The 57,671-nt window shown below is 59.5% G+C and carries 47 protein-coding genes, 2 tRNA genes and 4 pseudogenes (1 of these 53 running past the window's edge); 23 read left to right on the top strand and 30 right to left on the bottom strand.

Translation table 11 applies throughout. The features are described 5' to 3' along the window. Positions 1–73 precede the first annotated feature (73 nt). From ACEUKI_RS05280 to ACEUKI_RS05295, 4 genes are all read right to left on the bottom strand, one after another. Positions 74–649, bottom strand: coding sequence for a hypothetical protein (locus tag ACEUKI_RS05280; protein ID WP_374156592.1), 576 nt, complete (start codon positions 647–649; stop codon positions 74–76). Between the two features lie 156 nt (positions 650–805). Continuing rightward, entirely contained in the window at positions 806–2,491 is a 1,686-nt protein-coding gene (locus ACEUKI_RS05285) for a SpaA isopeptide-forming pilin-related protein (protein WP_374156593.1), read from the bottom strand. Positions 2,492–2,596: 105 nt separating this feature from the next. Continuing rightward, positions 2,597–6,514 (bottom strand): SpaA isopeptide-forming pilin-related protein, encoded by a 3,918-nt coding sequence (locus tag ACEUKI_RS05290; protein ID WP_374156594.1) that lies wholly within the window; start codon positions 6,512–6,514, stop codon positions 2,597–2,599. Between the two features lie 232 nt (positions 6,515–6,746). After that, positions 6,747–7,013, bottom strand: a complete 267-nt coding sequence (locus ACEUKI_RS05295; protein WP_251847710.1) for a hypothetical protein — start codon at positions 7,011–7,013, stop codon at positions 6,747–6,749. Positions 7,014–7,716: 703 nt separating this feature from the next. Here ACEUKI_RS05295 and ACEUKI_RS05300 point away from each other — a divergent pair. Then, positions 7,717–8,742 (top strand): LacI family DNA-binding transcriptional regulator, encoded by a 1,026-nt coding sequence (locus ACEUKI_RS05300; protein WP_374156595.1) that lies wholly within the window; start codon positions 7,717–7,719, stop codon positions 8,740–8,742. A 277-nt stretch (positions 8,743–9,019) separates the two neighbouring features. Beyond that, positions 9,020–10,834 (top strand): glycoside hydrolase family 13 protein, encoded by a 1,815-nt coding sequence (locus ACEUKI_RS05305; RefSeq protein ID WP_080785575.1) that lies wholly within the window; start codon positions 9,020–9,022, stop codon positions 10,832–10,834. Positions 10,835–11,092: 258 nt separating this feature from the next. Here ACEUKI_RS05305 and ilvC (ACEUKI_RS05310) read toward each other — a convergent pair whose 3' ends face one another. Both ilvC (ACEUKI_RS05310) and ACEUKI_RS05315 read right to left on the bottom strand, forming a co-directional pair. Beyond that, the gene (ilvC, locus tag ACEUKI_RS05310) at positions 11,093–12,145 is read right to left on the bottom strand and encodes a ketol-acid reductoisomerase (protein ID WP_007051650.1); all 1,053 of its coding nucleotides are present in this window, start codon (positions 12,143–12,145) and stop codon (positions 11,093–11,095) included. Between the two features lie 243 nt (positions 12,146–12,388). Continuing rightward, positions 12,389–12,754 (bottom strand): CHY zinc finger protein, encoded by a 366-nt coding sequence (locus ACEUKI_RS05315; protein ID WP_080785576.1) that lies wholly within the window; start codon positions 12,752–12,754, stop codon positions 12,389–12,391. A 254-nt stretch (positions 12,755–13,008) separates the two neighbouring features. On the opposite strand from ACEUKI_RS05315, the gene ACEUKI_RS05320 reads away from it, so the two are divergent. The 3 genes from ACEUKI_RS05320 to ACEUKI_RS05330 are packed head-to-tail and all read left to right on the top strand — an operon-like array spanning position 13,009 to position 14,896. After that, positions 13,009–13,575 carry a biotin transporter BioY gene (locus tag ACEUKI_RS05320; protein WP_080785577.1) on the top strand — a complete coding sequence of 189 codons (567 nt, stop codon included), beginning with the start codon at positions 13,009–13,011 and terminating at the stop codon, positions 13,573–13,575. Continuing rightward, positions 13,572–14,306, top strand: a complete 735-nt coding sequence (locus ACEUKI_RS05325) for an energy-coupling factor ABC transporter ATP-binding protein (protein ID WP_080785578.1) — start codon at positions 13,572–13,574, stop codon at positions 14,304–14,306. The genes ACEUKI_RS05320 and ACEUKI_RS05325 overlap by 4 nt, the downstream gene beginning before the upstream one ends. Further along, entirely contained in the window at positions 14,303–14,896 is a 594-nt protein-coding gene (locus tag ACEUKI_RS05330; protein WP_080785579.1) for an energy-coupling factor transporter transmembrane protein EcfT, read from the top strand. Before ACEUKI_RS05325 ends, ACEUKI_RS05330 begins: the two co-directional genes overlap by 4 nt. 146 nt (positions 14,897–15,042) lie before the next feature. On the opposite strand, the gene ilvC (ACEUKI_RS05335) is transcribed toward ACEUKI_RS05330, so the two are convergent. The 13 genes and pseudogenes from ilvC (ACEUKI_RS05335) to fbaA form a co-directional block, all read right to left on the bottom strand. Then, positions 15,043–16,095: a ketol-acid reductoisomerase gene (gene ilvC, locus ACEUKI_RS05335; protein WP_080785580.1), complete on the bottom strand. Its 1,053-nt coding sequence runs from the start codon at positions 16,093–16,095 to the stop codon at positions 15,043–15,045. 336 nt (positions 16,096–16,431) lie between these two features. Beyond that, on the bottom strand, positions 16,432–17,799 hold the full coding sequence (locus ACEUKI_RS05340) for an MFS transporter (RefSeq protein WP_374156596.1): 1,368 nt from the start codon (positions 17,797–17,799) through the stop codon (positions 16,432–16,434). A gap of 525 nt (positions 17,800–18,324) precedes the next feature. Then, a complete protein-coding gene (locus tag ACEUKI_RS05345) occupies positions 18,325–19,368 on the bottom strand; it encodes a LacI family DNA-binding transcriptional regulator (protein WP_374156597.1) in 1,044 nt (347 codons plus the stop codon). A 63-nt stretch (positions 19,369–19,431) separates the two neighbouring features. Continuing rightward, on the bottom strand, positions 19,432–21,069 hold the full coding sequence (locus tag ACEUKI_RS05350) for an MFS transporter (protein ID WP_080785591.1): 1,638 nt from the start codon (positions 21,067–21,069) through the stop codon (positions 19,432–19,434). Positions 21,070–21,265: 196 nt separating this feature from the next. Then, entirely contained in the window at positions 21,266–22,603 is a 1,338-nt protein-coding gene (locus ACEUKI_RS05355; RefSeq protein WP_218673060.1) for an MFS transporter, read from the bottom strand. A gap of 22 nt (positions 22,604–22,625) precedes the next feature. Continuing rightward, positions 22,626–24,152, bottom strand: a complete 1,527-nt coding sequence (gene gtfA, locus ACEUKI_RS05360; RefSeq protein WP_080785592.1) for a sucrose phosphorylase — start codon at positions 24,150–24,152, stop codon at positions 22,626–22,628. Between the two features lie 427 nt (positions 24,153–24,579). Further along, a pseudogene (locus ACEUKI_RS05365) lies at positions 24,580–24,974 on the bottom strand (ABC transporter substrate-binding protein); the annotation flags it as partial. A gap of 120 nt (positions 24,975–25,094) precedes the next feature. Continuing rightward, entirely contained in the window at positions 25,095–25,466 is a 372-nt protein-coding gene (locus ACEUKI_RS05370) for a CrcB family protein (RefSeq protein ID WP_100969650.1), read from the bottom strand. After that, positions 25,466–26,239, bottom strand: a complete 774-nt coding sequence (locus tag ACEUKI_RS05375) for a CrcB family protein (protein ID WP_080785594.1) — start codon at positions 26,237–26,239, stop codon at positions 25,466–25,468. The genes ACEUKI_RS05370 and ACEUKI_RS05375 overlap by 1 nt, the downstream gene beginning before the upstream one ends. 67 nt (positions 26,240–26,306) lie before the next feature. Then, positions 26,307–27,593, bottom strand: a complete 1,287-nt coding sequence (locus tag ACEUKI_RS05380) for an adenylosuccinate synthase (protein WP_080785595.1) — start codon at positions 27,591–27,593, stop codon at positions 26,307–26,309. A 109-nt stretch (positions 27,594–27,702) separates the two neighbouring features. Further along, positions 27,703–28,500 (bottom strand): hypothetical protein, encoded by a 798-nt coding sequence (locus tag ACEUKI_RS05385; protein ID WP_236838425.1) that lies wholly within the window; start codon positions 28,498–28,500, stop codon positions 27,703–27,705. Beyond that, complete coding sequence (locus tag ACEUKI_RS05390; RefSeq protein ID WP_374156598.1) at positions 28,484–29,950, bottom strand: AAA family ATPase; 1,467 nt, start codon at positions 29,948–29,950, stop codon at positions 28,484–28,486. The genes ACEUKI_RS05385 and ACEUKI_RS05390 overlap by 17 nt, the downstream gene beginning before the upstream one ends. A 90-nt stretch (positions 29,951–30,040) precedes the next feature. After that, positions 30,041–31,129, bottom strand: coding sequence for a class II fructose-bisphosphate aldolase (gene fbaA, locus ACEUKI_RS05395; protein ID WP_012576570.1), 1,089 nt, complete (start codon positions 31,127–31,129; stop codon positions 30,041–30,043). A gap of 371 nt (positions 31,130–31,500) precedes the next feature. Between fbaA and ACEUKI_RS05400 the strand changes: the two genes are divergently transcribed. Continuing rightward, positions 31,501–32,223, top strand: coding sequence for a mismatch-specific DNA-glycosylase (locus tag ACEUKI_RS05400; RefSeq protein WP_236838424.1), 723 nt, complete (start codon positions 31,501–31,503; stop codon positions 32,221–32,223). Here the strand turns inward: ACEUKI_RS05400 and ACEUKI_RS05405 are convergent. The 7 genes and pseudogenes from ACEUKI_RS05405 to ACEUKI_RS05435 form a co-directional block, all read right to left on the bottom strand. Beyond that, positions 32,224–32,297 (bottom strand) — tRNA-Gly (locus ACEUKI_RS05405). 156 nt (positions 32,298–32,453) lie between these two features. Next, positions 32,454–34,973 carry a LamG-like jellyroll fold domain-containing protein gene (locus ACEUKI_RS05410; RefSeq protein WP_374156599.1) on the bottom strand — a complete coding sequence of 840 codons (2,520 nt, stop codon included), beginning with the start codon at positions 34,971–34,973 and terminating at the stop codon, positions 32,454–32,456. A gap of 160 nt (positions 34,974–35,133) precedes the next feature. After that, the gene (gene htpX, locus ACEUKI_RS05415; protein WP_251847716.1) at positions 35,134–36,072 is read right to left on the bottom strand and encodes a zinc metalloprotease HtpX; all 939 of its coding nucleotides are present in this window, start codon (positions 36,070–36,072) and stop codon (positions 35,134–35,136) included. A 152-nt stretch (positions 36,073–36,224) separates the two neighbouring features. After that, positions 36,225–37,676, bottom strand: a complete 1,452-nt coding sequence (locus ACEUKI_RS05420; RefSeq protein WP_374156600.1) for an FAD-dependent oxidoreductase — start codon at positions 37,674–37,676, stop codon at positions 36,225–36,227. A gap of 645 nt (positions 37,677–38,321) precedes the next feature. Beyond that, positions 38,322–38,669: pseudogene (locus ACEUKI_RS05425) on the bottom strand (HAD hydrolase family protein); the annotation flags it as partial. Positions 38,670–38,789: 120 nt separating this feature from the next. After that, positions 38,790–40,787: pseudogene (locus tag ACEUKI_RS05430) on the bottom strand (HAD-IC family P-type ATPase); the annotation flags it as partial. 435 nt (positions 40,788–41,222) lie between these two features. After that, positions 41,223–43,256 (bottom strand): S1C family serine protease, encoded by a 2,034-nt coding sequence (locus ACEUKI_RS05435; RefSeq protein WP_144169557.1) that lies wholly within the window; start codon positions 43,254–43,256, stop codon positions 41,223–41,225. Positions 43,257–43,672: 416 nt separating this feature from the next. Here ACEUKI_RS05435 and tgt point away from each other — a divergent pair, with 416 nt between their 5' ends. Beyond that, on the top strand, positions 43,673–44,986 hold the full coding sequence (gene tgt / locus ACEUKI_RS05440; RefSeq protein WP_115770351.1) for a tRNA guanosine(34) transglycosylase Tgt: 1,314 nt from the start codon (positions 43,673–43,675) through the stop codon (positions 44,984–44,986). Positions 44,987–45,158: 172 nt separating this feature from the next. After that, a tRNA-Leu gene (locus ACEUKI_RS05445) sits at positions 45,159–45,241 on the top strand. A 139-nt stretch (positions 45,242–45,380) separates the two neighbouring features. On the opposite strand, the gene ACEUKI_RS05450 is transcribed toward ACEUKI_RS05445, so the two are convergent. Further along, on the bottom strand, positions 45,381–46,472 hold the full coding sequence (locus ACEUKI_RS05450; protein ID WP_032684995.1) for a site-specific integrase: 1,092 nt from the start codon (positions 46,470–46,472) through the stop codon (positions 45,381–45,383). Between the two features lie 3 nt (positions 46,473–46,475). Further along, a complete protein-coding gene (locus ACEUKI_RS05455) occupies positions 46,476–46,976 on the bottom strand; it encodes a helix-turn-helix transcriptional regulator (protein WP_131238469.1) in 501 nt (166 codons plus the stop codon). Between the two features lie 180 nt (positions 46,977–47,156). Between ACEUKI_RS05455 and ACEUKI_RS05460 the strand changes: the two genes are divergently transcribed. The 12 genes and pseudogenes from ACEUKI_RS05460 to ACEUKI_RS05515 form a co-directional block, all read left to right on the top strand. After that, positions 47,157–47,369, top strand: a complete 213-nt coding sequence (locus ACEUKI_RS05460; protein ID WP_131238466.1) for a hypothetical protein — start codon at positions 47,157–47,159, stop codon at positions 47,367–47,369. Beyond that, positions 47,366–47,491 carry a hypothetical protein gene (locus tag ACEUKI_RS05465; protein WP_374156601.1) on the top strand — a complete coding sequence of 42 codons (126 nt, stop codon included), beginning with the start codon at positions 47,366–47,368 and terminating at the stop codon, positions 47,489–47,491. The genes ACEUKI_RS05460 and ACEUKI_RS05465 overlap by 4 nt, the downstream gene beginning before the upstream one ends. A 284-nt stretch (positions 47,492–47,775) precedes the next feature. Then, positions 47,776–48,009 carry a hypothetical protein gene (locus ACEUKI_RS05470; protein ID WP_144169906.1) on the top strand — a complete coding sequence of 78 codons (234 nt, stop codon included), beginning with the start codon at positions 47,776–47,778 and terminating at the stop codon, positions 48,007–48,009. A 32-nt stretch (positions 48,010–48,041) separates the two neighbouring features. After that, complete coding sequence (locus ACEUKI_RS05475; protein ID WP_186289950.1) at positions 48,042–49,220, top strand: AAA family ATPase; 1,179 nt, start codon at positions 48,042–48,044, stop codon at positions 49,218–49,220. Between the two features lie 149 nt (positions 49,221–49,369). Then, entirely contained in the window at positions 49,370–49,642 is a 273-nt protein-coding gene (locus ACEUKI_RS05480) for a hypothetical protein (protein ID WP_144169909.1), read from the top strand. Continuing rightward, positions 49,636–49,938 (top strand): hypothetical protein, encoded by a 303-nt coding sequence (locus ACEUKI_RS05485; RefSeq protein ID WP_374156602.1) that lies wholly within the window; start codon positions 49,636–49,638, stop codon positions 49,936–49,938. The genes ACEUKI_RS05480 and ACEUKI_RS05485 overlap by 7 nt, the downstream gene beginning before the upstream one ends. Before the next feature lie 255 nt (positions 49,939–50,193). Then, positions 50,194–50,574, top strand: a complete 381-nt coding sequence (locus ACEUKI_RS05490) for a hypothetical protein (protein ID WP_032685002.1) — start codon at positions 50,194–50,196, stop codon at positions 50,572–50,574. Positions 50,575–50,707: 133 nt separating this feature from the next. Continuing rightward, a complete protein-coding gene (locus ACEUKI_RS05495; protein WP_155269157.1) occupies positions 50,708–50,872 on the top strand; it encodes a hypothetical protein in 165 nt (54 codons plus the stop codon). Continuing rightward, positions 50,859–51,023 carry a hypothetical protein gene (locus tag ACEUKI_RS05500; RefSeq protein ID WP_155269158.1) on the top strand — a complete coding sequence of 55 codons (165 nt, stop codon included), beginning with the start codon at positions 50,859–50,861 and terminating at the stop codon, positions 51,021–51,023. Before ACEUKI_RS05495 ends, ACEUKI_RS05500 begins: the two co-directional genes overlap by 14 nt. Positions 51,024–51,134: 111 nt before the next feature. Further along, positions 51,135–52,001, top strand: a complete 867-nt coding sequence (locus tag ACEUKI_RS05505; RefSeq protein ID WP_374156603.1) for a phage major capsid protein — start codon at positions 51,135–51,137, stop codon at positions 51,999–52,001. Positions 52,002–52,012: 11 nt separating this feature from the next. Further along, on the top strand, positions 52,013–52,207 hold the full coding sequence (locus ACEUKI_RS05510) for a hypothetical protein (RefSeq protein WP_080785606.1): 195 nt from the start codon (positions 52,013–52,015) through the stop codon (positions 52,205–52,207). 748 nt (positions 52,208–52,955) lie between these two features. Next, positions 52,956–53,099: pseudogene (locus ACEUKI_RS05515) on the top strand (hemolysin III family protein); the annotation flags it as partial. A 29-nt stretch (positions 53,100–53,128) separates the two neighbouring features. Here ACEUKI_RS05515 and ACEUKI_RS05520 read toward each other — a convergent pair. Both ACEUKI_RS05520 and ACEUKI_RS05525 read right to left on the bottom strand, forming a co-directional pair. Then, a complete protein-coding gene (locus tag ACEUKI_RS05520; protein WP_260847476.1) occupies positions 53,129–53,416 on the bottom strand; it encodes a GNAT family N-acetyltransferase in 288 nt (95 codons plus the stop codon). A gap of 324 nt (positions 53,417–53,740) precedes the next feature. Beyond that, positions 53,741–54,073 (bottom strand): putative heavy metal-binding protein, encoded by a 333-nt coding sequence (locus tag ACEUKI_RS05525; RefSeq protein WP_007051681.1) that lies wholly within the window; start codon positions 54,071–54,073, stop codon positions 53,741–53,743. A 92-nt stretch (positions 54,074–54,165) separates the two neighbouring features. On the opposite strand from ACEUKI_RS05525, the gene ACEUKI_RS05530 reads away from it, so the two are divergent. The 3 genes from ACEUKI_RS05530 to ACEUKI_RS05540 form a co-directional block, all read left to right on the top strand. Then, positions 54,166–55,680 carry a Sau3AI family type II restriction endonuclease gene (locus tag ACEUKI_RS05530; RefSeq protein ID WP_179105946.1) on the top strand — a complete coding sequence of 505 codons (1,515 nt, stop codon included), beginning with the start codon at positions 54,166–54,168 and terminating at the stop codon, positions 55,678–55,680. 140 nt (positions 55,681–55,820) lie between these two features. Beyond that, a complete protein-coding gene (gene dcm, locus ACEUKI_RS05535) occupies positions 55,821–57,110 on the top strand; it encodes a DNA (cytosine-5-)-methyltransferase (RefSeq protein WP_077422415.1) in 1,290 nt (429 codons plus the stop codon). Between the two features lie 27 nt (positions 57,111–57,137). Next, on the top strand, positions 57,138–57,671 hold the beginning of the coding sequence (locus ACEUKI_RS05540) for a DNA cytosine methyltransferase (protein WP_218667799.1). Its footprint extends 621 nt past the window's final position; the window shows 534 of its 1,155 coding nt (coding positions 1–534); the start codon lies at positions 57,138–57,140; its stop codon lies off the right edge, out of view.

The following is a 57,671-nucleotide window of genomic DNA, read 5'->3' on the forward strand; positions in this document are numbered from 1 at the left end:
ATCCGACGAGTGGTCGACGCGCCGCTACCTCGACATGTCAAGGCTCGGTGAGACCGTACCAGCAGCGAACTGATCACCGCCACAGGGACGGGCGAAGACCAAAGTGCGCAAGAGTTCGGGCACTACCAATGCTTCCCGCCCTACTCGTAGCACCAAAGTACAGAAGAACAGCAGCAGATATCCAAGAGACCAGAGATACAAAGCATTTCGCCAAGTCTCCAATTAACTCTGAATCATTATCCACGTAGTATTTGCGTAATGTCTTAATTCCGATGAGAGCCGGCAACAGCAATTCAGAAACACCTACGGCAATGATTATGGCAGCTGCATCCCACTCAATTGGATCATTCTCATGAACGCCATAGAGAACGCCCAATATTATGATCAGCAAGCCCCAAATCGCGTCCATGATTGGGAATACGCCACCAATCGCGAATTTCCCATCTTTTCTACGCTTTGAATCCATGAAACCGGAAATAGAAAATAGAATCGTGCTGACGAGCATCACGATATAGCCGGCCATCGCCACAGCGGCATTCTCATAAAGAATGCCGCCAATTGCCATACTTACGCCTGCAATAAATGACACTGGCCCAAGGGCTAAGAAAGCCTTACGAATATGGGACTTTGTGAAGATTGTTTGCACCATTCGGCTCTCCGGAATCAGAAAAAATAAAGCAATACAGAAAAGTCTCCGGGCACATCGATTGGGAACAGATGATGCGCCCGGAGACGGAGCAGGGAACGGCGGTTGGCGTGGGGTAAGTGCGTTGCGCCGGCCGCCGTCCCTTAGCTATCTAGGCGCTCATGCCTTGCGGCGAGCGCGGAGAGCGAAGATGACGGAGGCCGCGATGAACAGTGCGCCGACGGCCACGATCATGGCCAGACCAGCACCGCCGGTCTTCGGCAGCTCGGTGATGTTCTTGGCGTTCCAGACGTTGTACTGGTAAGTAACCGAGGCGTCCTTGGAAACGCGTGCATCAACTGTTCCGCCATTAGCACCGGTTGGATCACCAAGGGCAACATTCGTGATGATCTTGTGACCATTATCCTCATCGCCAACAGCCGGGGTGATGGCGAACTCGAACGTCGGCAGACCGATGGAGGTGTAACCGGTCGGCGGCGCGATCTCGTGCACCTGATAGGTGCCGGCATCGAGGCCGGAGACGTTGATCTTACCGTTGGCGTCGGTGGTGAACACACCATCGGTATCGGCGGCCGCCGGCTCGCTATCGAGGTAGCTCCAGCCATTCTCGCCATAAGAACCGAGGTACTTGCCGTTATGCTTGCTGGTGCCGGAGACCGCCTTGATGGTGAACTTGGCACCGGGCAGCTTGGTGGTACCGGCCTTATCAGTCTTCAAAACACCGAACTTGTAGGCGTACACGGGCACTTCCGAGCCAGGAACCTTATGGGCGTGGTTCACGTCCTCCGGGCGGTTGGAGTATTCGAGGTCTACCTTGTTCGGATTCTTTTGCAGATTGTCGGGCTCGGAAATCAGCGCATCCTTGTTGAGCTTGGCCTTGACGATCACGGTGACGGCGGCGCCTTCGAGGATGCCGCTAGTGGCAGACTTGGAGCCCTCGGCCTTGTTGACGTACTTGCCGAGGTCGATGGTGGTCACGTGGCCGCCCTTGTAGGCATCGGTGTCAGGAGTGTTCGCATCGCCATAGCCAGTGACGGAAACGGTGTAGACCGGGACGGTGGAGGTCAGCTCGTAGTAGACATCATCGCCAACTGCGTAATCAGGCTGAATGTTCGGCGTGTAAGTGCCGTCGTCCTGGGGATCAACCAGTTTCTTGTCGATGGTCGTGGTGGTGTTCTTCAGCGTCACCGTGCCCCAACTGTCGGCACCATCGAACGTGGTCGGCGTGATGATCGGGATGGAGTTGGTGCCCTTCACATCGTCAGTAGTCGTGACATCCTTAAGGAACCACAGGCCCTGCTCAAGGTTCTTATTTTCACCAGTCTTCAGAGCGGTGTCACCGGTCTTGTAGGCAGCAGGAGCACCGGTCTCGGCGAGTTTCTTGGACAGCGACTCGGCGAATGCACGCAGCGAGGAGCTGTCACCACCCCACGGGCTGGTCAGCTCGCTTAGCGCCTTGCCGCTAGTGTCCTTGAACACCTTCTCGACCAAATACCCCATCGGGTTGGCGACGGTGTTGTCGGTGCTGAAGTAGTTAGCGTCTTTCTCGTATGCATCCTTTTGACCGCTAGTCATCGCGGCAACAATGGTGCCGACCATGTCATCATCGGTGTCGATAAGGAAGCCATTGATATTGTCACTGTTATCCTTGGTGATGTTGGTCAGCGACGCCAGATGCCAACCGTCAAAGCTGTGGTCCACCTGATCAGTTTTTGACTTGTTGATGGTGATGCTGCCGGTGGTCGGATCCGCAGCATACGCGGTGGAGACGCCTATGGCTAGACCGCTGACGGCGATGCCCAGAGCGGCGGCTCCGGAGATCACCCTCTTGAATATGGTGTTCATTTCTCTTTTCCTTTCTCTGAAATGAAGAAGAAGATTGTGTTGAATATTGGTTGTTCAGTTATGAGTGTTGATAGGTGGCCAATCGAAGTGGCCCAGGGAGAAAAATCAGTCGGAGTCCTCCTCCCGTCGCCGTTGGACTAGTTGATATCCGCCGGCGATGAGAACGCCAGCAAGTATGAATCCGCCGCCGACCAGCAGCACCAGATGCCCGGTCCAGTCAGTGCCCGTGGTGGGCAGACCGGTGAGCACCTTGGTGTTCACGAAGGTTGCTTCGACGGCATTTCCGGTGGTGCTGCTGGTGGAGGTTGACGACCATGTGCCGACCACCTTTCCGCCATTGGCTTCGGTGTTGCCGGAGTCATCGGTAGTGCGCGTCATCGTGACGGGCACGGACAAACCAGCCAGCTTTCCGATGGAATCTTTGGCTTGCTTGACCGTGACCACGACTCGGTACCCCGCCTTTGAGTAGCGCAGGTTTTCCACCGCGTCGGCGGAATCTGGCGCAATCTCGGTGATCTTGTAGGTATAGGTCTTGGCATAGTCTTTGCCGTCACCAGCTTCCGCCGCGAGGTTCGCGTCGGTGAACGTCATATCGCCGAACTTGGCTATGACGTTGGTCAGGTCAGTGGCACCGGACTCCGGGGCCAGAGAGATTGTGCAGTTCTTCTTGGCCTCGTCGCTGCTGCATTCGGCAGGCATAGGCGCGGCGGGGTTCGCGTCTACAGTCGGGCTGGTCGCTTCAACCTTGAACTTGAAGCTGACGTAGTTGCCGTTGCCGTCCTTCGGCCAAGACGTGTACTTCACGCTCTTCTTCACCGGGATTTGGATGTTTACTGGAGCCGAAGTGTTGGGAACGTTGGCCTCAGTTCCGCGATTGCCGCCGGAGCGGGTTGCGGGCGTCTCGGTCGCGGGCTGAGCCACGACAGCGGAAGCTTCAGTGCCAGAGATGGTAAGCGTGTAGACCGTGGTTGTTGCCACGTAGCCGTCTGGAGCCTTGGTTTCGGTCAGTGCGTATGTTCCGACCGGCAAGCCCTTGACCTTGATGACGCCGTACTCAGTATCGGCATCTGACAGCTTCTCACCAGTGCAGTCTGCGAACTCGGTGCCCGCCGGCGTGGTGTCGCCGTTGGTATCAACCGTCACGTTGTCGGCCACACAGTACACGTCCGTTACAGGGCTTGGACCGACGATCTTCCACTGAGAACCGGCAAGTTTGCCGCCCTTGGTGTCGACTTTGTTCCAGGTCACTTCGGTGGGCGTATCCGAGATTGCGTTGTCAGCACCCGGCTTCAGATTTTCATCAATATCGCCAGTCGCATTGCCGCTGGCCCAACCGCCGTTCCACGTGACATTGCCATCGGCATCAATCGTGAATTGGTACAGGGTCTTATTGATCGTGTACCCGTCCGGAGCCGTGATCTCATGGAGCCAGTACGTGCCGGCATCCAGACCGCCAACCTTGAACTTACCGGCTGCGGTGTCCGTATCACACTTCACGCCCGGATTGCCGTCCGCGCCATCCGATGCCGTGCAGGAAATGGCCTTTGCACCATCGTCAACAGCGTTTTCGGCAACGCCGGCAGCATCACTGGGCTGCGAGTCATCGGCGGGCGTCACCATGGCGTTCTCGTTGAGCACCGCCGCATCATTCGACTGGGCAGCAGCTGCGGCAGATGCAGGGCAGCCGGCCGGGGCGGTGGAGACCTGTGAATCGTTATACTGGTTCACGACTTGCACTTCGTTGCCCATGAACTCGAAATTGCTCTTATTCGACCCCTGGTACCACTTGTTGGTGCTCGTGTTTTCATCGTCACCGTGGAACAAAAAATACGTACGAAGCGACTGCTTCGGCAATATGGCATACACATAATCGCCGCAGCTCTGGCTCATCTCCACGAATTTCCAGTTATTATTGCCGTCGTTGTAGTACACGTAGTACTTCGACCAGTCCGACACCAGCGACTTCTTGAAGTACACCGTGGTGGACGGCACCTTAACCGTGAACGAAATCGTCTGATCGCCGGCCTTCGCAGTGATGACCGCAGAGCCGAACCCCGTCATCGTCACGGTTGCTTTTTGACCGTTTTCGCCGCTGGAAGTAACCGTTGCCACGCTCGCGTTGCCCGAAGACCAGGTAATCGGAACAGCCGGAGTGGAGGAAGCGGTGAACGTCAGCGCGCTGCCGACCGAAGCGGCAGTGACGGTGGAATCACTCTCAACCGTCTTGTTCAAGGAATCCTTGACGCTGAAATCCTTGACACTCATGGCTTTCACCGTGAAGGCGACTGGGTCGCTGCACACATCAGGGTTGGAAACCGAGCATGCCTTCACATACACAGTGACGTCCGTGCTGCTGGTACCGGTGATGGCGGCGGTCAAATCGCCGGTGCGGCCCAATGCCGCGGCTTCCGATGACGATTCGGAGGTGCTGCCCGCCTGATCAGTAAATGCCCAGGTGACTTTCTGCAGTGCACCGCCCGGTTGAACGGTTGCGGTCAGCGTGGCAGTTGGATTGTCGGAATCCAGAGTCGTTGAAGAAGCCGAGGCCGTAACGTTCGTCGCCTCATTGGTATTGTCCTTGACATTCCAGCTCTTGCTGGCCGAGCCATTCTCAGCCTGCTGGATCTGCCACTCGGAGCCGGCGAGCTCCTTGCTGGTGTCATCGGCATCGACCTTTGACCAAGCGATCTCATTGCCGGACTTTTTGTTGGTGATTTTGCCGGTGGTGTCGTCGATCACATCACCCGTTACGTAGTTGATGGCTTCGCCAGTTTGGCTGGTAGTTACCGAATATACGGTTTCCTTTATCTGGTACCCATCCGGAGCCTGCAACTCCTTGATGTAGTACGTTGCATTCGGATTCAGATTGCGCACGGTCAGCACGCCCTCATTCGCATCGGAATCGTTGCTGCCGTTATCCGACACAGTCAGTAGCAACTGGGTGGCATTAGCATCTGCGTACACGCCCCACTTCGAGCCTGCAAGCTTGGTGTCAGTATTATCAGCGTCGACCTTCTGCCAGCCAATGATTGAACACTCAGACGTGTACGAACCGTTCCACGGCAGGTTATGGCGTTCCTGATCCATATCGATGATGGAGGCGGAATCCGTGTTGCCGAACTTTTTCGCAACTCTCGGATTGGCCATAGCAAAATCTTCGCCAACCATTACTCGGCCGTTGGTGGTCACGTGTGATTCAAAACTGCCATACGGCACGAGGATGCTGCCGAGCATAGCTGCGGCTGGATCATCATCATTCTTAGTGTTCTGACCACCCTGAATCTTCAGAGTCCCACCGGACCGGATTCCAGTGAAGTTCCACATAATCGACTGCGCAGCATGAGCGTAAGCTTCAGCGTTCTCATTGTTCTTGACGTAACCGTTCGAGATTTCTTTGACATCGCTGCTGCCAATAGTCGATTTTGCATCGCCGCCCCACCAGAAGCGCCAGCCATTTTGGAAGGAAACATTCATACCATCGGTGGTGCCGGTCACGTTGACCACCACAGAAGCGTTTTCCGGAATGTTACGGAACCAGTAGCTCACACCCGTGGAATCCTTAATCTGGCTCAGTACATTGGCATCAATAGTGAACGACTGGAGTAAAGATTCGCCATCACCCGTAAAGGTAAGCAACTTTTCAGCATGAGTAAAGCCGTTGAAGGACTGCGAGTTATCGTACTTGTATCGGGTGTATCCATTGAAAGGAGGCGCTTTGCTTACCGTTACGGCGCCGTTTTGCGGAATCTTGGCAAGCTCCGCGGAGAGCGTGGCATTTTCCGTGGTTTGATTGGTGTAATCAGTGCCATTCACATTGGAGAGCACGTTAGCCTGGCCCCAAGCCACAGACGGCGTATCCACACCTGACTCATTACCGTCATAGGTATACGGATACACGCTGTATTGTGTTCCGCCCCATGACTTAGTTTTGTCGCCAGCAAGCTTGGCCTTGTAACCGGTAATTTGCTTTTTCTTATCAGAGGTCATCTTCTGATTCAGACCGGCCGATGAGCCCCATGCCATAACTTTCACATTGGAGCCGTTAGCAACTTTATCGAAGCCACTATTTTCTCCACCTACAGCGAGCACCGTACTGTTGGCTGGCGGAATAAATTGCAAGCCGAAAGCCACCGTGCCAATCGAGAAGAAGCCTTTGAGCGGATGGAACAGGGCGTCACCCTTAACGACTGTCAGACCCTCAATTTCCGCAGCATAAGAGCCATCAGGACCCGAAGCCGTATTGAGTTTGTTTTGATCAGTGGATAGGAGTACCTACAAAGAAATTACGGCCAACATAGGTGGCAACACCCGTGTCATTCATACTGCCTACAGCGGTGTCATCACCAAGATTATGCGTCTCCGGCACACAAATACCGGCGGTGCCATCGGCGGCATAGGCAAGTTTGTTATTCGAAAATGCGAGTGAGCCAGTTGACGTCACCAGCACGGCAGCGGCAAGCAGGGCAGCGGCGGCAGCCTTGAATTTCGCTACCCTCCCCCCGAAACCTCTCGCTATCTTCATGCTTTCCTCGTCTCCGGCGAACTGTCGTCTAACGCATGTATCGGCGTACGCTACAGCTCGCTCGTTATGTTTACGGGTCGTGGAGTGGACATGCAGCTTTGCGGAGTATATCCACTTCATTGGCGGAATCAGTTTTGCACACGTTGGCTTTCGGCCGTTCCGAAGTCGACCTTAAACAACTAATCACCACTGGCCGACTTCGGCGTGCATCACTTCTCTCGTGTGCACGATGTCATACTGCAAAGGTTGTCATTATTTCAACCCCATACCCCTAACTACGGGTGCAGTAGTTGCGTTTTCCCGCATAGCTACAAGCAAAACCTGTTCAATATACAGGCATTTCCGCCCGGCGTGTCGAAATCACATACCCCTATTAGGGGATAGCTACGTATTGCATACCTATGCAATAATCACCACTAAGAAAACACCGCCATACAGGGCAGCCACCCAGCTACCAATCAAGAAGTCTCACTCAAAGATTATTCTGCAAACGATGTCAATACGTGTCGAAGCTGAATGTGCATCCGTTAATTCCGCCACCCCACACTCGGTGGCATTGCACAACGCAAACGGCTTCTCACAACCAAGCAATAACCACTATATAGCCCATCGAGCATGATACCGTTGTCACAGCGATGACGATATATGACCACGCGCACCGACAGCGCAGCGCAACAGCACACATCAACAAGGGATAGCGACCATGGCAAAAGCAAGCATTCAGGCAGTAGCAAAAGAAGCCGGCGTTTCCGCATCCACAGTGTCTCGCACCTTTGCCAAGCCCGATCTGGTACTCCCCGAAACCCGCGATAAGGTAATGGCCGCCGCCGAAAAGCTCGATTATTCCATCTCCCGATCGGCCGCCGCACTGAAGTCCGGCCAGTCGTTCCGCATTGCGCTGCTGGCCAGCGAGACCATCACCACCTGGTTCAATGCAAACATCTTTGCAGGGCTTGACTCAGTGCTGCGCCCTGCCGGCTACGACACCGTGGCCTACCCGATGCGCAACGCCGAAGAGCGCCACGATTTCTTTGCCGACCTGCCCGTGCGCCGCAATGCAGACGCGGTAATCGTCAGTTCATTCAACATCGAGCCGGCCGAGGTGGAGCGCCTCAAGCACATGCATGTGCCGATCATCGGCATCAACATCCCTTCCACGGACGGATTCGACGCCGGCGTAAGCATTGACGACCAAGCCGCCACCCGCGCGGCCGTCGAACACCTCATCGCGCTGGGGCATCGGGGCATCGCATTCGTTGGCGGCATTCCCGCCGAGACGAACATGCGATATAGCGCCGAATCGCGACTGCAGGGCGTGCTGAACGCCCAGGCCGCGCACCCGGAACTCACCGTGACCAACCTTCAGGTGCCACGCGGCGCATCGGAGACCAGCGCGGCTTTGAACACGGTGCTGACCGCACCGGCCGGCACCACTGCATTCTGTTTTGAGGACGATGAGCTGGCGCTGCCGGCGCTATATCGCCTACGCCAGTACGGCAAACGCGTGCCGCAGGATATTTCGATTGTGGGATTTGACGACGTTGAAATGTCTCAGGCCGTGGGACTGACCACCATGCATCAGGACCCGTTTGCCATGGGCGCCGATGCTGGGCGCATGGCACTGGAGACCATTGCGGGCGAGTCGATTGAACCGGCGTTCATTCAGCCCGACGCGCCGCTTGTGCTGCGTGAGACTACTGCACCTCCTGCTGCGCCTGCGCAGGGGTGATTGGGCGCGGTACACCGCGTCGCCTCTCCCCGCGATGCCCTTTTCTGCGCGGGCTAAGGCAAGCGTGACTACGTTATCACCGCAAAACGCCAATGCATGCACTTTCGCATGAATCATTTGCATGATACCGTTGTCATCAATACAACAAACAAGCATGGGCTCACCGCTGCAGTTCGAGCCCAGCTGAATCCAATAACTAATAATCAATAGCCCTTATCAATCGGGCGCAGCGAACCACGTGAGCCACACAGCCACGCACGAACAGGAAGGAATCGGCATGACCGCCAACAACCTCAATGACGACTGGTGGAAGCAGGCCGTCGTCTACCAGATCTACCCGCGCAGCTTCAAGGACGTCAACGGCGACGGACTCGGCGACATCGCCGGCGTCACCGAGAAGATGGACTACCTGAAGAACCTCGGCGTCGACGCGATCTGGCTCTCCCCGTTCTACCCCTCGGACCTGGCGGACGGCGGCTACGACGTGATCGACTACCGCAACGTCGACCCGCGCCTAGGCACCATGGACGACTTCGACGCGATGGCCAAGGCCGCGCACAAGGCCGGCATCAAGGTGATCGTGGACATCGTGCCCAACCACACCGCTGACAAGCACGTGTTCTTCCAGGAGGCCCTCGCCGCCGAGCCCGGCCCCCCGGCGCGCGACCGCTACATCTTCCGCGACGGCCGCGGCGAGCACGGCGAACTCCCGCCCAACGACTGGCAATCCTTCTTCGGCGGCCCGGCCTGGGCGCGCGTGGCCGACGGCCAGTGGTATCTGCACCTGTTCGATAAGGCGCAGCCGGACGTCAACTGGAAGAATCCGGACATCCACGAGGAGTTCAAGAAGACCCTGCGTTTCTGGTCCGACCACGGCACCGACGGCTTCCGCATCGACGTGGCGCACGGCCTGGCCAAGGACCTCGAATCCAAGCCGTTGGAAGAGCTCGGCCGCGAATACAGCGTGGTCGGCGTGCTGAATCATGACTTCAGCCACCCGCTGTTCGACCGTCGCGAGGTGCACGATATCTACCGCGAATGGCGCAAGGTGTTCAACGAGTACAACCCGCCGCGCTTTGCCGTGGCCGAGGCGTGGGTGGTGCCCGAGCACCAGCACCTGTACGCTTCGATGGACGAGCTGGGCCAGTCCTTCAACTTCGACTTCGCGCAGGCCAACTGGTATGCCGACGAGTTCCGCAAGGCCATCGCCGCCGGACTCAAGGCGGCGGCCGAAACCGGCGGTTCCACCACCACGTGGGTCATGAACAACCACGACGTGCCGCGCAGCCCCTCCCGTTACGGCCTGCCGCAGGTCAAGGGCGCGCCCTACCACCAGCTGCCGCACGATTGGTTGCTGCGCAACGGCACCACCTACCCGGAAGACCGCGAGCTGGGCACTCGCCGTGCCCGTGCCGCCGCGCTGATGGAACTCGGTCTGCCCGGTGCCGCATACATCTATCAGGGCGAGGAGCTGGGTCTGTTCGAGGTTGCCGATATTCCGTGGGACCATCTGGAGGATCCGACCGCATTCCACACCGCTCGCGCCACGATGGACAAGGGCCGCGACGGTTGCCGCGTGCCGATTCCGTGGACCGCCGCCGACGAGCCGGCCTTGGCCGATTTCAGCCGTCCGGCTCCGGCCGATGACGGTACCGGCGAAAACCATGTGCCGCTGTGTGCAGCCGGCCAGTTCGGTACAGGCGCGTCCTTCGGCTTCTCCCCCGCCGTGCGAGCCGACGGCGTGACGGCTGCCGCTGATCCGCATCTGCCGCAGCCGCTGTGGTTCAAGGATTACGCCGTGGATGTCGAGCAGGCCGATCCGGATTCGATGTTAGCGCTGTATCGCGCCGCACTGGCGATTCGTCAGGAATCGCTGACCGCCACCCGCGACGCCACGGCCGAGCAGGTGGACATGGGCGACGATGTGGTGGCGTACACCCGCGCAGCGGTTGGCGGGCACACGTTCACCTCGATCACCAATTTCGGCGACGCTCCGGTCGCGCTGCCCGATGGCTCCGTGGTGCTGGCGTCCGGCCCGCTGACCCCCGAAGGCCAGCTCCCCACCGACACCTCTGTGTGGGTCATTAAGTAACTTTGTGGTTCACCACGTGGTGGCCCATCCCACCACGATGTCAGCGTAATTTTGCATTCCGTGGAATAGAACCGTTTTGCGTCACCGCGTGGTGGGCAGTTCGCTACGTCGTGAGAATTTCACCTCGCGATGGAGGTTTGACTACGTGGTGGGAACCATGCGAAAGGCCGCCGTTCCGAATGAATCGGAGCGGCGGCCTTTTGGTACGTGCTGGGTACTCCCCTCAGGCGCTTATGCGCCAGCGGGAGCTACAGGGGCTCACTGAACCTGGGCGCGGGCGATCTTGCCGGTGAAGGAGTTGGCCTCGTCGGCATCCTTGACGCCGTCCTTGTTCCAGGAGAACATGGCGCGCAGCTTCGGGCCGACGGTCTCGATGCGCTCGTTGGAGTACTTCTCCTGCAGCTCCTTGAAGTGCGGGGCGCCGGCATCCTGATCGTCGATGAACTCCTTGGCGAAGGAGCCGTCCTGGATGCGCTGCAGGTGGTATTCCATGCGCTTGCGGCAGTCCTCGTTGATGACGGTGTTGACGTAGTCGCCGTACTGAGCGGTGTCAGAGCAGGACCAACGAGCCTTGTTCAAGCCACCCTCGTTCATCAGGTCGACGAGCATCTTGAGCTCGTGGCAGACCTCGAAGTAGGCGATTTCCGGCTGGTAGCCGGCGTCGGTCAGGACTTCGAAGCCCATCTCGACGAGCTTGTTCACGCCACCCATGAGCACGTTCTGCTCGCCGAAGAGATCAGTCTCGGTCTCTTCCTTGAAGGTGGTCTTGATGGCGCCGGCGCGCAGAGCACCGAGGGCCTTGGCGTAGGCCAGGGTCAGAGCCCAGCCGTCGCCACGCGGATCCTGCTCGACGGCCACGACGACCGGCACGCCACGGCCAGCGGCGTACTCACGACGAACGATGTGGCCCGGGCCCTTCGGGGCAACCATGAACACCGGGTGATCCTCAGACGGCTTGATGTAGCCGTAGTGAATGTTGAAGCCATGAGCGAACGCGACGGCGGCACCCGGCTTGATGTTGGGCTCGATGTCGTTGGCCCAGATGGTGCGCTGGTACTGGTCGGGGGCCAGAATCATGATCACGTCGGCCTCGGCGGAAGCCTCGGCCACGGACTTGACCTCGAGGCCCTGCTCCTTGGCGAAGTCGACCGACTTGGAGGTCGGACGCAGGCCGACGACCACGTCGACACCGGAATCGCGAAGGTTCAGCGCGTGGGCGTGGCCCTGGGAGCCGTAGCCGATGATTGCGACCTTCTTGCCTTCGAGAACAGAGAGATCACCGTCGTTCTCATACCAGATCTGTGCTGCCATTATTGGCACTCCTTTTCAGTAGTGGGTTGTGGCGCCGCTGGGCGCCGGGGTATCTACGGTGTGCAGATAAGTCCTGTTTTGCGAGGATTGTGTCCTTCAAACCGAGTTCAATCCTACCGAGAACGTGGCCATAGCCCGGTCAGAGTCCACAACGTGAGCTATTTCACACCAGAGCATGAGAAATGGACTTGCCACCCCCGCATAGCAATTCCAAAACAAGAGTTGCGCCAGCGCCTGCCGCCATCAATCACTGAAATAGATATCGTGGTGAAGGGCACATCCAGGATTGAACCGTGCGCCGCAGCAAGGGCAGCACGGAGTAACAGACTCCATCGCCCGCTCGTATTCGCGAGGCGTCATTTGGTGCCGGCAAACACCGCACATCACAGCGAGCGAATCCATGTCTCGCCACGCGATACGATCATGCCCAGCCAGTTCATCATGGCATCGGTAGCAAGCGTAATATTCGTCACAACAGGCGAAACGATTCGCAACAACATCCAATGGCGAATGCCAGTGAACACATCGCCCCTGACCATCCACGAGACGCCCGCGAATGGCTGGATTCCGGCCTTTGTCCTGCGATCCGTCACGCACGCTGTTCACCATGCCTCCCTTTTCCGGCTATGACCAATATTCAGTGTTGCACAAGTAAATGCACAATTTTTTGTACAGGCCAACCAATCGCACGCCGATCATCATCGCTAGCATGAGTGCTCGTTATTACAACTCGTCATGTGCAGCGGTCTGCGACCCACACTCGTGCAAGCAATATGCCGCACGAGCTCCATGGGGAGCATCGGGCGGAGGGACAGATTCGGCCGAAAGCACATGGCAACTACTATGAAGGGACTGTATTTATCATGGCTTCGCATGTTCATTTCACGAGCCGCGACTTGGTGCGCATTGCCATGTTCGCCGCGTTGCTCAGTGTGTTCAGCTTTATCCGCATTCCTGTTGGCCCGGTACCGATTACTCTGCAAACCCTTGCTGTGATGTTAGCGGGTCTGATTCTGGGACCGGTGAATGGAATGCTGTCGGTGTTGCTGATGCTCGTACTCACCTTCGTCGGCATTCCCCTGCTTGGCGGCAACGGCGGTCCAGCGATTTTCGTGGGTGTAAGCGCTGGATATCTGTACGGCTGGATTCTTGGAGCCTTGGTGATCGGACTTATCGCACATCAGGGTCATCGTCTGGTGTGGTGGAAGAGTGCGCCGGCCAGCCTGATTGGCGGCGTACTGATTCCGTATGCCATCGGATTCCCGGTTCAGGCATTGGTTATGGGCGCTCCTCTCAAGGGTGTTATTATTTCCGGCATGATCTTTGTTCCCGGTGATATCGCCAAAGTGGTGATTGCCACGTTGATTGCCACCGCGCTGATGCGCGCATACCCGGCCGCATTCCCCGAATCGTTGCGCGCTAGCAAATGATCGTCTTCGACCATGTGAGAGTCGAGGCAGAAGGCAAACGCATTATTGATGACCTGAGTTGCCAGCTTGACCTTGGTCTCGCTGGGGGCTCAGGCCCTCGCCGTATTGCCATCATTGGCGTCAATGGCTCAGGTAAATCCACATTTCTCCGTCTGATTGACGGTCTGGCCAAGCCCACATCAGGCACGATACGTGTCATGGGCCTCGACCCCACACGGCAAGCCAAGCAACTGCACCGCAAAGTGGGGTTCGTGTTCACCGACCCTGACACGCAAATCATCATGCCTACACCAGCCGAAGACGTGGCCTTTTCGCTGCGGGGCATGGGGCTGAGCAAATCCGAGTCTTCGGCACTGGTTGACCGTCAGCTGCAATCATTCGGCCTAACGCCTCACGCTGGTACTCCGGCGCACAGCCTGTCTGGCGGGCAGAAGCAAATGCTGGCCCTTGCCGCCGTGCTCGTGCGCAACCCGGAGCTGGTGCTTGCCGACGAGCCGACCACCATGCTCGATTTGCCCAATGCGACGCGCATCGAAAACCTGTTGATACACGATATCGCCTGCCCACTGATTGTTTCCACCCATAATCTTCGGCTTGCTGCACGCTGCGATATGGCGGTCCGCTTTGCCGATGGGCACATTCTCGAAACCGGCGAGCCCCGCCACGTTATCGCGCGATATCTTGCCGACTGCGGCGTTACGGACAACGAAGAAGCCGAGACATCCCTATGATTTCGCTGTATATCGCAGGCGATAGCGTGCTGCATCGATGCCCTGCCGCAGTGAAACTCATCGTGTCACTGGCGGTGGCAACGGTATTGGTGATTCCGCATTTATCGTGGTGGGTGATAGCCGCCTGCGGCGCGTTATGCGCAATATGGTATGCCATGTCCGGCCTTGGTCCGCACGTTTTCGCTCGTCAATTGTGGAGCGCGTGGTGGGTGGTGGCATTCACCGTGGTAGTGCAGGTGTTCTTTGTGCCATGGCAAACCACGGCGTTCAATGCGGTGCGCGTACTTGAACTGGTCATGATCGCAAATCTGGTAACACTCACCACCCGCACTGAAGACATGTTGGATACCGTGCTGGCAGCATTGCGGCCATTGCGACGATTCGGCGTCAATCCGGACCGCATTGGGCTACTGTGCGCATTGACCATCTCAGCGATTCCACTGATTAATCGCAATGTGCGAATTGTGCGGGAAGCGAATCAGGCCCGTGGAGGTCATGGTGGCGTGACCGCATGGGCGGTGCCTCTGCTGGTGCTTATCCTGAAGCAGTCCGACGAGCTGGCCGATGCGCTCGATAGTCGTGGGCTGTAGCTGATTCGACTGAACACAAGAAACCGCCGCTCCCGCATGAACGGGAACGGCGGTTTCTTGCTTGTACAAAGGGATTTAATCCTAACGATCTCTCCCTCCGCCATCGCTACGCGATGCCACCTCCCTCATCAGAGGGAGGTCATAGGTCACTGAACCTGGGTACGAGCGATCTTGCCGTTGAAGGACTCAGCTTCGTCCTGGTCCTTGGCCGGGCCGTTGTTCCAGGAGAACATGGCGCGCAGCTTCGGGCCGACGGTCTCGAGGTGCGGGTGGGAGTACTCCTCCTGCAGCTCCTTGAACTTCGGCGCACCGGCGGCCTGATCGTCCATGAACTCCTTGGCGAAGGAGCCGTCCTGAATGCGCTTCAGCTGATACTGCATACGCTTCTTGGTCTCCTCGGTGATGACCGTGGAGGTGTAGTCGCCGTACTGGGCGGTGTCGGAGCAGGACCAACGGGCCTTGTTCAGGCCACCCTCGTTGGCCAGGTCGACCAGCATCTTCAGCTCGTGGAACACCTCGAAGTAGGCGATCTCCGGCTGGTAGCCGGCCTCGGTCAGCACGTCGAAGCCCATGTCGCACAGGTGGTTGATGCCACCCATGAGGACGTCCTGCTCGCCGAACAGATCGGTCTCGGTCTCCTCGGTGAAGGTGGTCTTGATGGCACCGGCGCGCAGAGCGCCCAGAGCCTTGGCGTAGGCGAGGCACAGCGGCCAAGTCTTGCCGTCCGGATCCTGCTCGACGGCCACGACGACCGGCACACCACGGCCAGCGGCGTACTCACGACGAACGATGTGGCCCGGGCCCTTCGGGGCAACCATGAACACCGGGTGATCCTCAGACGGCTTGATGTAGCCGTAGTGGATGTTGAAGCCGTGGGCGAATGCCAGGGCAGCGCCCGGCTTCAGGTTCGGCTCAACGTCCTTCTTGTAGACGGCTGCCTGGTACTGGTCAGGCAGAAGAATCATCACAACGTCAGCCTCGGCGACGGCCTCGCCAACCGGCTTGACCTCAAGGCCCTGCTCCTTGGCGAACTCCACGGACTTGGAGGTAGGACGCAGGCCGACGACCACGTCGACACCGGAGTCACGCAGGTTCAGCGCGTGGGCGTGACCCTGAGAACCGTAGCCCAGGATGGCCACCTTCTTGCCATCGAACACGGACAGATCGGCGTCCTTCTCGTACCAGATAGTTGCTGCCATTTTTGGCGCTCCTTTTATTTATTTGTTTATTTATGGGGTTGAAATTTTCTTGCGTTCTGCGGGGTTTCGCTGAGCGATATTCTGTTGTGGCTTTCCTTGTGGGCTTTTCCGATATGCAGGTTTAGTCCTGTCGCATCGGAAAAGCCCTGCAGGGGTTCACTTAGTGGAATTGAGGTTTTTCACGTTGTGAACTTGGCGATATCTAGTTATGGAGGATTTCACTTGGTGAAATCAACGTCCTGGCGGAGCCGTTAAGCAGACAGCCCAGTGGGCTGTCTGTAGACGACGCCCGAACGAAGCGATAGCTGAGTGAGGGTAGGAAACCAGTCGTTGACTTTACTTGGTAAAGTCAACGTCCTTAGTCTCCTTGCAGGTGAGCACGGAGACGAGGCAGCACACGGCCATCACGGCGAGGTAGAGGCCCACGGAGTGGACGCCCCAGTTGTGGGCGAGCCAGGTGGCGATGGTCGGCACGAAGGCCGCGCCGACGATGGCGGCCAGGTTGTAGCCGATGCCGGAGCCGGAGTAGCGCACGTTGGCGTCGAACAGCTCAGGAAGGAAGGCGCCAATCGGGCCGAAGGCGATGCCCATCAGGGCGAAGCCGACGCACAGGAACACCATGCTGGCGAAGAAGTTCTTCTGGCCGACCAGACCACCGTCCAGCAGGAACGGGAAGAGTACGGCGAACACCACAAGTGCGCAGGAGGAGAAGGTCAGCACGCGACGGCGGCCGATCTTGTCCGCGTACAGGCAGGACAGCACGATGAACAGGGCGAACACGCAGATGGAAATCATAAGCATGAGCAGGTATTCCTGGTTGGTGAAGCCGAGGTTGCCACCGCCGTTCGCGGTGTCCTTGGTGCCCCAAGCAAGGGACCAGGTGGCGAGCGTGTAGAACAGCGTGTAGGTCACAGCCACGAGGAAGGTGGCCTGCAGCACCTGACGCCAAGACTTGCGGAAGACCTCGGTCAGCGGGGACTTGACGACCTTCTTCTGCTCCTGAGCCATACGGAAGATCGGGGTCTCCTCCATGTGAACGCGGACCACGAGACCGACGATCACCAGGATGGCGGACAGCAGGAACGGCACACGCCAGCCCCAAGCCAGCATCGCGTCCTGATTGTTGAAGGATTCGAGCACGAAGTAGGTGCCGTTGGACAGGAAGAAGCCGATCGGGGCGCCGAGCTCCGGGAAGGAACCGTACAGTGCGCGCTTGTCTTCAGGCGCGTTCTCGGTGGCGACCAGTGCCGCGCCGGACCATTCGCCGCCCAGGCCGATGCCCTGGATGAAGCGCAGCAGGCAGAGGATGGCGACTGCGCCAACGCCGACCTGATCGTAGGTGGGCAGGCAGCCAATCAGGAAGGTGCCGACACCCATGGTCATCAGGCTGACGACCAGCGTGGTCTTGCGGCCCATGCGGTCACCGAAGTGGCCGAAGATCAGCGAGCCCAGCGGGCGGGCGATGAAGGCGATGGCGAAGGTCAGCAAGCTCATCAGCAGTGCGACGGTGGGGTTGTCCTTCGCGGAGAAGAAGATGTGCGGGAAATAGTTTGCCGCGGCGGTGCCGTAGGCGTAGAAGTCATAGAATTCGATGGCGGTACCGACCATCGACGCGGCGATTACGGTCTTGACCGAATCGCGTACCAAGGTAGCGGCTTTACCTGCCGCCTGCCCTAAGCCAGTCTCTTCGACTGCTGCAGTCATTGTTACTCCTGTTTTGCTCTCGTTCACTCTCATTGGCGGGCGATTATTTCGTCTCACAGGGAGGTTGTTGTTCTGTTGCTGTGTTGTTGCCGTGTACTGTCCGCTACCGTTTCCGTCTGCGGGATTCTGCCGTAAGCCTTGTGAGCGCAACAAAAAAGCCCCGCATCTTGCAGGGCCTTACCGATTGTGTCAGCTTGATTGGCCCTGCCTTCGTTGACGGGGCTTCAAGCATCAGTGCCGAATTAGTCCGCCAGCGAAGACGGGCTAATAATTCGTGCGGGTACAAACGCAGAAGCATTGAATCCAGTCATCGCGTGGCCTCCTTTCGGTATTTCCTCAGGCCGTTCGACCTGAACTGGAATGTAAACATAGGTTTGGCTGTCTTGCCAATCCAGCAAGGGTTCACATTGTGGACATTGTGACGTAGGAGTCATGTGAGATGGGTGACTGTGCGCGGCTGTGCCTCGGCTCCCCTCAGTCGGCTACGCCGCCAGCTCCCCTCAGAGAGGGGAGCCAAGATAGGAGTCACCGGGTGGTTTCGCCGGGGATAAAGGTTACGGGGATGACTTCTTCGGGAGTGGGTTGGGTGTCAACGTCCGAAGCACTATCGTTCTTGGCCGGAGAGGCGGGGCCACCGTCGGCGGCGATCTGTGAGTCCATGCGGACGGCGAGCGCGGCGGCGATGGCCGGGAAGTCCTGTCGAATCACGGTCAGGCGTTTGCCGGCGGTTTCGGCCATGAGAGTGCCGTCATAGGCGATGACTTGCAGATCAGCAGGCACCTCGATACCCCGGCGTGAGGCTTCCTGCAATGCCACGGATGCCACCACATCGGAGCCGACGATGGCGTCGACATCGGGATACCGCTCGAAAATGGCGCATGCGGTGGCTGCGTGGGCGGCGGTGTCGGCCACGGCGCCGGCCTCCACGTAATCGCAGGCAATGCCGGCATCGGCCAGCATCCGCTCAACGGTGAGATGGTAGCGAATCGTGAGGAACGTGGTGGCCGCCGCGAACTGGGAGCGCGGGCCGCCGACGAGCACCACATGACGCGCTCCGGAATCGATGAGCTGACGGGCAATCAGACGGCCTCCCTGTTCATGATCAGACCGGACGACCGGCACACCCTCACCGAGCGTGCGGTCGAAAGCGACAATTGGCCGATGGATGGAGGTCCAGTAGTCGGCCGGATGCTCGGTGTGGGCCGCCATGATGATGCCGTCCATCATGTGTCGCTGCAGCATATCGGCGTATTCGCCCTCGCCTTTGTCCGCATCGGCGGTGGAACACAATAGGGTTTTGAGGTCGCGCGCGGCGAACTCGCGCTGCAGATGCGCGGTGAGTGTGGAGAAGAACGGGTGGGCGACGGTCGGTATGATCACGCCGATGGTGTTGGTGCGGTTCCGGTAGAGGTTGCGGGCCAGCTCGTTGGGAATGTAGTTGAGCTGGCGCATCGCGGACTCGACTTTGGCACGCATATCGGCCGAGACGTAGCCGGTGTTGTTGACCACCAACGAAACGGTGCTTAAGGACACCCCTGCCGCTTTGGCTACGTCGCGCATGCCGACCATGGTTTTGCTCCCCTGCGAGTACTGGACTGGATCACTGCTGACCAGTGTACTCGAACCGGTTTATTATTCGGCAGATTTGGCGGTGAGGGTGACGATTCCGGCCAGCAGCACCATGACGATGGCGGACGGGAAGAGCAGGTAATAACCGAAGCTGTGCTCGAAGGCGTTCACCAGTGGCGCGCCGATGATGGCGGCGAGCGCCAGACCGGCCGAGTTGGCGAGCGCATAAATGCCGAGGTCGTGGCCGGCTCGGCGCGGGTCGGGCAAAGAGTCCATCACCAGTTCAAGGCCGAACGAATCGTAAATGCCGAAGGCGAATCCGGAGATCAGCGCAAACAGCAGCATGCCGTTTTCACGGGCAGTGCCGGTGGACCAGACGCCAAGGCCCCATGCGGGCCCCAGACCAATCGCATACAGCAGGCAAGCACCGGCCACCACGCGTGTGGTGGGAATGTTCTTTTCTTCAATCGATTCGGAAATTGGCCCGGCGGCCCAGGAGGCGAGCGCGGCACCGATCAATGTGGCCACAGCCATACCGGCAATGAGGAATCCGGCCGGAATGGTCAGCGGGGCGGACGTGAATACCACGGCCTTGCCATAAACCCAGAAACGTACGAGATACCACAGAAACACACCGGTCAGCCCAACACCGGCCATCATGCACGTACGGGCGGCGAACACCCGGGAGAACTCGGGAGCGTGGGCCGGCAGGCACAATTGGTCAAGTACCTGACTGCGGTCAAAAAGCTGGTTCGGCTGCTCAGTGCTAGAAGGCTCCTTGGGCAGAATCAATACGGTGGCAATACCGGACACTGCAAATAGCACGGCGGTGTAACTAAACGGCGTAAACGAATTGAACATCACACCAAGCGCACCCATGCACACGCCAAGCACTTGACCGAGCATCACACCGATGCCATGCCAGCGTTCGATGCGAGGGCGGAACTTGTCGGGCACCCGTTCGCTGATGGCGCTGGTCAACGGCACGGAAAGCATCGCATAGGCGAACTGTAGGAACACCCAGAAAATACAAAGCACAATGATGCCGATATTCTGCCCCAGAATCAGCGTGATCAGCGCGCACAGCAGACCTCCGCCAACCATCCACGGGGTACGACGGCCCAATGGCGTGCGCGTGCGGTCGGACAACACTGAAATCAGCGGCATCGCAAACATGGAGGCCACTACGCCGACAATCACCAACACGGCCAGAGGCATCGCCAATTCGGTGGCGACGGGCAACGGGCGGCCAGTGCCCGGATTGATGGCGATATGACCGGCAACAGCAGTGTCATAGCCGAACGTACGCGCAATCGCGTTGGGCATGGCAATGGTGTTCAACGCCACCCAAGGTGCGCCGACCAGAATTGAAGCAGCGAAGAAACCCCAGTTGAGTCGGGAGACCTGACCTGCGGTAGGGCGTTGGCCATTGACGGCGACCATGGGGTCGCGCATGTCGAGGTAGGCGGACGACATATCCGGCGCGGGAGTGTCCACACTGGCGGCTGCAGCAGCGGCTGTCGAAGAACCGGCGGAAGCCAATCGCACAGTTTGGGCCTCGGGCTGGTCGGCGGACGCTTCGGGCGGGCGGCGGCGATTCTTGATGGCCAGTCTGGCCACGGCGGCTTTGTCTTCAGGACTTAGGACCTTGTCCAAATCCAGGCGATCATCAATACCCGGACGCACATACGGTTCCAACATGATGCTGCTCTTTCTCTGTTCTGCTGCTCGTCTCGTCGATTCCGGCGGGATGCTTGGGCCGCGCCCGCAGGAGCACGACCTTCAACCCCGCATACGCAAAACCGCCCGAGCGCACTGGCTTCAGTGCACTGCGGGCGGTCTGCTTTCCATGAACCCAGCTTACGCCGGGCGCACTACTTGGGCTAGGGTTTTGCGCCTACTTGATGCCACGGATCTGCATGATGAGGAAGGCTGCGATAAGCACCACAACGATGCACACCGGGAACACGAGACCGTAGTTGCCGCCGGTGGCCATGACCACGCCGGAGGTGAGCAGCGAGCCAAGCACGGTGGACAGGGTGTTGGCCATGTTGAGCACGCCCAGATCCTTACCGGCTTCCTTCGGGTTCGGCAGAATAGACACGTTCAGCGCCTGGTCGATGGCGTTGTACACGCCGTAGCCGAAGCCGGCGATGGCGGCGAACAGGTACATGCCCCACGCATTGTGGAAAATCCACGGCATTGCGGCGCCCACGGCGAACAGCACACTGGCCAGCGCCACCGGAACCTTGCGCATGCCGAGACGGTCGGAGATCGGGCCGGAGACGAGCGCGGCAATCAGGGAGACCACCATCGTGATCACGGACATGGTGGCGATCACACCGGCGGCGGCCTTCTTGAGCTCATCCGGCCCATATCCAGAGTCGGAGAAGGTGTAGTACTTGACCACATACAGCAGGTAGCCATTGATCATCTGGTAGCCGGCGACCATCATCATGCGGCCGAACAGTGCGTAGTAGAAGTTGCGTGCGCCCTTGCCGTGCGGCGGGATGAATGCCTTGAGCACCATCGTCAGGCTCAGCGGCTCGCGAGCTTCGTCCGCATTGGAAGGTTCGCGCGGCCAGATGCCGACCACGATGATGCCGACCAGCGCGAAGCCGAGCGCGCCGACGGTTAAGCCCATGTTGATGTTGCTGATGAGCAGGGAGCCGACCAGAGAGCCGGCGGTCTGGCCCAGCACGCCGCCCGCGCCCATGAAGGAGGAGACGGAGCCGCGGAACTTGTCCGGCACGCGGTCGGACATGGTGGCCACGAACGGCGCGTTCATCCAGTTGTAGAACAGCTGCATGCCGCACCACAGCAGCAGGATGACCGGCAGCGAGCGGGTGACGAGCAGACCCGCCACGCACGCGCCGCACAGCAGGCCGCCGCTGATGATCCACAGCGTGCGCTTGCCCCACTTGGAGCGGGTCAGGTCGGAGAAGGTGCCGAACATGATATTGGCCACCAGAGCCACCACCGAACCGACCGAGTTGATGGCGCCGATGAACGCCTCGCGCTGGCCGGGGGCGATTTGGTCGACCAGCTGGGGCACCAGAATCGAGGACAGCGACACCCACACGATGCCGGTGATGATCAGGCTGACCGTGAAGCCGGTGCCGAGCCTGACCACGTCCATGACGGACGGGCGACGGCCGTAGCTATCGGCCATCGGGTCACGCTGCGCAACCTCGTTTTCGAGTGATTCCATTACGTTGTTCGATGCTTCAGTCATGATTGGTGTCTCGATTCCGCGATTAGTCGACGCTGGCGGCCGGCGGGTTGGCGAGCAGATCGTGGGTTTCGTGGTCGCCGGCGGCATCGCTCCAGGCAAGGCTGGCGACCGGGGTGGTGTTGTCTGTGCCGAGGCCGCGTCCGGGCTCGAAGGTGAGGGCGGCCGTGGACGTGCCGTCGGCGGCGGTCCAGCGGAAGGTGATGGACGAGTCGCCATCGACCTCGTAGCTGAACTCGCCATCGAATGCAGGCAGTTCGTTGCGGAACTTGGCCAGGGCGTTCAGGGCCTTGACCACCGGGCGTTCGAGGTTTTCATCGATTTCGGCGGTGGAGTAGTAGTGGCGATTGATGTCGCGGCCGTTGTTGGTGCGGCGCAGCAGTTCCATGTCGTTGCGGCCGGCGAGCGCGCCCACGTAGTAGACCTGCGGCACGCCCGGCAGGAAGAACTGCACGGCGCGTGCGGCCAAGTAGTGCTGGTCGTTGCAGCCGAGGGCCGAGTAGTACGTGGAGTTGACCTGGTAGAGGTCGAGGTTGGACGCGGCGGCACCGGTGGCGGCCTGGGATTCGCCGTGGGTGTTGGCATGGATGGTGTTGACCAGGTTGTCGACGTCCTCGTCGGGCACGAGGCCCTTGAGGGAGCGGTCGAGCTGGTCGGAGCCGATGTCGATCACGCCGATGCCATCGTGCGTATCGAGCACGGTGACGGCGTTGTTCGGGCGGATCTCGGTCCAGTGGGCCACGGGTTCGACGTGACCGGTGAACAGCGAGTGCAGAAGCAGCGGCGGCAGGGCGAAATCGTAGACGCGGTCCACCTTGGAGGCGATCTCCACCTGCTTCTTGTAATAGCTGTGGACCTCAATGAGGATTTCAAGGCCGCGCTTGACGCCCTCCTCGCGCAGACGGGAGATGAGCTTAAAGGTCTTGGGGGTCATGAAGCAGCTGGTGCCGGCTTCCTTGGCGCCGTAGCCCACGGCATCGAGACGGATGTAGCGCACGTGGCTGGCGGCCATCTGATCGAAGATGGACATCAGGTATTCCCAGCCCTTGGCGGAATCAGTGTCGATGTCCACCTGCTGCGGGGTGAAGCTGACCCATACCAAACGGGTCTTGCCGCCGAGGTTGTAGTGGGTGAACGGCAGGCCCGGGCGCGGGCGGTAGATGCCGGCCAGGTCTTCTTCGGTAGCGCCGTTCGGGAAGACGGAGTTCATGGTCAGGAACATCGGGTAGTACTCGGAGTTCCCGCCGTTCTTCAGCACGTCCTGGAATTGGGCGGATTCCCAGCTCATGTGGTTGACGATGGCGTCGACCATGATGTCGTGGGTTGTGGAGAGTTCGGCGACGTCATCCCACGAGCCGAGGCGCGGGTCGACCTTGGTGTGGTCGATCGGGTCGAAGCCGGCGTCCGCGCCGTCAAACGGGGTGAAGAACGGCAGGATATGAACGCCGTCATACACGCCGTTGAAGCGGGTGCGCAGAATGTCGGTCATGCTGGCGATGGTGCCGTCGCCGAGACGATCCGCGTAGGTGATGAGTTGAACTGTGTTCTTCATGGCAACTCCTGTGTTGTGTTTCCGGTTGCGTCAGCATTGTTCCTGCCGGGACTCGGGCGCGTGCGATGACGTGGATGTGTACGACTAAACCGCTGTCTTTACCATCACGTTCTCGTTGCATTGAACCAATTCGATGCTAACGCCGGAGCATCTTACAGTCCAATCGCCGGCGTGTCGAACCGGTTCGACGCCGAACATAAAGAAACCCCACCCGAATAGGTAAGGGGTGGGGTTTCGTTATGCCGGAGGGCGCCGTCAATCGCCAATTACCGGCGGAATGCACCATTGCAGCGATTGCAATCGGCTCTCTCTAAGCGAGCCGGAACCGGACGGCGCATCAGCCCTTCGGCACGGAGCCCTGCTGGGCGTGATCGAAGACCGGCCTGTTCTTGGCGTCGAACTTGTAGATGCCGATTGAGGCGGTGCCCGGGTTGGAGGCCTTGACTGCGGTGGCGATGGAGGAGAAGTTCGTTTCGGTCGGGTCGAAGGCGTCCTTTTCGCCGTACACGACGTTCACGCCGGCATCCTCAACGGTCTTGACGACCACGTCACGCAAGTGCGTACCGTACTCATCGTTGAACACTGCGATGGCCAGGTTCTTCACGCCATCCTGGGCGATGACCTGGCCAGCACGGCACCCTGCACGGTGTCCGGCGGAATCGTGCGGAAGAACATCGGATCAAGGCCGGACAGCGAGGTGGAGGTGGCACCTTCGGAAATCATCGGAATGCCGGCGGTGGTGACCTGCTTGTACGTGTTCTTGACCACGCCGCTGGACGGCGGGCCGATGATAACGGACGGGTTCTTGGAAATCAGCGCGCGGTTGCGCCGAGATTTCTCTCTCGTTACCGGGCAGCCGGTTCGTTACAGGATAATAACAGACGTTTTATGGACGATTAGTCGGTAATCGTGGTATCTCGCGCGCGGACGAACGCAGGCGCATCAGTGCGCCAGGCTGCCGACGATCCAGCCCAACGCCACACAGATCACCGGCACCACGATGGTGACCAGCACATAGAACGCGGCCATGGCGAGATGCCGGTTACGCGCCAACGACACCATTTCATTGATTGCGGTGGAGAACGTGGAGAAACCACCGAGGAAGCCGGTGACGAACAGCAGGTACGTCGATTCGGGCACCACTTGGTGGGCGAATGTGGCGGCGGCCAAGCCGGCACAGAACGTGGCGACTACGTTGATAATGAACGTGGACAACGGAAACAGTCGGTTCCACCATCGCTGAATCGACGTGTTCAATACGAAACGGGCCACGGCACCGAGGCCGCCGCACATGCACACGAGCAGGAACGTCATCAGTGCACCTCCCCTGTGGTGAGGTCGCCGGTCAGCGGAATCTCATCGGTAATGGGCGCGGGCTCGTAGGATGGCGGCGCACTGAGGGGGGAGTCATCGGAGCCAGAGGGCATGACGATGGTTTCTCCGGCGGTCACGTGGCGGCCGGAACCATTCGGCGACTGTCGCTGGTTCATTACCGCGTCGGCGGCGATCTTCGTCATACGTCGCACGGTGAGCGCCAAGCCAAGTCGGGCACCCGCGTAGGCGACCAGCAGGCCGCCGGCGAAGCTGATGAGCAGATAACATACGGGACCGGCAATATGGCCCGCATGCAATCTGGTGAGTTCCTCGATAGCCAGCGCGGAGAGCGTGGAGAAGCCTCCGCACATGCCCATGCCGATGCCGCGCGAAGTGAGCTGCCGGATGCGTTTGCGAATCCAGGATGCCTGAGACAGATAGGACGTCAGGCATGCAAAGATAAAGCAGGCGATCATGTTCGCCGTGAATGTGGGCACATGGAATGAATGCCAGAACCCGTGCGGGGCGGCGGTGGCGGGCATCACCAGATTCAAGCCGTAGCGCATGGCCGTGCCCAGCATGCCACCGAAAAACACGACGAGGTACATCATGCCGTCGGCCAGCGGATTGAAGCGGGCCTGGACTCTTTTTATGGGAGCAAGCGGAATCTGCGGCGGCCGTGCGGCAGCAGCCGCGCCTTGCGGAGAAGGCGTGGACTGGGCGCGTACTTGGGCCGCCGAGATTTCTTGGGTGCTGGGCGTCGGTTCCTGCATACGAATCGGCTATCTATCCGGCTGTATCGACTGTGGATTGCGGTCGAACGATTGTTGACGCAGCCGATCAGTCGATCAGCGAATGCACGGAAATAATGTGATCGCGCTGCGGACCGGTGCCGATCGCGGAGATACGGCAGCCGCTCAGCTCTTCCAAACGCTTGACGTAGGCCTGGCAGGTGGCAGGCAGCTCATCGAAGGAGTGGCAGTTGGAGATGTCTTCATCCCAGCCGGGCATGGTCTCGTAAATCGGCTTGGCGGCGGCGAAAGCGGCCTGATCGGTCGGCATGTCGTCGTGACGTTCGCCGTCCACGTCGTAAGCCACGCAGATCGGAATCTCCTTCAGGCCGGTGAGCACGTCGAGCTTGGTGAGCACGATGTCGGTCAGGCCGTTGACCTGGGAGGCGTACCGGTTGACGACTGCATCGAACCAGCCACAGCGACGCGGGCGGCCGGTGGTCACGCCGAATTCGTGGCCCTGCTGACGCAGCCATTCGCCGGACTCGTCCAGCAGTTCGGTGGGGAATGGGCCTTCGCCCACGCGGGTGACGTAGGCCTTGGAGACGCCGATTACGCGGGTGATCTTGGTGGGGCCCACGCCGGTGCCGGTGCAGGCGCCGCCGGCGGTCGGGTTGGAAGAGGTGACGAACGGGTAGGTGCCGTGGTCCACGTCAAGCATGGTGGCCTGAGCGCCTTCGAACAGTACGGTCTTGCCTTCGTCAAGCGCCTTGTTGAGAATCAGGCCGGTGTTGGCCACGTACGGCTTGAGGCGTTCGCCGAGCTTCAGCAGCTCCTCGGTGGTCTGGTCCACGTCGATCGGACGACGGTTGTAGAGCTTGACCAGCATCTGGTTCTTCTGATGCAGGCTGGCCTCCACCTTGTCGTGCAGATGGTCGGCGTTGAACAGGTCATGCACGCGGATGCCGACACGGTTGATTTTGTCCGCGTAGGCCGGGCCGATGCCACGGCCGGTGGTGCCGATCTTGTGCTTGCCAAGGAAGCGTTCGGTCACCTTGTCGAGTGTGCGGTGGTAGGGCGCGATGATGTGTGCAGCCTCGCTCACCTTGAGGTGGGAGCAGTCGATGCCGCGGGATTCCAGGCCGTCAATCTCCTCGAAGAGCACTTCCGGGTCCACGACCACGCCGTTGCCGATCACCGGGGTCAGGTTCGGGTTGATAATACCGGAGGGCAGCAGGTGCAGGGCGTACGACTCATCGCCGACCACCACGCTATGGCCCGCGTTGTTGCCGCCGTTGAAGCGCGCGACGTAATCGACCTTGGTGCCGATCAGATCGGTAGCCTTGCCTTTACCCTCGTCGCCCCACTGAGCACCGATAAGAACAATTCCGGGCATGATACACCTCCGCAACATCGCCTTTTCCGCCGAACACAGACTACCGTACAGCCTCTACCGCTGCCGCGCCATATGCAGCCGCCGGCCTGTCCAAGCCACCCGCGCGCCCTCACGCGTCCGGCGCCGGCACGGCAGCCTCCGGCAGTCCGCGCAGAGCCGCGATCTCGTCTTCCAGCATCTGCACCAGCATGGGAGCAAACGACGGAGGGCGGCCGTCACTCTCCAAGGAACGCAGTATGTCCTCGCAGAATTCCTCCGTTTCCTCATCGGAGAGACCCTCAAGCATGTTGTACAGCATCTGCTGCACACCGGCACGCCTTGCCCGCAGCCGCTCGACGTTCAGTTTCAGCACCTTGTCGACATCGCTCTGGATGCAGACGTCACTGGACCGCACGCGCCCCGCTTGACCCGAGGAATAGCCACCGACCGTGTACGAAATGGTCCGGATATCGGACGGATCCCGAGGATCCACCCGAAGCCTCTGGTTGCCACGGGACTTGTCGCAAGTGCCGCCCTGGCCATTACATACCGCAAACAGATTGCGATAGTCCAGCGACAGCGCGTCGGCGGATGTCCTGCCCTTGCCGGTATACCAAGGTCCGGGGTGCCGAGGGACATAGTGCTCCACATGGGCGTCAACCGGCCGGTCCATGTCGTCGGGACCTAGAATCCGGGACAGTGGGAGCCGCTCCGTCATGTGCCCGGCGATCCTGCGTGTGCAATACACGCACAATCCCCGCTGCTCGTCCACCAATCCATCGATCAGCGACGACAGAACCGGCTTTGCCGCCGGATACCTGCCAGCCGCGTCATAGTTGATCTGCTGGTGCCCGCTCTGCAGGCAAGCCCTGATTCGGCTAAGGTCGCCGAGCAGCGGACTCTCTCCGGCCTTATCCACGTACAGCATGAGAGCCCCTGCCACGGCTATGGAAATAATACGCGGCCCACGCGTTGCTCAGATCCGGGTTGTCTTCCCCTACCTCGTTCTGCAACGCTCGTAGCGTCGCTTGAGCCTTGCCGTATTCTTTGTCGTTCAGATACTGGCCGAATTCATCCAGTTTGTCCTGAACCGCCGCCGGCTTATCCGGGGTCCCCATGACTTCGCGCAGTATCACCCCGGCGTTGACACCGTACGTTTCGTCGTCCGGAGAGACGGCGACGTACTTGCCGTCACCGCCATCGACCGGCTCGATCACCCGTAGATTCTTGGATTGTACCGAGGAGATCACCATCGGGGCATGCGTGGTGACGATGAATTGCACCAAGGGGAACAATTCATGCAAAACGCCCAGGATCTTCCCCTGCCATTTGGGGTGCAGATGCAGATCCACCTCGTCGATAAGCACCACTCCGGGAGTTCGCGCAACAGCCTGTTCGGCGAGGAAGGGGTTGAGCTGTGCCATACGCCGCGCTATGTCGGCCACCAACCCGATGACTACGCGATAGCCGTCGCTCAGAGTTTCGAACGGTTGATCCTCCATGTATGTTCCGTCGGATGCCGTGTAACTGACCACGAAACCGCCGTCGTAGGCGATGCTGGCGTCGTCGAAGCCGGTCAACAGGCGAAGGCAATCCGTGACCACGCGCCGCACCGCCCGGAATTCCGGTATCACGGTTCCCTTGCGGTACTCCCGCGCGGTCATTTTTTCGAACCAGACCGACATCTTCTTGATGCTGACCTCGGAACTCAAGCAGTCATCATATCCATCGAAACGATTGCCTCCCTGCAAATAAGCAGTGGAATGCGTGGCCCACTTGGACCGGTCGCGCGGCCACAGGCGATCGGTGCCGTAAGAGGCGATCAGGGGAAGATGGATCATCTTTCCCTCACGCACCTGCCGCTGGTAGAAATCCGATATCCGGACCATCTCGGGAGCGTCGCCGATCGTCGTACGCCCATTCGCGCTTTTCAGCGAACGAGCCCAAGACGGCGAATTCCCCATGACATCGCCGTGCGCGCTCACCGAAACCGGGAATTGCTGCTGGTAATCCACCGTCGACGTATTGTGCATTTCGATACGGGCCAGCCGTGCATCCGTACGGTTGAATGTCGGTTTGTCGATGTCGGGGATCTTCACCAGATACGTGCCCAAGGCAATGACGGCGGCATCGAGAATCGACGTTTTGCCCGAGCCGTTTTCACCGACGATCACCGTCACCCAATTGCCACGGCCATCGGCGCCTCGATCGCCTTCTGCCTCGACGGCGCCATCGCAATCGCCATCGGCGCGATCGTCAGACATATCCGGGAAGGTGATCGACAGGTCGGAGAACATGCGGTAATTATGCAGGGATAACTGCCGCAGGCACATTACATCCGGCCTCATGATACGATCTTCCTCCGCCGGTGCGCTCATTGCAGTCCCCATCCGTCTGGCGAACAATCCATCAATGTCCTGATCTTATCACATGACCGTAGCCCGTCAGCGGTGCCGCCCGCCGCTTCGCTACTTCAGTGCCTTGCCGGCCGAGCCGAGCTGCCGGCACGCCTCGACCACGCGGGCGGCCATGGCCGATTCGGCCTCGCGGCCCCAGGAGCGCGGGTCGTACAGCTTCTTGTTGCCGACCTCGCCGTCGATCTTGAGCACGGCGTCGTAATGCGCGAACATGTGGCCGGCGACCGCGCGCGTGAAGGCGTACTGCGTGTCCGTGTCGATGTTCATCTTGACCACGCCGTAGCTCACCGCGCGGGCGATCTCGTCGGGCGTGGAGCCGGAACCGCCGTGGAACACCAGCGCGAAGGGCTTGCGCTCGGGCATGTCCGGCAGCGCGCATGTGGACACCGCCGACGCGCCCAGCGACCCAAGACGGCCGTCGAGGGCCGCGTCCCACACTTCGGACTGGATGTCGCGCAGCAGTTCCGGGCGGAGCTTGACCACACCCGGCTTGTATGCGCCATGCACGTTGCCGAAGGTGAAGGCGGCCATATAGCGGCCGTGCTCGCCGAGGCCGAGCCGCTCCGCCACGCGCACGCCGTCGGTCGGCGTGGAATACAGCTTTTCGTTGATCTCCGCGGAATGGCCGTCCTCCTCGCCGCCGACCGCGCCGATCTCGATCTCCAGCACCGTATGCGCGCGGACGGATTTCTCGAGCAGCTCCGCGGCGATGTCCAGGTTCTCCTCCAGCGGCACAGTCGAGCCGTCCCACATATGCGACTGGAACGTCGGCTCTTCGCCGCGCTTGACCTGTTCGGCCTCGTGCGCGAGCAGCGGGCGGACCCAGCCGTCCAGGTACTGCTTGGCGCAATGGTCGGTGTGCAGCGCGACCGTGATGTTCGGGTAGCGCTTCGCCACCTCGTGCGCGAATGCGGCGAACGCGAGCGACCCGACCACGCGGTCGTTCACGCTTTGGCCGGAGAAGTAGGAGGAGCCGCCGACCGACACCTGGATGATGCCGTCGGACTCGGCCTCGGCGAATCCCTGCAGCGCGGCGTTGAGCGTCTGCGTGCTGGTCACGTTGATCGCGGGATAGGCGTATCCGCCGTGGCGGGCGGCATCCAACATTTCGGCATAGCGTTCGGCAGTTGCGATAGTCATGGCTTCCATTATCCCGCCGCCGAGTGACGAATCGCATTGTCGGGGAGGCCTCGGCGGCGAATGTGCGCAAGATCACCTTGCCCGCGAGGCGCGGAGCTCACCGAATGGCGGTATGCCGGCGGAACGGGGCGCGAAAGGCCTCGAGGCGCGGCAACCCATGGGGTCATTCCTGCGTTCGATCAGCTGATGCAGATGGCGTGAGGGGGCTTTGGCACGGTACAGTCGAGTTGTCGGTGCACGCTCTCGGACACTCCCCCACATATAACGTTTGGCATGCGTCATTTGACCCGGGACAACCGGTTTCACTACTGTCCGGCGTACCGGCAACTCGAGCCTGCGCCGCAAACCGCCGTAAGCGGGGCACGACTACCATGGAACCCGTGAGCGATATTCGACATTCTCCGCTGGAAGGCCGGCGGCCGAAGCGCACCGAGCTCGCCGGTTTCGTCGACGGCACGGTCGACGACATCCGCTGCCCGCACCCTAAACTGCTTATCGTGGGCATCAACCCCGGGTTATGGACGGCCGCGGTCAACGCACCCTTCGCCTATCCCGGCAACCGATTCTGGCCGTCGCTTTTCGCCTCGGGGCTCACGCCGTGGCAGGTGGACGCCAGTTACGGCCTGCGCCTTCGCGATGAGCGCATGATGATCGACCGCGGCATCGGGCTTACCAATCTCGTCAATCGCGCCACCGCGAAAGCGAGCGAGCTGAACACCGCCGAGCTGCGTCAGGGCGCCGATCGGCTGCGGGAGCTGTGCGCGAGGGTCCATCCCCGGGCCATTGCGATACTGGGCATCACGGCGTACCGACAGGCGTTCGCCGATAAGTCCGCCGCGCTGGGGCTGCAGGACCTCACCGCGGAAGAGACCGGCCGGTTCGGAGGCGCGCAGCTGTGGGTGATTCCCCAGCCCAGCGGGTTGAACGCGCACGCCACCATGCCGGTGCTGGTCGACTGGTGGCGCAGAGTCGCCGACGCGGCCGGTCTGGATCTCGCCGCCGGAGCGCATTCCGCTCGGCCGCGCCATGCCATAGAAGCGCCGCCAGCACCCCGAAAAAAACAAAGAAACCGTTGGAATTCCAATGGTTTCTGATGGAGCGGACGACGGGAGTCGAACCCGCCTCTAAAGCTTGGGAAGCTTTCATTCTACCGATGAACTACGTCCGCACGTGCGCTGCCAACACTCTTGGCGTATTGCACGAAGAGTCACTTTAGCATGACTTCTCTACCTGGAAAAGGCGTGTGCCAGAACTTGAACAATGCTCCACCACACGCCTTTGGCGTTATTCACATCTAGACAATGCCCGAATTGCCTTTCCGGGCCTATCTACGCCGAACGACTTTCAGCGTCAGCGCCGCACCAACAAGTACCAGTGTTACGGCCAACAATCCAGCCGTGTTCACACCTGTTGCGCTCAAACGGTCAGCAGCATTGGCTCCCTGACTGGCGGAGGACTTGTCCGCACCGGAATCGGAATCGTGCGAACCGCCTGGCTGATTAGCATCCTGGCCACCAGCGTCTGATCCACCGTCCCCGCCATTGCCGCCATTCCCGTCATCTCCGCTATTCGTTTCCTGCAATGCCTGCTGTGCTGAACGCAGGGCGACCGCAGCGGCATTGAGGTCGGCCGGGGCGGCACGGAAGTCTTCGACCCGCACCAGCGCAGTGGTATAGGCATCGGCGAACGCAGACCACGTTGCATCGCTATAGTTTCCCTGGCCAGCTTCAACCACACGCTTAGCCGTAGTCAAGGCCTGGCGCACCGTTTGCTTGGCGGCCGGGCCGTCGCCCATCGCGTTGGTATATGATGCGGCAACTTCATCGTCAGAGAACACTTGGTTGGAGATGCGCGCAAGAGCAACGTACCCTTCCTTCATCTGGTATTCTGGAGCGCCAGAGTCGCTGGTATCCGCACCGATGAAGAAGTATTTTGCGCCGTTGGACGGAATCACCAAGCCGCTCTTAGCCGACGCCGAATCAACCTTCTCGCCGTTCAAATACAGCGTTACGGTGTTGCCATCGTATACGGCACTGGCGTGATACCAAGTATCGGGCCGAATAGCCACTGCTGGCTTGGCTCGGCCACTCCCGGCATTCAGCCAGAATTCCAGTTTGCCGTTCTCGACTTCAAAGCCGAATCCCGCATTTTGCTGATTGGAAAAGACACACTGGTCCTTCTGCACATCCGCAATCGAGAATACGACATCCGTGGTGAATCCGTTGGCGATGGCGTTGTAATCCTCGTCTTCCATCGTGTACCGGTATCCACCATCTCCACCACGCACATGCAGCACTTGCTGGCCGAGCTCGGCGTTATCCTCGATTGCGGAAACGCCACCCTGCTTAACGGACTGGTGAGCGTAGTAGTCATCGGCCGAGCCACTACCAAAATCAACATCGAACATCGGGCTGGGAGCAGGGGCCTCATTGGTGGTCACACTTGTCTGGCCGCTGGCGATCACGGCACCGGCAGCCCCGTTCTCCTCTTCAAACGAGGTCAGCGCCTCGACCGTGGCTGTGTATTCCGTCTGCGGCGTCAGGCCTTTAACGGTAACGGACCACCTGCTTTTCTGGGTCGGCACGGCTCCAGCAGCCCCGACCCCAGCCTTGGCATAGTAATAATCGTTGAACACGGATTTGGATACCGTCTCGCCGCCGTTCTTAGGCGTCATCGTGATGCGATATGAGTGAATCATATTGTTGTTCGCGCCGTCAGCGGGCTTGGCTGCCGGGAAGGTGACAGCAGCACTGTTCCCGGTGGTTTTCGCAGTGTCAAAACCTACCGACGCGCCGTCCGGGAACACGGCCGGGGTACTTGGACGATTCTTGCCATACACGTTAGCCTTGGCTCCATCGGCGGTAATGGTCCATGGTTCGTCAGGATATATCCACGTGCCGGTTGCGAAATTCATCCTATGCACTTTCACCGTGCCGTCCCGATACACATCGACCAACAACCCCTGCGAGGCCAGCTCGGAATCGGCCGGCCGAGTGGCAGCAGTACCGGTAATAGGATCCACCTTGCCGCTTTCATTCTCGAAATAGGCACCAATCGTACCGTCTTGGATGCTGGTGTATCCCAAGCTCTGATCAATTGAGCGCGCGTCTTCCAACGTGGCATGGGAGTGTCCGGAAACCTGAATGATCTGAGGATACTGTTGCATGAGTTTCACCAGGTCGTGGTCGGTACCGGCACCGTACTCGCCGTACCATTCGTTGGTCACATAGGCGGTATTCTGCACGCCATGATGGGTCAGCACGAAAATCGGGCGGTTCGGATCGTAGTTCGCCCGAGAGGTGATGCGGTCAAGCGTAGTCTTCAGGAAATCGTAATCCGCCCGATAATCGTCATCCTCGTTCTGCGGTCCCATCGTGATGACATCGACGCCGTTGACTTCGACCAGTTTGTTCATCTCTTGCCCGGTGTACTTCTTGAAACGTTGCGGCGAATCTGACACACCCGCATCAAGTGTTTCATGATTGCCCATAGCCAGAATGACCTGCTCGGAATCATCCGTGCCGGTGTTCAACGTATCCATCAAGGTCTGGTACTGGCCGACTTGACCGGAATCAGTAAGATCGCCGGAAAAACCGACCGCATCTACGCCCGCTTGGCGGTAAGCGCTCAACGCATTCTTGAGCTTGTCTACAGCAGAACCATATTTGCCGCTGTTGCGCCCCACGTGAATATCACTGCCGAAACCGAATCGCGCCACGACATCCTTATCTCGCGGCAAATCCCATGTTGCAGACTGCTCGGCATGCGCGGACGGAGCTGCCAGAACGCTAGCTAGCACCATAACCACAGCTGACACCACAGGTACAGCGTAACGTCTTTTCATTGTTTTCTCCTTGTGTTCAGACTCATGCGCTCACGTGTTTCCACGGTTCAGCGACATCAGCGAGTACACGCTAGAAAACAGCGATTACAGTTGCCCGACAAAGACGTGGCTCACCCATGAACAACGAAAAAACAATGATGGAGACCTACGTAGGAGGCACTTAGCGAATAGTTCGTGTGGAGTAGGTGGGCGGAGCGATCGGCGTGCCGTTCATTTCGTTGGCCATCTGCATGAGACGCGCGATGCGATCCTCGGTCGGCGGATGGGTGGAGAACAGCTTCGAGAAACCGGCCGCGGAGAACGGATTGGCGATCATCATCGCGGAGACGGACTGGGTGCCCGCGGTCTTGCGCATCGGCTCGGACTGCGCGCCATAGGAGATCTTGTTCAGCGCCGAGGCAAGGGCTTCGGGGTCTCCGGTCAGCAGGCTGCCGTCCTCGTCGGCGTCGTATTCGCGCGTGCGGGAGATGGCCATCTGAATCAGGGAGGCGGCGATCGGCGCGAGAATCATGCTCAACAACGCGCCGATCAGGCCGAGTCCGCCGGAATCGTTGCGATCATCGCTCCGGTCGTCGCCGAAGTACATCAGGGAGTAGCCCAGATAGGAGATGACGGTGGCCATGGCGGAGGCGATGGCGGAGGTCAGGATGTCACGGTTGTACACGTGCATAAGTTCGTGGCCCAGCACACCACGCAGTTCACGGGCGTTGAGAATCTGCAGGATGCCTTGGGTGCAGCAGACGGCCGCGTGCCGTTCGTTGCGTCCGGTGGCGAAGGCGTTCGGGCTCATGGTGGGGGCGATGTAGATGCGCGGCATCGGCTTGCCGGCCTTGGCGCTCAGTTCGCGCACGATCTGGTAGATTTCCGGGGCTTCCTGTTCGCTGACTTCCCGCGCACCCATGGAGGCGATGGCGAGTTTGTCGGAGAACCAATAGGTGCCGAACGTGGTAATCAGGCCGATGACGATATAGATGCTCAGGGTTTGCCGACTGCCGCCCGTGGCCCACCAAATCAGCATGATGATGGCCCACATCAGGGCAAACAGCAGCGTTGTTTTCAGGCCGTTGAAATGGCCGTGCACCCGTACTTTGGCATCCATAATGCACACACTAAAATCGCAGGCTGAATGATTGCTGGATATGCGCCACGCGCAATGTCCCATATTCGCCAGGCCCGTCCGGCCCCGAGCCCGGCCGCGTCCGCACGGGGCGCGGCCGGGTGGACGAATGCCGGACGGGCGTGGGCGGGCCGTCAGGCGTGGGCGAGCTCGCGCATCTGGTCGGGCTCGATGACCTTCTTGTGCTCGCGGCCTTCCTTGGCGCCCTCGGCGCGCTCGAAGGCGTCGACCTTCTTCCAGCCGGCGAAGTCGATCGGGCGAATGCCGCGCTCGGCCAGCAGTCGATCGATGGATTCGGGGTCGCGGTCGGCTGCCACGCGGCCACCTTCAGCGGCCTTGGACAGATCCTCAAGCATGTTGGTCACGATGGCGAGCGCATCGGACTTGGTGGAGCCGATCAGGCCCACCGGTCCGCGCTTGGCCCAACCGGTGGCGTACAGGCGGTCGCGCACTTCGCCGCCGTGGGCCTCGGTGGTGATGCGGCCGTCGCCGTTGGCGTTGGCCAGGTGGGCGCCGTGCTCGTCGTAGGTGATGCCGGGGGCTTCGGCGGGCTTGTAGCCGATGGCGTGGTAGACGGCCTCGACCGGGTAGTCGGCGAACTCACCGGTGCGGCGCATCTTGCCGTCGGCACCGGTTTCGGTGCGCTCCACGCGGATGGCCTTGACCTTGCCGTCCTCGCCGAGGATCTCGGTGGGGGCGGAGTTGAAGTGCACGTAGTACTTGCGGTCGGCCGGGTTGCCTTCGAAGTCGACGTCGCCGTCATCTTCCATGTCTTCGGCCATCTCGCGGATGGCGAACAGCTCCTCGACCATCTGACGAGTGAGCTTGTCCTTGCCGGCCACCTCGATGGTCTCGTCGTCCAGGTCGAAGTCGTCCTCGTTGATGATGAGCTGCACGCCGGGCAGCTTCTCCATCTCGCGCAGTTCCTGCACGCTGAACTTGGCCTGGGCCACGCCACGGCGGATGAACAGGTGGAGCACCTTGGCCTTGTTCTGGCCGATGCCCTCGTACACGTTGTCCGGAATGTCGGTCTTGGCCTTGAGGTCGTCGGCGTCGCGCATGAGTTCGCGGGCCACGTCCATGGCCACGTTGCCGCCGCCGATCACGGCGACGTTCTCGGCCGTAAGCGGCCATTCGCGGGCACCGGTGGGGTAACCGTCATACCATTCGACGAACTTGGCGGCACCGTACACACCTTCAAGGTCGGCACCGGGCAGGTTCAGCGGCTTGTCCTTGACCGCGCCGGTGGCGAACAGCACGGCGTCGTAACGGGCCAGCAGGTCGTCAAGAGTCACGTCCTTGCCGAATTCCACGTCGCAATAGAGGTGGATGTTCGGGTTGTCGAGCGTCTTCTCAAGCGCGGAGGCGATGAACTTGATGGACGGGTGGTCCGGGGCCACACCGTAACGCACCAGGCCGAACGGCACCGGCAGCTTCTCGAACAGGTCGATGCGCGCTTCGGTGCCGAGGCCGAGCTCTTCGCCCAGCTTCTTGAGCTGGCGCAGGAAGATATCGGATGAGTAGACGCCGGCCGGACCAGCGCCGATTACAGCAATACGAAGTTCAGTGTTCTCAGATTCAGTCACGCGTTACAGGTTATCGCAAAGCCTTCCGTTGCAACAGGGGCGAGTGGTGGGAATCCTGTGCCTAATACCCTCTGCCAGCCTCACGCCAGCGGGGCAAAACCACGAGTCGATCAAGAAATTGCCCCACTCACAGACCGCCAGCGGAGCAAAATCGCGAGTAACCCGAGAAATCGCTCCGCTTACAGCCCATCAGCGAAGCAAAACCGCGACTAACCAGCCAAAGCACCCCACTGCCCCCCCACCAGCGAAGCAAAACCACGAGTAGACCGCAAAATTACCTCACTTACAGCCTGTCAGTGGGGCAAACCCCTATTAACCCACAGAATCGCTCCGCTCACAAACTGTTAGCGGAGCAAGACCACGATTAACTTGTCAGAACACCTCACTGAACCCTGTCAGCGAAGCAAAACCACGAGAAGCTTGCAATTTTGCATCACTTACCAGGTTTCAGTGGAGTGAAATCTCGAGCCAATAAGGAAATTGCTCCGCTTACAGCTCGCCAGCGGAGCGAAACTGCGACTAACCCGCCAAGGCATCCCGCTGAACACCCACCAGCGCAGCAAAACCACTATTAGACCGTAAAATTGCCCCGTTCACAGACCGTCAGCGGGGCAAAACCGCGACTCAGTCGAGGAGATACCCCGCCTAGTCGCGGTCGATGAGGGCAGTGAGGGCCCAGAGGATGCTGACCACGTCGATGGCCTCTTGGAGGAAAGCGCCGACGACCACTGGAATGAGGTTGAAGGCGGCGGCAATCATGCCGATGGTGGCGAGTACGAGACCAGCGATCACGGCCTGCAGCATCACGCGCTTGGTACGGCGTGCAATGGCGATAGCGCGCGGCACAGCGGCAATATCGTCATTCATAATGACCACTTGGGCGCTTTCGGAAGCAGCAGTGGAAGTGCCGTCGGTCATGGCCACGCCGATATCGGCGACGGCAAGTACCGGGGCATCGTTCACGCCGTCGCCGACCATCATCGTGACCGGCTTGCGGATTGCGGCGGCGCGGCTGCATCGAGAACGCGACGGTTGAGAACCATCGAACCGGATGCCATCTACGGCATCGGACACAGGGCTGGCGGCGTGATTCGCGCGCCCGGCCGGCGCGGCGCTTGCTTCCGTGGCAGCCTTGACGGCGGCAACCTTGTCTTCGGGGAACAGCTCGGCGTGGACCTCGTCGATGCCGACTTCGTCCGCGATGATTTCAGCCGAGGCGTGCTTATCGCCGGTAAGCATGGCGAGCTTGGTAACACCCAGTTCGTGCAGCTTGGCGAGCGCGGTTTTGGTGTTGGCGCGAGGTACATCTCGCAGCACGATGCGGGCGATCAGTTGCCCGTCAACGGACACGTAGGAGGCCATTTCGTCCGGCTGTAGCATACCGAATCGCGTACGCAGCGTTTCCTTTTCCTCAGTGTTCCCGGCAATCGCGCGGCCAGATCCGGCCTCAGTATCCCCGCCCAGAGGGGACTGTCCGTGAAGCGGGCTGAGGAGGTCGGCCGCCTCCTGCCGTGGGCCATCCGCCCGGCTTACACCCGCTACCCCGGCAGTCAAGAAGCCGTCATCGCCGGCCGCAGCGAACGACAGTCGCCCGACGCGGACGGCATGGCCGTTCACCTTGCCGGACACGCCCTTGCCGGAGTCCTCATTAATGTCCTTGACAACCGGATATTCACGGCCATGGCCGGGCCAACTCGCCTCAGGCTCGGGACAGCGACGCTGGCCGTCCGCGAACCGCTGACGTAGACGGGCCATCGCGTCGGCACCGGCCTTGGCGATGCCCTTCGACAGGATGTGCACGGAATAGCTTTCCACAACGCCGGCCATCATCAGCACATGATCCTCATTAAGACGGGTTTTAACCCCAGGCAGCATCTCAACGCGCACCACTTGCGGCTGCTTGACGGTGAGCGTGCCGGTTTTGTCGAAGAATACCTGAGTGACGCGGCCGAGGTCTTCGAGCACATCCTGTGCCTTGATAAGCACACCGGCGGCGGCAAGTCGACCAGTACCGGCGATGTACGCCACAGGCGCAGCGATAAGCAGCGGGCAGGGCGTGGCCAATACCAACACCTGGGCGAATCGCGTCGGCACGCCGGAGACAGCCCACGCAATGCCAGCGATCGCCAAAGACAACACGGTGAACGGCACAGCCAGGCGATCAGCGGTTTTCACCACGGCCGGACGGGACTCCTGTGCGGAAGCGACGAGTTCGAGGATGCGCTGGTACTGGGAATCGGCGGCCACCTGGGTGGCGCGCATGGTCAAGGCAGTGGAACCGTTCACTGCGCCAGACATCACTCGGGCACCGGCGAACACCTCGCGCGGCACCGGCTCGCCGTTGATGTTGCTCAGGTCGAGCGTGGCCGAGCCGGAGAGCAGTTTGCCATCAACCGGCACGGTTTCGCCCGGCAACACCATAAGCACATCGCCCAGCTTCACCTGCTCGACCGGCACAGTGTCGAAGCGGTGCGTGGCGGCCTCAGCCGACCAGCTCCCCTCAGTCTCGCTCCGCGAGCCAGCTCCCCTCGACGGCGGTACTTGGTTCCCCTCTCCGAGGGGAGCTGCCGGCGAAGTCGACTGAGGGGAGGACGTCGCCGGAACCGAGCCTACACGCCGGAAGCCATCGGACGAATCGTCCTTATCGGCAGCAGCCCCACGCCCCACGCCAGGCAGGTTGACGACGTGCGCGGTTTGAGGCGCGGCCTGCATCAGAGCGGTTAAGCTGTGCTCGGCCTTGGCCTGCGCGTATTCCTCAATGGCCTCACCGGACGTGATCATCAGCATGACCGCCCAGCTTGCCCAGTACTCGCGGACGGCAACGGTGGAAAGAATCGCCACTACGGCCAGCAAATCGACGCCGACTTGTCCGTGGCGCAGATCGTCAATCATGCCACGCACTGTGTCAATCACAATGATTGCTACCAGCGCGATTATCAGCCATTGGCCTACACCAGGATTACCCAGCACCGGCATCGCAATTGCGTTGCCCCATGGGCACCAATCGCCCAGCAGGGCTAGCGGGATCGCGGCGATAACAACAACGGGAAGCATCGGCACAAGTCGGCAGATGTCGAGGATTTTGGTGAAGAATCTGATGAGTCCGCTCATCATTGCTCCTTACGCTCGTATACGGAGTCGATTGCGGCAAGCGTGGCCCGCGCAATCGGCGCTGCGGTCACGCCTTGTTAACCCACCGGCGGCTTTGCTTAGGGCCTTTCGACTCCGCGCGACCATCCGATACACGGCGTAAAGAAATCGTTTTTTAGTTATGTGTTGAATTATTGTGCGCATCGTTCGAGACATTGCCCGAATCAGCGCTTGGCCTACCCTATCAGCGGCCTGAACGCGACATGCCGGGCTGCGAAACTACGTTGGCGGATCAGTCGGAAGGCATCAGCAGCACTTGCGTGCGATTCTGCCAAACGATTCCTGCACATACGAAAGGCCCGTGGCAGGAGTTTGCTCACTGCCACGGGCCTTTGCTTGTCTGACACGGTGTTCAGCGGTTACCGCTCAACACCGTGTGATGTTGTCGGGTCGGCTTTACCACAGGCCGAATGGGTCGGAGAAGCCGCCGCCGTCACCGGTGCCGCCATCGCTGTTGCCATTGCCATTGCCGTTACCGTAACCGTTCCGGCCATTGCCGTTCTGGTTGTTCTGCTTATTCTGGCTGTTGCCGTTGGAATCGGAGCTGGACGAACCGTTCACCGACGACTCCTCCTGATCGAGCGTCACGTCCACATCCATGGTCTTGCCGTCGCGCACGATGGTCAGCGTCACCTTGTCTCCCAAAGCCGCGGCACGAACGTAACCAAGCAGCGAGTAGTTGTTGTTCACCGCGTTGCCGTTGAAGGCCACGATGGTGTCGCCCTCCTTGAGGCCGGCCTTGTCGGCCGGGCCGCCGGAGACGACCGCGCTGCCAGTGGAGCTGGACTTGGTGATGGTCGCGCCGCCGCGGGTCACGCCGTCGGCTTCAACCGTGTCGGACTTGATGACCACGCCGAGGGCAACGTGCTTGACCTTGCCGTCCTTGATGATTTCGTCGGCCACACGCTTGACGAGGTTGGACGGGATCGCGAAGCCGATGCCGATCGAACCCGCGGAGTCGGATGAGGTGGCGGTCGAGGCGATGGACGAGTTGATGCCGATCACCTGGCCGGCCGCGTTGAAGGTCGGGCCGCCGGAGTTGCCGGGGTTGATGGCCGCGTCGATCTGGACGGCGTTGGTGACGATCTCGTTGTTGTTGTCGTCGGTCACGGTCACCGGGCGGTTCAGGGCGGAGACGATACCGGTGGTGGCGGTGTCGTCGTAGCCGAGCGGGTTGCCGATGGCCATCACGTTCTCGCCGACGGCGAGCTTGTCGGAATCGGCGAATTTCACGGCCTTGAGGTCGCTCGGCGGGTTGTCGAGCTTGATGACCGCAAGATCGGTGGTGGTGTCGGTGCCGACGAGCGTGGCGGAATACATGTTGCCGTTGGCAAGCGTCACCTGAATCTGCTGGGCACCGGAGATCACGTGGTTGTTGGTGATGATGTGGCCTTCGGTGTCGATGATGGCGCCGGAGCCCTTGGCGGTGCCGTTGCTCAACGCGGTCTGGATGGAGACCACGGAGCCGGAGACATCACTGGCGACAGTCTGCCAGTCGGGGGCTTCGCCGCTCTTGGCGGTGGCGGACCCGGAGCCGGACTTATTCGAGCTGACGTTGGTGAGCAAGTTGCCGGTCGGCAAGGTGATCAGGCCGCTGGTGAGGGCACCGTAGCCGAGGCCCAGGCAGAGGGCCGCAGCCAGAACGGCGGCGACCACGGCGATGAGGATGTTGCTCGCCGTCTTGGACATGCCCTGCTTGGCGGGGCCGGGCTGACCGGGCTGTCCCGGCTGGGCAGGGACTTGACCGTTCGGCGTACCGGTACCGGGAGTGCCGAAACCGAACAGACCGCCCTGCTGGGGCTGCTGGCCGTTCTGGCCATTCTGACCGGACTGGCTGGCAAACGGGTTGCCGTTGTTCTGCTGCGGCTGCGTGGGCGGATTGAACGGATTGCCGTTGCCCTGCGGCTGCGGGTTATTGGTGTAGTAGGGATTGCGGTTGCCCTGCTGGCCCTGTGGGGTTTGCTGTGCAGGCTGGCCGAACGGGAATTGCTGCGTGGGCTGGGCATTGTTGCCGGCCTGGCCGCCCTGCTGGCCCTGTGCCTGAGTCGGGGTCGGTCCATAAGCGCCGTATTCCGGGGCCGGGCGGTACAGCGGAGTTGTGGCCGAGGTCTGGTCTGCGGCCGGCGCTGCCGGAGAAGCCGGCGAGGAGGAGACCACCGTGCTCTCGCCCTTGGCGGAGGCGTAGTCCGGGATGGGCTCGGTGGCGGCGGTGTCGGTAGCGGCTTGCGTAGGCTGCTGATCGGCAGCGGGGGCGGCCGGGGAAACCGGGGCTTGTTGCTCGCTGGAATCGCTGGCGTCGCCGGCATCGACCGAGTCGCCGCCTACAAACGGGTTCTTCGGCTCGGCGTTGCCGGTATCGGCAGTACTATTGGGGTTTTCGTTATTCCGCGGGGTCTGGTCGACGCCCTGCAGGTTGAATTCGTCAGCCATTGCTGCTCCTTTTCCTAAATTCCTATCACGTCTGTTCGGCGGCTATTCGGGCGCTTGCCCATTGCCGCTTCTCGTGTGCTACCTCAGTAGTAAAGGCAGTCAATCTGGAGGTTTTCTGAACGTTGATTGAAAGTCTATGCGTAATCATCGCAGAGTCTTATGGGCATCTCGGCTTCGAGGGGCTGATTTCCTGTTTCGGGAACATCTACTTGCACTTCAAGGGACTGTTCGCGCGGTCAATTCCGAGTATCAAGAGCCCTCATTTAACGCCATTCCGCCATTTTTGCAGCCGGCCTACTTGGCCAGGAGCCCCTTGAAGCGGAAGTTGACGTCCGGGAGCGGCGAAATCCGCCCCTCGAAACCGAGTTCTTCACAATTTCCGGCCCTTTTCTGGCCCTTCTGCCTAAAGTGAACATATGACGATCAGCCTTCTTGAACATCCGTTGGGCGCGCAGCCCGGACAGCCCGGCGACCGCAGCGCCTTCCACTTCGAGACAATCACCCGCCTGCCATCCACGGCCAGCGGACTTGGACGCGACGGTGCTCGATACGGCCGCACCGGCATCATTCACACACCCCACGGCGATATTCGCACGCCTGCCTTCGTGCCGGTGGGCACGCAAGCCGCGATGAAGGCCGTGTTGCCCGAGCAGATGAAGGATCTAGGCGCACAGTGCCTGCTGGCCAACGCCTTCCACCTGTTCGAGCGTCCCGGCGAGGACGTGCTGGACGCGACCGGCGGCCTGGCGCGTTTCATGAACTGGGATGGGCCCACGTTCACCGATTCCGGCGGTTTCCAGGTCATGTCGCTGGGCGTCGGCTTCAAGAAGACGCTGGCGATGGACGTGACCGGTATGAAGTCGGACGACATCATCGCCAAAGGCAAGGAGCGCATGGCCTGGGTGGACGAGGACGGCGTGACGTTCAAGTCGCCTCTGAACGGTGACGCACATCGTTTCTCCGCCGAGATTTCGATGGGCATCCAGCACAAAATCGGCGCGGACATCATGTTCGCGTTCGATGAACTCACCACGCTGATGAACACCCGCTCCTACCAGGAGGATTCGGTGGAACGCACCTTCCGCTGGGCCCGCCGATGCGTGGACGAGCACCAGCGGCTGACGGCTGAGCGGCTGGGCAAGCCCTATCAGGCGCTGTATGGCGTGGTGCAGGGCGCGAATTACGAGGATCTGCGCCGGCGCGCGGCCTCGCAGATCGCCTCGCTGGACTTCGACGGCGTGGGCATCGGCGGCGCGATCGAGAAGCGCATCATTGGAGACACCTGCGCGTGGATCTGCGACGCGATGCCGGAAAACCGCCCACGCCACGTGCTGGGTATCGCCTCCGTGGACGACATTTTCGCTTGCGTGGAGAACGGCGGCGACACCTTCGACTGCGTGGCCCCCGCACGCTGCGCCCGAAACGGCGCGATTTACACGCGCGCCGGCCGGTACAACATCAAGCGTGCCCAGCATAAGTTCGATTTCGGACCGCTGGAGGAGGGATGCGACTGCTACACATGCCAGCATTATTCGCGCGCGTACGTCGACCACCTGCTGCGCGCCAGCGAGTTCAACGGGTTTACGTTGGCCACGATCCACAACGAGCATTTCTTCGTGAAGCTGCTGGACGACATCCGCGTCTCGATCGACGGCGGATACTTTGATGAGTTCCGCGACGAAGCGCTGGCCCACTTCTACGGCAACGGCGAGCGCCGGCCAGGGTTGTGAGTTTTTCTCCTTCGTTGCGGCTGGTGCTGCCACGAAGTGACTGAGGGGAGTGTCGCCACCCTCAAAGATCACGGTACCCGCAGGAGACCCACGAGCGATATATCCCCGCCGCCCACGCGACACGCCGAAGATTGCATGATTACCCAGCCGGGTGTAAGTTAGTCGATTGTCTGCGAGTGTGGCGGAATGGTAGACGCGCTGTCTTCAGGTGGCAGTGAGTGTATGCTCGTGGGGGTTCAACTCCCCCCACTCGCACGCAGGGAGAAACCCCGGAAAACGTTGAAATACCAACGTTCCGGGGTTTTCTCATATCCAACGGCCTAGCTGAAATCCAACGGAAAATCCAGCAATCTAAAAACAACACCGCTGAACTCCACTGAGCTTCAGAGACTTATCACGCGATTTTTGACATGGTTTCGTCCATCCTTGCGGCCAGTTCGTCCAGATCGTCGTCGAACAGGTCGGCGTAGGTGTCCAACGTCATAGCCGCCGAAGAATGGCCCAGCATCCTTTGCACGGCCTTCACGTTCGCACCGCTGTGAACGGCTATGGAGGCCGCTGTGTGACGTAGGTCATGGCACGTCAGCTTGGGCACGCCGCTGGTCTCGACCGCCGTTTTGTACCAGCAGCGGTGATTCTTGCCAAGCGACTGGGGAGCGACATAGCCACCATGCTCTCCCTCAAAAAGCAGATCGGTTGGCTTCTTGCCCTTGACCTGTTCGCGCAGCGCGTCACGGACGAGTTGCGGCATGGGTACGTCCCTCGCCTTGTTGCTTTTCGGCGTGCCCTGCTCGAAGGTCGTGCCCACTTTGGTGACGCCCTTGGAGACATGCAGCCGGTTACGCTTGAAATCCACGTCCCGCACCGTCAACGCGGTTGCCTCGCCCCAACGCAGTCCGCATAGGCCCAATACGAGTATCAACGGCCTGTATGCGCCGCTAGCATCCGCAAGGGCCAATAGTTGCCCCGGCGTGAGGTATTGGCGCGGCTTGCGGCTTTTCTTCGGGAGTTGTATGTCAGTCACCGGCGCACGGACTATGCGCCCGTCCTTCACCGCCGTGTCATAGATGCCCTTGAGTATGCCGAACGCACGGATAACCACCGTGGCAGATCGCGCCTTCGCCAGTTCGTTCACCCAGTCCTGTACTTCGGAGTGGGTTATCTTGGATAGCTGCCGTTCTCCCCATTTCGGCTTCACATGGACGCGCCATGCGGTTTCGATGCTGTGATGGTGCGACGGCTTCCACACGCTCTCATGCGCGGCCACCCATTCGTCGCCGAGCTTGGATATGAGGGCGCGCCCGCCTTGCGGGTCTACATAGCTGCCGTCGTTCATGGCTATGGTGACGTTGCGCGCCGCCCAGTCCTGAGCGTCTATCTTGCGACGGAACCCGCTCTTTTCCTTGGTCACGTGGTTGGGGTCACGGTAGTGGACACGCCAGCGGGTTTCACCGGACTTCAGCGAATACTTCTCATAGGAAACCATGCGTTAGTCCTCATCGGCGTTCAAGGCATCGGTCATGGCCTGCAATTGTTCCGGCGTGAGATTTGCGAACACTCGCGCCGCATACTGCATCGGGGTTTCGGTCACGTTTTCGTCGCTCGGCTTGATGTCGTCTATTGTCGGCTTGGCCCGTTCGCGGAATTGCGCGCGCCTAGACATCATGGCGTCCATCGTTTCCGGTCTGGCGGACGGCAGGGGATGTTCTCCCAGCGCCCAGCGCCATATTCGATTGCAGGTGATCTCACCGGCATGTCCCGTAACGTGTGCCTTCACGTCACATGATCCGCTATTAGGCAGGAGCAGTGTGAGCGGACTCACGCCGAACACAATCGCAAAGGCCATGAGGTCGTCAACATCCACGCGCCGTTTGCCATTCTCTGCATCGCGAATCGCTACTGGAGTCATAGATCTACCAACAGTAGCTAGCCGCTCTGAAAGTTCTTTGTACTGCATGGAACCGCGCAGTCTTTTGATATTTGCGGCCACTTGCTCTCCAGTGGCCTCTATTGGGTTAGTAATCCTAGGCATGAGTCAATCATATTGACATTAAACAGCAATGGAAATTCTTTAATCACATCGGCGTGTCTTTATTGACAACCACTAATAGATGACGCCATAATGCAATCACTGCAATTAAATATCAATGAATGCAATATGGAGGTAATCATGACGGCAACCCATCTCCCCGCCATCACGGACGGCGACGTGTGGCTTACACGCAAGGAGGCCGCAGCGTATGCGAAGACCACCACCGGCACGCTCGCCACGCTCGGATACGCGCATAAGGGGCCGCGCTTCTTCAAGCCCAGCCCTCGCAAGGTGCTGTACAAGAAAAGCGATCTTGACGCTTGGCTCATGGGAACGGCGGTGAACGCATGAGCGGCATTGTTTTCACCGAAGAGCAGTTGGAGCAGGCGCGTTCGATTCCGCGCAAGAGCATGGATACGGTGGTGGCTTCGGCCACGGACACCCCGTCTCCTACTGGCGCGAACTGCGTTTGAACGGCATGGGCCCCGAATACGAAACCAATGTCAGCGGCAAGGTGTTCTACCACCGTGATTCCGTATTGCACTACATCCACCAGCACATGAAACGGGAGGCATAGCCATGTTGAGAATCATCGCCGTGGCGCTCGCCATAGCCGCCTGGCAGCTGACCGGGCTTGAGGAATGGGCTTGGGCCTACACATGCGGCCTGCTGGCCCTGCTGCTCATGGTCTTGGAATACAGGGAAGCGCCCGCCTCGCAAGGAAGGGAGGACGCCCATAGAAAGGAGGTCGGAAGGAATGGAACCGAATCAATCCGACGTGTCCAATCTAACCCAATCCCCGCGCGACTTCCAAGCCGAATCCAAGTATCTTCAGGCCGTGGCCGACTACCGGCGTTACCTGAACCTCCTGCGTTGGATGCAGGACAACGATATGGAGCCCACCGGCTTCTACAGGGGCGACGGCGTGCCGCGCGACTTCGCCGGGCATCCGTTCGAGCCCTTGGACTGGAAAGGAGTTAGCAGGTTATGAGCGTCATGACGAAGCGAAGGCCCATGCCGAGCATGGAGAGCATGAGAGCCGACCGGGACGCCGACGAACTCGTGCGGCATATCTCGGAACTGGAGGGGTGGGGCGTGAAACTGGAGAAAGGCCGGAACGACTACCACGGGTTGCGTTCGATAGCGGACTTCCACACCAAGCGGCTCCAGCAGGTCGATTACCTGTACGCGGGACTGGGCGCGATCCTGTTCAGCGGCCCCAACGACGTGGGCAAGTCGTCGGTGGTGGAACAGCTCGCCGCCCGCGTGCTGCTCGGCACCACCCAAGGCGTATGGGCAGGCCAGCCGTACGGTGTGCTGTTCATCATGAGCGAGGAAGACCCCGGCATGGTCAAGCAGGCCATGCAGGCGCACGGCGTGAGCCTGAACGTCATGCGGCAGCGGTTGTTCACCTATGTGACCAACGACAACGAGAACGTGAGCTCGAGCGACTACGACACCGTGAACCTTCCCGCCGACGTGCCCATGCTCCAACGCCTGTGCGAACAGAACGACATTCGCATGGTGGTGTTCGACGCGCTCGCCGACTGTATGCCAGGCGTGAACCTGTACGCACTCGATGACGTGAACAAGGTGTTCAAGCCGCTCAACAAGTGGGGGGCCGAAGCCGACATACTGATCGTGGGAGTCCACCACAACAACAAGAGCCTTGACGGCAGCGCCAAGCAGGCCGTGGGCGGTTCCGCCGCGTTCACGAACAAGCCGCGTATCGTCGTGAGCCTCGATCAGGCCAAGGACGGCACCCGCATCATGCAGTTGGTGAAAGTCAAAGGCCGTTCGGATAAGCCCAGTTACACGTATGAGTTCGAGACCCGCTACGTGGACACCGACGACGGCGACCACAAGCCGGTCGGCATCGTAACGAGGATAACCCCGACCGACAAGACCGTGGACGACGTGCGCAGCGAAAAAAATGCCGCGCAAGCCGAGGCCATGAAACCTGAACACGCCAGCAGCAACGAGGTAATTGATTGGGTCGTCGAATACCTCTCAGAGCATGAGTCGGCATCGTTCAAACAACTTGCCGAAGCCGCCAAGTCGGAAGGCTATACCACTAAGCAGCTCAGCAATGCCCGCCAACGCGCGAAGAGCCCGTGGATCGTCAGCGTCCCCGACGATAAGCACAAGGGACGTGGACAGCAGCGCGTATGGCGCTTATCCGAGTCGAACCCGTCAAAGTGAATAGTTCTCACTTCGTCTATTACCCAAGTGAGAAGTAATCGGAGAAGTATTCAAACACCAATGATTCCAATGTCTACGAATACTTCTCACATTACTTCTCACCTAGGCAATGAGGCACGTGAGAAGTAATCGAAGCCAAGGGAGCAACCATGAATGACATTCACGCCAAGAGATCAGTCCAGCCGTTCACGCTCACCGTGCATGAGGTGCGCCGCCAGCTCACCCCGACCTCCGCCGTCACCCTGTGCGGCAGGACGGTGGAGTTCGGGCCCACGCAGATAGCCGTATGCGACATGGCGCGGCAGGCGGGAGCCTACACGGAAGTCTCATGCCCGCTATGCGAGGCCGCACGATTCATCGACTCGCTGCACATCGAAGGCACATGGATACAGCCCGCGTTCATCGGAGGCGACGCATGGTGAACATCGGCCCCCAATGGAAAGGCGACCTGACCGCGCATTTCATCGCGGACGTGAGCCAGCCCCGCCATGAGGCCAAGGCGCTCGCCGCCCGGCTGATACGCGCCACCGCATACGCCATGAAGGGCGGTGCCAAGGATGTGAGCTTCAGGGTTCCCGCAGACCCGCTCATAGCGTCCGTCCAATCGGCAAGCCTGTTGCGGCTCGCGCAGGAGCTCCAGCCCGAGACCCTGCATATAGACCCGAAGTGGGAGAAGCCCGACAACAGGCCACGACCACGCGGAAGGGGGAGGCCATGACCTAGCCATAGTCGAACCCGCTTCGCCTGTATCCCATCTGTCACACGCTCCGATTGTTGCGGCAGCCGGAACGCGGGGATACATGCGGGAGAATCAAACGCCCGATTGCCTTCATGGCGTCAAACCGCAGGCAGTGAAGCAACCAGCCAGTTCAAGAAATGAAAAAACAGGCGTCCCGGCGCTACCAACACCGGGACACCCCTAAACGAATGGTTCCGGGCGTCGGTACCGCCCGGAACCGAGAAAGGAATCAACATGAACGATAATCCCGACACCAACACTAGCAGCGATACGAACGAGCCACCGAAGCCCAAACTCATGCTCGACCATACGCCCGGTTTCGTGCATGAGGAGCATACAGACCAAGGCGATATCGTGCTGTTCAGATCGACCCAGCCCGACTTCAGGCTGGACTTCCAAGCCGACATCTCATGGTTCACGGAAGGCGACCCACAGACCGCGCTCAGCTTCTACATGGAACCGTCAGGCAACAACTACTGGCAGTTCACCGACCCCGACCAGCCAAGCGATCTGGCGAACCATTGCGGGGAACTCGAACGCTGGCTGGACGACATCGGCGCGGTATGCGAATACCTGCAACGCCGCTACCCGGAATTGCCGGTGTTGGAATGCTGACCCGCATACCCGCCGCATACCGGCATCGCATCAGAAGAATGGAGGAACACATGACAGGCAGAAGGAAACGCGGCAAACCCTACAGGGGCACGTCGCCGTTCATCGAAGCCTACGAGAAAGCAAAGGAGAACCAATGCCGAGAAACAAACACGGCAAGCCCGCAAGCCTCGAAGACCGGTACCTATCGGAACTCGGGCAAGGCGGGGAGCGTGACGACATGCTCCAGGCATTGTGCCGGATAGCCGACCAACTGAAACGATCGAACGACATAAGGGAGCCCAAGCATGAACCCAAGTGACCCCGAGCCGGAACCCTACCGGAATCTGAGCCGCCGCCAGCTCATCGACCGGATACAGTCACTCACCATCGAATCGGCCAAGCACCGGCGCGGCAAACGCTACTGGAAGAACTACGCGCAACAACTGGAGAACAAACTCGACAACGTGTAGAATAACCGGTAGCACACAGTATGCAGAAAGCAGCCGGAAGGCGCAACACAAGCGTTCCTTCCGGCTGCTTTTCCTTTTGGCCGCAGGAACACGAGACCGAAAGGAAAAATCATGACAGTGACCGCATTGCCCGGCTTCGGCAGCGTCAGCAGCGCACCGGCCAAACAGATCATCCCCGACGCGGGGGTCTTCGCCCAGACCACCATCGCGGGCAGCGTGCAGGGCGACAGCCCCAGCCTCTACGTGCCCTACATCGGCACCCGCGCCGCCGCGAGCATCGTCGCCGAGGGCGCGGACATCAACGAGTCGGACACCAAGCCCCTCGAACTCGCCATCCGCACGCAGAAGGTGGCCGTGCTCAACGTGTTCTCCAACGAATCCGGCGCGCAGAGCGCCGCCTCCAACGGCAACGTCGGCGGCTCCGGCATCGACGTGGTGGGAATGCTCACGGACGGCATGAAGAAGACCATCATCGACAAGGCCAACGCGATCCTGTGGCAGAACCCCGCGCCAGCGGAAGGCAAGCCCGAGACCGCGCCCACCGGCCTGTTCAACTACCCCGGCATCATCCAGGGCGGCAACATCACCGACACGCTCGACCCCATCGTGGACGCCATCGCCGCGATCAGCACCAACGGCGGCGCACCCACCGGCCTCGTCATGAACTACGGCGTATGGGCCTACCTGCTCAAACTCCGCGACGCCGAAGGACGGCTCATCATCAGCCCCGACGTGGCCAACACGCCCACCCCCGCATTGTTCGGCCTGCCCGTCCACCTCGACGGCATGGCCCCGGACGGCAAAATCCTCGTCAACAGCATAGGCGACGTGTACAGCGCCACCGGGGACATCAACATCGCCCGCACCGACGACCGGTACTTCGAGCGTGACAGCTTCGGCGTGCGCCTCACCTTCCGCTTCGGCTGGGGCGTCCCATACCCAGACCACCTCGCCGTCATCACCGTCAACAAGAAGTAAGGAACCCCGCCATGACCAACAACGACTTCGACACGATCATGCACACGCCCGACGACTGCAAGGGCGACACCATGACCGCCAAACTCAACCGAGCCAAACTATTCAACTCACTCGCCAGCCAAAGCGAACTCATCCGACTCGAAGCGCTCTGCCACATCGCCGACAGCCTCGACCTCATCGCCGCCGAACACCGGGAACAGGAATGACGCCAAGACTCGAAGCCATCCAACAACACACCACCAAGCCAACCGGCAAACCATCGGGAAGACCAAAAACACCGATACGGAAAGCCCAACCATACCGCAACAGCACAAGCCGCGCCGAATGGCCCAGCTAAACCAGCCGCGATGGGTGGGGGACTCCCCTCCCCCTCCCATGCAGGCTCCCCCAGAACATCAAGCGCCTGTATCCCCCCGCAAACCCGGTAACGGACTTTCCGCGTGCATCGTCCCGGGCCGCTATCGGCCCTGAAACCGGCTTTCCGACATGCCCATAACAAAATGCCGGGCCATCGGAAACAGCCCGATACAGGCGATTCGCCCATGTCACGAAATTCACCGAGAACCGGCCCGCCCTCGTCCGGTCGTATGATCGAACCGGTGGCGGAATGGTTCCGCCGCTGAATTGGATGAGACGAAGCACCCCGATTGACACCCCTCATGGTGACATTCGAGGCGCTTTCGTCATATACGGGCCTTACCGGGGCCCGACAAACTTCATAATCCAACGAAAATCCAACATCTTGCACCTGAAACCGTTGAAAATCATTGATTTGTAATGACCTAGAATCGTTGGAGTTTCAACGAAAACGGCTTGATTGCAACATGTCCCCAAGGGTTCAACTCCCCCACTCGCACGCAGGGAGAAGCCCCGGAAAACGTTGGAATACCAACGCTCCGGGGTTTTCTCATATGTGCCAAGTACTGGAAAAGGGGTTAAGTAAAGAACCTCATCATCGCCGGCGCCGTATGCTTTGCGCTACGCAAGCCGAATCCCGTCCCCGGCTGGTTCGAGTTTCACGAGGTGTTTCACTTGGGCACGGTCATCGGGTATGCCTGCCACGTTGTGGCGATTTATCTGATTGTCTGTGCGCTGTAGGTTCGCTCGCCCAGCACCGAGGCGGGCCTTCATACGTTACGAGATAGGTCCTTGACCAGCCAGCCGTGACGGCCGCCTTCATAGACTTCGTCGGTGAGCCGGTAGCCGCGCTGTTCGTAGAACTTGTAGTGGTCGTTTTCCGAGTGCACGGCGGCCATGGTTCCGCCGGCTTGCGCGATGCGGCGCTCGGCGTCGGCCAGCAGCCGCGAGCCGATGCGCTTGCCTTGCGCCTCGGGCAGCACCGCAAGCCGCGCGATGACGTATCGCCCGGGTTGGTCGGGATGGTCGGGGTCCGCATAGAACCGGCAAGTCGCCACGGGGCGATTCTGGTCGGGCTGGCCGGACTGGCCGGACTGAATAGGCGAGGCCGATTTTGCGCGGACGGGCCGGGGCGATCGGACGAATCGACCGAATCGAACGCCAGCAGATGCACGGACGCGGCATCCCATTCATCGAATTCCGGCCGCCAGTCGCGTTCGCGGATGAACGCCTGCTCGCGGATGGCGCGGGCCGCGTCGGGCAGCCGGTCGTATGCTTCGATTCGTATGGTCATGAGCGCCAGTGTAATGCGTCACGATAACCGACAGAGTGCGGCTCGATGGACGAGTTCGGGTCCAAGTTTTGGCCTGTGCTCGATGGACTCAGGCCGTACGCGCGATCTGCACGGCGGTGCCGGACGCGGTGACCATCAGCATGCCGTTGTCGGCGCCGAGCACCTCGTAGTCGATGTCCACGCCGACCACGGCGTGCGCGCCCATCGCCTCCGCACGCTGCTGCATCTCGGCGATGGCCTCGTTGCGGGCACGCATCAGCTCCTCCTCATAGCCCTGGCTGCGGCCGCCGAACATGTTGCGCAGGCCCGCGCCAAGATCCTTGAACATGTTCACACCGGACACCACTTCGCCGAAGACGATGCCCTGGTAGTTGGTGATGGTGTATCCGTCGACGGACGGGGTGGTGGTGACGAGAATCATGGCGAGGCTCCTTTGGCAGCACTTACTTGGATATCGTCATTCTATCGTCAGCTGCATATGCATCACTGTATGATTGGGGGCAACGAGCAACGATGCACCAGCAACAGGGGGATACTATGAGCAGTTCAGAGCCGGAGTTCAACAATGCACGAGAATACTCGAGCCTTGAAGAAGTGATGAACACACTGCTGACGGCAAATGGCAAGTCATTCCGCGAACTGGATAAGACAGGCAGAGCTCTAACGGGAGGAAACAAAGGTTCTCTCGGACAAATTATTGAAGAATCGGTCTTAAAGTATGCCATCAACTCCGACGCCGAGCCCGATATACGTATTGGCGGCACTAGTTATGAGCTGAAGGTCACTCCACTCAAGCACATCAAAAAAGGCAAGCAGACTTCAGCCAAGGAGCGCTTGGTCATCGATATCATCAACTACTTGGCCCTTGCAGATGAGACAGACTTCGAATCCTCAAAAATGTGGGATAAGGCAAGGAACATCATTCTTGTTTATTATTACGATGACCGAACCGACAAAAAGAAAGAACTGCGCATCGATTGCAGGGTACTCGCCTCATACCTCATGGCATATGAAGCGGACGACCTAGTCACAATCAAAAACGATTGGCACATCATCCGCGATAAAGTCGTATCCGGTCACGCCGATTCACTCAGCGAATCAGACACCGACTATCTGGCCGCATGTACAAAGGGCGCTAACGCCAAGCAGCTTCGCAAGGCACCTGCACCTGCAGATTCAAGTTCGCCAACTATATTTGCCAAACAGCGAGCTTTCAGCCTGAAAGCCTCATACATGACGGCTATCGCGCGGAAGCTGCTGAATCAAAAGGACGAAGCTGCTCGTTTACCGATACCTCGGGAACAGACCATTAATCAATATGTTGCTGCCAAGATTGCTCCTTATGTCGGTAGATCAAACAAAGACATTGCCACCGAGTTGCAAGTAACAGCACTTCCAACGGCCAAAAGCTACAACTCAAGTCTCACGCTTGCAATGTTAGGAACTTCAAGGTCTTCAATCAGCGCGATTGAGCAATTCTCAAAAGCCAACATCAATCAATTCAAATCGGTAACCATATATCCCAACGGACTGCCTAAAGAACACATGTCGTTCCCCGCTATCACAGATGAGCAATGGGAGGAATGGGCCAACCCCGATACCGTATGGGAACAGTCATTCGTGCATGACTTCTTCGAGACCAGCAAATTCCTTATTATGGTTTCCAGATCACCAGTACCGTATAAATCTGGCCACGATAAAACAAAAGACATCTTCACCGACGCTTTCCTCTGGAACATGCCCGAAGACGACATTGAGCAATATGTAAAACCAATTTGGGAAACAATGCACACCCTGCTCATTGAACACACCCCATTGAATTATGGAATTCGCGGCAAGAATCTCATTCCAGGCCCCTCTGTTAACAAGGTATTTCATCTCCGCCCTCATGCCAATAAGGGAAAAGACAACGGAAACGAAAATGACAGAACCGTCATGCCAAACGGGGAAATCATCACAAAACAAGGATTCTGGCTGGACAGACGCTATATCGCCAAAATTGCGGCCACCCGCACTTTACTGCATTAATACAATTCACGATTGGTTGCGGAGTGCATCAGCAGGGAAACATATAAGTCCTTAACCATTAACACAAGTTGATCCCAAGGCCGTTTCCATGTATACTCTGTAACGAATATAGAACGATCGTTCGGATCGAAAGGAAAGTCGTGGCTGCCGAAATCAGAATCGCTGAGCTATTTGCCGGAGTCGGAGGATTCCGTTTGGGACTAGACGGCTACGGCAAAAAAGGCGACGACTTCTACATGGAACCCGCTGGTCCTTTCCATACGGTTTGGGCCAACCAGTGGGAACCCATGGGGCAGGAAAGCAAGCAGTTTGCTTGGCGATGCTACGAAAAACGCTTCGGCGAAGGCTCCTGCGTAAATGAGGATATTGCCAAAGTTCTGGATGAAGTTGATGCCGGGACGAGGACTATTCCCGAGTTCGACATGCTTGTCGGCGGGTTCCCGTGCCAGGACTACAGCGTCGCAAAGCCACTGGCTCTTGCGGCAGGCATTGAAGGACGCAAAGGCGTGCTGTGGTGGAGTATCAACCGGCTGCTGGAAAAACGCCATCCGAAGTATGTGCTGCTAGAAAATGTAGACAGACTACTGAAATCTCCTGCGAGCCAGCGTGGCCGCGACTTTGCAATTATCTTGTGCTGCTTAAATCGCCTTGGATATAACGTAGAATGGCACGTGGTGAACGCCGCCGAATATGGCATGCCACAACGACGTCGGCGCGTTTACATCTATGCCGAGCACGAAGGCGAATGGGGTAACCTCGAAGACCGCTTGCGCTCAACTGGAGTCATGGCAAGAGCCTTCCCCATTCAGCCGAACGAGAAGGACCGTGGTATTTATTACCCGTCACTTGACGATGATCCCTATGAAGTCACACAGAACTTCGGCAGGGGCGACAAAGTCAGCATTTTCCGCAATGCAGGCGTCATGATTAATGGGCAAATAGCTACCATGAAAGTCGACGCAGCATATAGCGGCCCGCACAAAACCCTCGGCGACGTGCTAGTTCCTGCTTCTGAAGTGCCTTCTCAATTTTGGATTGATGAGACAAAGCTGGAATCCTGGCGCTACCTCAAAGGCGGCAAGAAAGAACAGCGAAAAGCCTCCAGCGGATATACATACACTTATTCCGAAGGTCCAGTCGCGTTTCCTGACTCCCCCGATGCGCCCAGTCGAACCATTCTCACAGGAGAAGGCGGAGCAGGTGCGAGCCGCACCAAGCACGTTGTAGAGCAAGACGGTCGTCTACGCCGTCTTGTCCCAGACGAACTCGATCAATTGCAGATGTTCCCCAAAGGATGGACCGCAGACGGTATGACCGACGGTCACCGCGCTTTCTGCATGGGCAACGCCCTCGTCACCGATATTCCGCATCGCATCGGCGAAGTGATTGCGCAAGATATAAATACTACAATGTTGCATAATATTCTATGAGAGCAGCATCATACAGGGCAGAGAAATATGGGAATGAAAGTCGTTGATTTGTTTTCAGGTTGCGGAGGAATGTCACTTGGTTTCTCCGAGGCCGGCTATGAAATTGCCGCAGCATTTGAATTCTGGGATGCTGCCATTAAGTGCTATAATTGTAATTTCCCAAGTCATATGTGTCAAAAACAAGACTTGTCAGAAGTATCCGAAGCAGTGGCGAAAATTAAACAACTGAAACCAGATATCATTGTCGGAGGCCCCCCATGCCAGGATTTTTCCAGCGCTGGGAAAAGAGTTGAAGGCAAAAGAGCCGCATTAACTTTGTCATTTGCTGAAATTGTTTCAGAAGTTCACCCACAGTTTTTTCTTATGGAGAATGTCTCCACAGCAAAAAAAAGCAATACATACAAAGCAGCAAGAGAAAAACTGAAAGAATCAGGATACGGACTAACAGAAATAGTACTAGATGCCAGCCTTTACGGAGTACCACAAAAAAGGAAAAGATTTTTCTGCATCGGTCATGATAAAGATAATGATAATTTTTTGTTCGATGAACTAAAATCAAGA

Source organism: Bifidobacterium sp. 2450, from assembly GCF_041900695.1.
Taxonomy (GTDB): Bacteria; Actinomycetota; Actinomycetes; order Actinomycetales; family Bifidobacteriaceae; genus Bifidobacterium; species Bifidobacterium longum.

Coding starts and splice junctions, on each gene's coding strand:
- ACEUKI_RS05505 (WP_374156603.1), top strand. CDS start 51,135: ATGACAGTGACCGCATTGCCCGGCTTCGGCAGCGTCAGCAGCGCACCG.
- ACEUKI_RS05315 (WP_080785576.1), bottom strand. CDS start 12,754: ATGGTGAACAGCGTGCGTGACGGATCGCAGGACAAAGGCCGGAATCCA.
- tgt (WP_115770351.1), top strand. CDS start 43,673: ATGACGATCAGCCTTCTTGAACATCCGTTGGGCGCGCAGCCCGGACAG.
- ACEUKI_RS05465 (WP_374156601.1), top strand. CDS start 47,366: ATGAGCGGCATTGTTTTCACCGAAGAGCAGTTGGAGCAGGCGCGTTCG.
- ACEUKI_RS05485 (WP_374156602.1), top strand. CDS start 49,636: ATGGTGAACATCGGCCCCCAATGGAAAGGCGACCTGACCGCGCATTTC.
- ACEUKI_RS05490 (WP_032685002.1), top strand. CDS start 50,194: ATGAACGATAATCCCGACACCAACACTAGCAGCGATACGAACGAGCCA.
- gtfA (WP_080785592.1), bottom strand. CDS start 24,152: ATGAAGAACACAGTTCAACTCATCACCTACGCGGATCGTCTCGGCGAC.
- ACEUKI_RS05355 (WP_218673060.1), bottom strand. CDS start 22,603: ATGACTGAAGCATCGAACAACGTAATGGAATCACTCGAAAACGAGGTT.
- ACEUKI_RS05345 (WP_374156597.1), bottom strand. CDS start 19,368: ATGGTCGGCATGCGCGACGTAGCCAAAGCGGCAGGGGTGTCCTTAAGC.
- ACEUKI_RS05495 (WP_155269157.1), top strand. CDS start 50,708: ATGCCGAGAAACAAACACGGCAAGCCCGCAAGCCTCGAAGACCGGTAC.
- ACEUKI_RS05530 (WP_179105946.1), top strand. CDS start 54,166: ATGCACCAGCAACAGGGGGATACTATGAGCAGTTCAGAGCCGGAGTTC.
- ACEUKI_RS05525 (WP_007051681.1), bottom strand. CDS start 54,073: ATGATTCTCGTCACCACCACCCCGTCCGTCGACGGATACACCATCACC.
- ACEUKI_RS05350 (WP_080785591.1), bottom strand. CDS start 21,069: ATGTTGGAACCGTATGTGCGTCCGGGTATTGATGATCGCCTGGATTTG.
- ACEUKI_RS05470 (WP_144169906.1), top strand. CDS start 47,776: ATGGAACCGAATCAATCCGACGTGTCCAATCTAACCCAATCCCCGCGC.
- ilvC (WP_080785580.1), bottom strand. CDS start 16,095: ATGGCAGCAACTATCTGGTACGAGAAGGACGCCGATCTGTCCGTGTTC.
- fbaA (WP_012576570.1), bottom strand. CDS start 31,129: ATGACTATCGCAACTGCCGAACGCTATGCCGAAATGTTGGATGCCGCC.
- ACEUKI_RS05500 (WP_155269158.1), top strand. CDS start 50,859: ATGAACCCAAGTGACCCCGAGCCGGAACCCTACCGGAATCTGAGCCGC.
- ACEUKI_RS05320 (WP_080785577.1), top strand. CDS start 13,009: ATGGCTTCGCATGTTCATTTCACGAGCCGCGACTTGGTGCGCATTGCC.
- ACEUKI_RS05380 (WP_080785595.1), bottom strand. CDS start 27,593: ATGCCCGGAATTGTTCTTATCGGTGCTCAGTGGGGCGACGAGGGTAAA.
- ACEUKI_RS05375 (WP_080785594.1), bottom strand. CDS start 26,239: ATGCAGGAACCGACGCCCAGCACCCAAGAAATCTCGGCGGCCCAAGTA.
- ACEUKI_RS05510 (WP_080785606.1), top strand. CDS start 52,013: ATGACCAACAACGACTTCGACACGATCATGCACACGCCCGACGACTGC.
- htpX (WP_251847716.1), bottom strand. CDS start 36,072: ATGGATGCCAAAGTACGGGTGCACGGCCATTTCAACGGCCTGAAAACA.
- ACEUKI_RS05475 (WP_186289950.1), top strand. CDS start 48,042: ATGGAGAGCATGAGAGCCGACCGGGACGCCGACGAACTCGTGCGGCAT.
- ACEUKI_RS05450 (WP_032684995.1), bottom strand. CDS start 46,472: ATGGTTTCCTATGAGAAGTATTCGCTGAAGTCCGGTGAAACCCGCTGG.
- ACEUKI_RS05385 (WP_236838425.1), bottom strand. CDS start 28,500: ATGCTGTACGTGGATAAGGCCGGAGAGAGTCCGCTGCTCGGCGACCTT.
- ACEUKI_RS05480 (WP_144169909.1), top strand. CDS start 49,370: ATGAATGACATTCACGCCAAGAGATCAGTCCAGCCGTTCACGCTCACC.
- ACEUKI_RS05330 (WP_080785579.1), top strand. CDS start 14,303: ATGATTTCGCTGTATATCGCAGGCGATAGCGTGCTGCATCGATGCCCT.
- ACEUKI_RS05295 (WP_251847710.1), bottom strand. CDS start 7,013: ATGAAGATAGCGAGAGGTTTCGGGGGGAGGGTAGCGAAATTCAAGGCT.
- ACEUKI_RS05300 (WP_374156595.1), top strand. CDS start 7,717: ATGGCAAAAGCAAGCATTCAGGCAGTAGCAAAAGAAGCCGGCGTTTCC.
- ACEUKI_RS05325 (WP_080785578.1), top strand. CDS start 13,572: ATGATCGTCTTCGACCATGTGAGAGTCGAGGCAGAAGGCAAACGCATT.
- ACEUKI_RS05410 (WP_374156599.1), bottom strand. CDS start 34,973: ATGAAAAGACGTTACGCTGTACCTGTGGTGTCAGCTGTGGTTATGGTG.
- ACEUKI_RS05285 (WP_374156593.1), bottom strand. CDS start 2,491: ATGAACACCATATTCAAGAGGGTGATCTCCGGAGCCGCCGCTCTGGGC.
- ACEUKI_RS05390 (WP_374156598.1), bottom strand. CDS start 29,950: ATGAGCGCACCGGCGGAGGAAGATCGTATCATGAGGCCGGATGTAATG.
- ACEUKI_RS05370 (WP_100969650.1), bottom strand. CDS start 25,466: ATGACGTTCCTGCTCGTGTGCATGTGCGGCGGCCTCGGTGCCGTGGCC.
- ACEUKI_RS05305 (WP_080785575.1), top strand. CDS start 9,020: ATGACCGCCAACAACCTCAATGACGACTGGTGGAAGCAGGCCGTCGTC.
- ACEUKI_RS05290 (WP_374156594.1), bottom strand. CDS start 6,514: ATGGCATGGGGCTCATCGGCCGGTCTGAATCAGAAGATGACCTCTGAT.
- ACEUKI_RS05400 (WP_236838424.1), top strand. CDS start 31,501: ATGGAACCCGTGAGCGATATTCGACATTCTCCGCTGGAAGGCCGGCGG.
- ACEUKI_RS05460 (WP_131238466.1), top strand. CDS start 47,157: ATGACGGCAACCCATCTCCCCGCCATCACGGACGGCGACGTGTGGCTT.
- ilvC (WP_007051650.1), bottom strand. CDS start 12,145: ATGGCAGCACAGATCTGGTATGAGAACGACGGTGATCTCTCTGTTCTC.
- ACEUKI_RS05280 (WP_374156592.1), bottom strand. CDS start 649: ATGGTGCAAACAATCTTCACAAAGTCCCATATTCGTAAGGCTTTCTTA.
- ACEUKI_RS05435 (WP_144169557.1), bottom strand. CDS start 43,256: ATGGCTGACGAATTCAACCTGCAGGGCGTCGACCAGACCCCGCGGAAT.
- ACEUKI_RS05340 (WP_374156596.1), bottom strand. CDS start 17,799: ATGACTGCAGCAGTCGAAGAGACTGGCTTAGGGCAGGCGGCAGGTAAA.